The 57,671-nt window shown below is 54.0% G+C and carries 54 protein-coding genes (2 of these 54 only partly in view); 15 read left to right on the forward strand and 39 right to left on the reverse strand.

Translation table 11 applies throughout. From position 1 onward, the window contains the following. The 3 genes in view from ABE504_RS07730 to ABE504_RS07740 are tightly spaced (at most 56 nt apart) and all read left to right on the forward strand, a layout consistent with a single transcriptional unit that may run on beyond the window. Positions 1-477 carry the 3' portion of a DsbA family oxidoreductase gene (locus ABE504_RS07730; RefSeq protein ID WP_430086673.1) on the forward strand. It extends 159 nt beyond the left edge of the window, so only the last 477 of its 636 coding nucleotides appear in the window; its start codon lies beyond the left edge, outside the window; it ends in the stop codon at positions 475-477. Positions 478-492: 15 nt separating this feature from the next. Then, on the forward strand, positions 493-2,586 hold the full coding sequence (locus ABE504_RS07735; RefSeq protein ID WP_430086676.1) for an LTA synthase family protein: 2,094 nt from the start codon (positions 493-495) through the stop codon (positions 2,584-2,586). Positions 2,587-2,642: 56 nt separating this feature from the next. Next, the gene (locus tag ABE504_RS07740; RefSeq protein ID WP_430086678.1) at positions 2,643-3,026 is read left to right on the forward strand and encodes a YmaF family protein; all 384 of its coding nucleotides are present in this window, start codon (positions 2,643-2,645) and stop codon (positions 3,024-3,026) included. 19 nt (positions 3,027-3,045) lie between these two features. Here ABE504_RS07740 and ABE504_RS07745 read toward each other — a convergent pair whose 3' ends face one another. Further along, positions 3,046-4,023, reverse strand: a complete 978-nt coding sequence (locus ABE504_RS07745; RefSeq protein WP_430086681.1) for an aldose 1-epimerase — start codon at positions 4,021-4,023, stop codon at positions 3,046-3,048. Continuing rightward, positions 4,020-4,934, reverse strand: coding sequence for a CPBP family intramembrane glutamic endopeptidase (locus ABE504_RS07750; protein ID WP_430086683.1), 915 nt, complete (start codon positions 4,932-4,934; stop codon positions 4,020-4,022). Before ABE504_RS07750 ends, ABE504_RS07745 begins: the two co-directional genes overlap by 4 nt. Positions 4,935-5,077: 143 nt before the next feature. On the opposite strand from ABE504_RS07750, the gene ABE504_RS07755 reads away from it, so the two are divergent. Next, positions 5,078-6,427 carry an ATP-binding protein gene (locus tag ABE504_RS07755; RefSeq protein ID WP_430086686.1) on the forward strand — a complete coding sequence of 450 codons (1,350 nt, stop codon included), beginning with the start codon at positions 5,078-5,080 and terminating at the stop codon, positions 6,425-6,427. Positions 6,428-6,456: 29 nt separating this feature from the next. Then, a complete protein-coding gene (locus ABE504_RS07760) occupies positions 6,457-7,146 on the forward strand; it encodes a response regulator transcription factor (protein WP_430086689.1) in 690 nt (229 codons plus the stop codon). 12 nt (positions 7,147-7,158) lie between these two features. Here the strand turns inward: ABE504_RS07760 and ABE504_RS07765 are convergent, their stop codons facing one another. After that, positions 7,159-8,019, reverse strand: a complete 861-nt coding sequence (locus ABE504_RS07765; protein ID WP_430087427.1) for a YitT family protein — start codon at positions 8,017-8,019, stop codon at positions 7,159-7,161. 215 nt (positions 8,020-8,234) lie between these two features. On the opposite strand from ABE504_RS07765, the gene ABE504_RS07770 reads away from it, so the two are divergent. Further along, positions 8,235-10,346 carry an LTA synthase family protein gene (locus tag ABE504_RS07770; protein ID WP_430086692.1) on the forward strand — a complete coding sequence of 704 codons (2,112 nt, stop codon included), beginning with the start codon at positions 8,235-8,237 and terminating at the stop codon, positions 10,344-10,346. A gap of 73 nt (positions 10,347-10,419) precedes the next feature. Here ABE504_RS07770 and ABE504_RS07775 read toward each other — a convergent pair whose 3' ends face one another. Then, entirely contained in the window at positions 10,420-11,439 is a 1,020-nt protein-coding gene (locus tag ABE504_RS07775; protein ID WP_430086695.1) for a Gfo/Idh/MocA family protein, read from the reverse strand. Positions 11,440-11,465: 26 nt separating this feature from the next. Next, the gene (locus ABE504_RS07780) at positions 11,466-12,236 is read right to left on the reverse strand and encodes a sugar phosphate isomerase/epimerase family protein (protein ID WP_430086698.1); all 771 of its coding nucleotides are present in this window, start codon (positions 12,234-12,236) and stop codon (positions 11,466-11,468) included. A gap of 126 nt (positions 12,237-12,362) precedes the next feature. On the opposite strand from ABE504_RS07780, the gene ABE504_RS07785 reads away from it, so the two are divergent. Together ABE504_RS07785 and ABE504_RS07790 are read left to right on the forward strand one after the other, a co-directional pair. After that, positions 12,363-13,163, forward strand: a complete 801-nt coding sequence (locus ABE504_RS07785; RefSeq protein WP_430086701.1) for an AraC family transcriptional regulator — start codon at positions 12,363-12,365, stop codon at positions 13,161-13,163. A 283-nt stretch (positions 13,164-13,446) separates the two neighbouring features. After that, positions 13,447-13,674 carry a 3-dehydroquinate dehydratase gene (locus tag ABE504_RS07790; RefSeq protein WP_126141246.1) on the forward strand — a complete coding sequence of 76 codons (228 nt, stop codon included), beginning with the start codon at positions 13,447-13,449 and terminating at the stop codon, positions 13,672-13,674. A 133-nt stretch (positions 13,675-13,807) separates the two neighbouring features. On the opposite strand, the gene ABE504_RS07795 is transcribed toward ABE504_RS07790, so the two are convergent. The 6 genes from ABE504_RS07795 to ABE504_RS07820 form a co-directional block, all read right to left on the reverse strand. Further along, positions 13,808-14,320 carry a DinB family protein gene (locus tag ABE504_RS07795; RefSeq protein ID WP_430086704.1) on the reverse strand — a complete coding sequence of 171 codons (513 nt, stop codon included), beginning with the start codon at positions 14,318-14,320 and terminating at the stop codon, positions 13,808-13,810. A 100-nt stretch (positions 14,321-14,420) separates the two neighbouring features. Then, positions 14,421-14,708, reverse strand: a complete 288-nt coding sequence (locus tag ABE504_RS07800; protein ID WP_430086707.1) for a ferredoxin family protein — start codon at positions 14,706-14,708, stop codon at positions 14,421-14,423. Next, positions 14,705-16,015 (reverse strand): FAD-dependent oxidoreductase, encoded by a 1,311-nt coding sequence (locus ABE504_RS07805; RefSeq protein ID WP_430086709.1) that lies wholly within the window; start codon positions 16,013-16,015, stop codon positions 14,705-14,707. Before ABE504_RS07805 ends, ABE504_RS07800 begins: the two co-directional genes overlap by 4 nt. Beyond that, on the reverse strand, positions 16,012-17,124 hold the full coding sequence (locus tag ABE504_RS07810) for an electron transfer flavoprotein subunit alpha/FixB family protein (protein WP_430086712.1): 1,113 nt from the start codon (positions 17,122-17,124) through the stop codon (positions 16,012-16,014). The genes ABE504_RS07805 and ABE504_RS07810 overlap by 4 nt, the downstream gene beginning before the upstream one ends. A gap of 50 nt (positions 17,125-17,174) precedes the next feature. After that, positions 17,175-18,008 carry an electron transfer flavoprotein subunit beta/FixA family protein gene (locus ABE504_RS07815; protein WP_430086715.1) on the reverse strand — a complete coding sequence of 278 codons (834 nt, stop codon included), beginning with the start codon at positions 18,006-18,008 and terminating at the stop codon, positions 17,175-17,177. 192 nt (positions 18,009-18,200) lie between these two features. Then, positions 18,201-19,337, reverse strand: a complete 1,137-nt coding sequence (locus ABE504_RS07820; RefSeq protein WP_430086717.1) for a Gfo/Idh/MocA family protein — start codon at positions 19,335-19,337, stop codon at positions 18,201-18,203. Positions 19,338-19,489: 152 nt separating this feature from the next. Here ABE504_RS07820 and ABE504_RS07825 point away from each other — a divergent pair, with 152 nt between their 5' ends. Then, entirely contained in the window at positions 19,490-20,395 is a 906-nt protein-coding gene (locus tag ABE504_RS07825) for a helix-turn-helix domain-containing protein (protein ID WP_430086720.1), read from the forward strand. Between the two features lie 69 nt (positions 20,396-20,464). Here ABE504_RS07825 and ABE504_RS07830 read toward each other — a convergent pair whose 3' ends face one another. Continuing rightward, complete coding sequence (locus ABE504_RS07830; RefSeq protein WP_430086723.1) at positions 20,465-20,902, reverse strand: GNAT family N-acetyltransferase; 438 nt, start codon at positions 20,900-20,902, stop codon at positions 20,465-20,467. A 196-nt stretch (positions 20,903-21,098) separates the two neighbouring features. Here ABE504_RS07830 and ABE504_RS07835 point away from each other — a divergent pair, with 196 nt between their 5' ends. From ABE504_RS07835 to ABE504_RS07850, 4 genes are all read left to right on the forward strand, one after another. Then, complete coding sequence (locus ABE504_RS07835; RefSeq protein WP_430086727.1) at positions 21,099-21,866, forward strand: sulfite exporter TauE/SafE family protein; 768 nt, start codon at positions 21,099-21,101, stop codon at positions 21,864-21,866. 206 nt (positions 21,867-22,072) lie between these two features. Further along, positions 22,073-22,474, forward strand: a complete 402-nt coding sequence (gene panD / locus ABE504_RS07840; protein WP_430086730.1) for an aspartate 1-decarboxylase — start codon at positions 22,073-22,075, stop codon at positions 22,472-22,474. Continuing rightward, positions 22,467-23,222 (forward strand): YheC/YheD family protein, encoded by a 756-nt coding sequence (locus ABE504_RS07845; RefSeq protein WP_430086733.1) that lies wholly within the window; start codon positions 22,467-22,469, stop codon positions 23,220-23,222. The genes panD and ABE504_RS07845 overlap by 8 nt, the downstream gene beginning before the upstream one ends. Before the next feature lie 18 nt (positions 23,223-23,240). Next, positions 23,241-24,482: a threonine synthase gene (locus ABE504_RS07850; protein WP_430086736.1), complete on the forward strand. Its 1,242-nt coding sequence runs from the start codon at positions 23,241-23,243 to the stop codon at positions 24,480-24,482. An 801-nt stretch (positions 24,483-25,283) separates the two neighbouring features. Here ABE504_RS07850 and ABE504_RS07855 read toward each other — a convergent pair. The 5 genes from ABE504_RS07855 to ABE504_RS07875 all read right to left on the reverse strand — a co-directional run bounded on the left by ABE504_RS07855 (position 25,284) and on the right by ABE504_RS07875 (position 32,812). Next, on the reverse strand, positions 25,284-25,931 hold the full coding sequence (locus ABE504_RS07855) for a hypothetical protein (RefSeq protein ID WP_430086738.1): 648 nt from the start codon (positions 25,929-25,931) through the stop codon (positions 25,284-25,286). A 110-nt stretch (positions 25,932-26,041) separates the two neighbouring features. Next, on the reverse strand, positions 26,042-26,908 hold the full coding sequence (locus ABE504_RS07860; protein WP_430086740.1) for a DMT family transporter: 867 nt from the start codon (positions 26,906-26,908) through the stop codon (positions 26,042-26,044). A gap of 39 nt (positions 26,909-26,947) precedes the next feature. Continuing rightward, positions 26,948-29,167 carry a GDYXXLXY domain-containing protein gene (locus ABE504_RS07865; RefSeq protein WP_430086743.1) on the reverse strand — a complete coding sequence of 740 codons (2,220 nt, stop codon included), beginning with the start codon at positions 29,165-29,167 and terminating at the stop codon, positions 26,948-26,950. Positions 29,168-29,250: 83 nt separating this feature from the next. After that, positions 29,251-31,074: an ABC transporter ATP-binding protein gene (locus ABE504_RS07870; protein ID WP_430086746.1), complete on the reverse strand. Its 1,824-nt coding sequence runs from the start codon at positions 31,072-31,074 to the stop codon at positions 29,251-29,253. Continuing rightward, on the reverse strand, positions 31,058-32,812 hold the full coding sequence (locus ABE504_RS07875) for an ABC transporter ATP-binding protein (protein WP_430086749.1): 1,755 nt from the start codon (positions 32,810-32,812) through the stop codon (positions 31,058-31,060). The genes ABE504_RS07870 and ABE504_RS07875 overlap by 17 nt, the downstream gene beginning before the upstream one ends. 175 nt (positions 32,813-32,987) lie before the next feature. On the opposite strand from ABE504_RS07875, the gene ABE504_RS07880 reads away from it, so the two are divergent. Beyond that, positions 32,988-33,203: a YrzA family protein gene (locus ABE504_RS07880; protein WP_430086752.1), complete on the forward strand. Its 216-nt coding sequence runs from the start codon at positions 32,988-32,990 to the stop codon at positions 33,201-33,203. Positions 33,204-33,351: 148 nt separating this feature from the next. On the opposite strand, the gene ABE504_RS07885 is transcribed toward ABE504_RS07880, so the two are convergent. The 21 genes from ABE504_RS07885 to ABE504_RS07985 form a co-directional block, all read right to left on the reverse strand. After that, positions 33,352-34,311 (reverse strand): acetylxylan esterase, encoded by a 960-nt coding sequence (locus ABE504_RS07885; RefSeq protein ID WP_430086755.1) that lies wholly within the window; start codon positions 34,309-34,311, stop codon positions 33,352-33,354. A 22-nt stretch (positions 34,312-34,333) separates the two neighbouring features. Then, a complete protein-coding gene (locus ABE504_RS07890) occupies positions 34,334-35,998 on the reverse strand; it encodes a hypothetical protein (protein WP_430086758.1) in 1,665 nt (554 codons plus the stop codon). 249 nt (positions 35,999-36,247) lie between these two features. Next, a complete protein-coding gene (locus ABE504_RS07895) occupies positions 36,248-37,396 on the reverse strand; it encodes a DUF2264 domain-containing protein (protein ID WP_430086761.1) in 1,149 nt (382 codons plus the stop codon). After that, a complete protein-coding gene (locus ABE504_RS07900) occupies positions 37,389-38,504 on the reverse strand; it encodes a glycoside hydrolase family 88 protein (protein ID WP_430086764.1) in 1,116 nt (371 codons plus the stop codon). Before ABE504_RS07900 ends, ABE504_RS07895 begins: the two co-directional genes overlap by 8 nt. 17 nt (positions 38,505-38,521) lie before the next feature. After that, positions 38,522-39,541, reverse strand: coding sequence for a LacI family DNA-binding transcriptional regulator (locus ABE504_RS07905; RefSeq protein WP_430086767.1), 1,020 nt, complete (start codon positions 39,539-39,541; stop codon positions 38,522-38,524). A gap of 756 nt (positions 39,542-40,297) precedes the next feature. Beyond that, positions 40,298-41,080 (reverse strand): SDR family NAD(P)-dependent oxidoreductase, encoded by a 783-nt coding sequence (locus tag ABE504_RS07910; protein WP_430086770.1) that lies wholly within the window; start codon positions 41,078-41,080, stop codon positions 40,298-40,300. 314 nt (positions 41,081-41,394) lie between these two features. Then, on the reverse strand, positions 41,395-42,480 hold the full coding sequence (locus tag ABE504_RS07915) for a Gfo/Idh/MocA family protein (RefSeq protein WP_430086773.1): 1,086 nt from the start codon (positions 42,478-42,480) through the stop codon (positions 41,395-41,397). Between the two features lie 180 nt (positions 42,481-42,660). After that, entirely contained in the window at positions 42,661-43,329 is a 669-nt protein-coding gene (locus ABE504_RS07920) for a hypothetical protein (RefSeq protein WP_430086776.1), read from the reverse strand. Between the two features lie 88 nt (positions 43,330-43,417). Beyond that, entirely contained in the window at positions 43,418-44,386 is a 969-nt protein-coding gene (gene glpX, locus ABE504_RS07925; RefSeq protein ID WP_430086779.1) for a class II fructose-bisphosphatase, read from the reverse strand. 20 nt (positions 44,387-44,406) lie between these two features. After that, positions 44,407-45,204, reverse strand: a complete 798-nt coding sequence (locus ABE504_RS07930) for a pyruvate, water dikinase regulatory protein (protein WP_430086782.1) — start codon at positions 45,202-45,204, stop codon at positions 44,407-44,409. Between the two features lie 15 nt (positions 45,205-45,219). Continuing rightward, entirely contained in the window at positions 45,220-45,870 is a 651-nt protein-coding gene (locus ABE504_RS07935) for a helix-turn-helix transcriptional regulator (RefSeq protein ID WP_430086785.1), read from the reverse strand. A gap of 143 nt (positions 45,871-46,013) precedes the next feature. Then, on the reverse strand, positions 46,014-46,559 hold the full coding sequence (locus ABE504_RS07940; RefSeq protein WP_430086787.1) for a chromate transporter: 546 nt from the start codon (positions 46,557-46,559) through the stop codon (positions 46,014-46,016). An 11-nt stretch (positions 46,560-46,570) separates the two neighbouring features. Beyond that, positions 46,571-47,227 carry a chromate transporter gene (locus tag ABE504_RS07945; protein ID WP_430086790.1) on the reverse strand — a complete coding sequence of 219 codons (657 nt, stop codon included), beginning with the start codon at positions 47,225-47,227 and terminating at the stop codon, positions 46,571-46,573. A gap of 180 nt (positions 47,228-47,407) precedes the next feature. After that, positions 47,408-47,773 carry a VOC family protein gene (locus ABE504_RS07950; protein ID WP_430086793.1) on the reverse strand — a complete coding sequence of 122 codons (366 nt, stop codon included), beginning with the start codon at positions 47,771-47,773 and terminating at the stop codon, positions 47,408-47,410. 20 nt (positions 47,774-47,793) lie between these two features. Then, positions 47,794-48,258, reverse strand: coding sequence for a MarR family winged helix-turn-helix transcriptional regulator (locus ABE504_RS07955; RefSeq protein WP_430086796.1), 465 nt, complete (start codon positions 48,256-48,258; stop codon positions 47,794-47,796). A gap of 137 nt (positions 48,259-48,395) precedes the next feature. After that, entirely contained in the window at positions 48,396-49,322 is a 927-nt protein-coding gene (locus tag ABE504_RS07960) for a DMT family transporter (protein WP_430086799.1), read from the reverse strand. An 86-nt stretch (positions 49,323-49,408) separates the two neighbouring features. After that, positions 49,409-49,918 (reverse strand): hypothetical protein, encoded by a 510-nt coding sequence (locus ABE504_RS07965; protein ID WP_430086801.1) that lies wholly within the window; start codon positions 49,916-49,918, stop codon positions 49,409-49,411. Between the two features lie 122 nt (positions 49,919-50,040). Next, a complete protein-coding gene (katA, locus tag ABE504_RS07970; RefSeq protein ID WP_430086804.1) occupies positions 50,041-51,492 on the reverse strand; it encodes a catalase KatA in 1,452 nt (483 codons plus the stop codon). 96 nt (positions 51,493-51,588) lie between these two features. After that, positions 51,589-51,807 carry a DNA-binding protein gene (locus tag ABE504_RS07975; protein ID WP_430086806.1) on the reverse strand — a complete coding sequence of 73 codons (219 nt, stop codon included), beginning with the start codon at positions 51,805-51,807 and terminating at the stop codon, positions 51,589-51,591. A 31-nt stretch (positions 51,808-51,838) separates the two neighbouring features. After that, positions 51,839-52,693: an NAD(P)-dependent oxidoreductase gene (locus tag ABE504_RS07980; protein ID WP_430087429.1), complete on the reverse strand. Its 855-nt coding sequence runs from the start codon at positions 52,691-52,693 to the stop codon at positions 51,839-51,841. Positions 52,694-52,846: 153 nt separating this feature from the next. After that, on the reverse strand, positions 52,847-53,725 hold the full coding sequence (locus ABE504_RS07985; RefSeq protein ID WP_430086808.1) for a LysR family transcriptional regulator: 879 nt from the start codon (positions 53,723-53,725) through the stop codon (positions 52,847-52,849). Between the two features lie 170 nt (positions 53,726-53,895). Here ABE504_RS07985 and ABE504_RS07990 point away from each other — a divergent pair, with 170 nt between their 5' ends. Beyond that, positions 53,896-54,930, forward strand: coding sequence for a YeiH family protein (locus ABE504_RS07990; protein ID WP_430086811.1), 1,035 nt, complete (start codon positions 53,896-53,898; stop codon positions 54,928-54,930). Positions 54,931-55,277: 347 nt separating this feature from the next. On the opposite strand, the gene ABE504_RS07995 is transcribed toward ABE504_RS07990, so the two are convergent. After that, positions 55,278-57,671, reverse strand: the 3' portion of a protein-coding gene (locus ABE504_RS07995; RefSeq protein ID WP_430086814.1) for a glycoside hydrolase family 2 TIM barrel-domain containing protein. The gene runs 756 nt beyond the window's last position; the window shows 2,394 of its 3,150 coding nt (coding positions 757-3,150); its start codon lies off the right edge, out of view; it ends in the stop codon at positions 55,278-55,280.

The raw sequence follows: 57,671 nt of genomic DNA on the forward strand, positions 1-57,671 counted from the left end.
CAGGAGATGATGCGCAATAAGTTCCGTGCAGGGCAGGAGCAGATGGATGGGATGTTTCAACAGGTTACGCAGGCCGGGAGAGCGGCGGGGCTTCATTTTGATTTTGCCAAGGTAGGGTTTATGCCGAATACGTTGAAGGCGCATCAGCTTATTGCAATCGTCCCGCAAGACATCAAGCGAGAGCTGGTTGACGCTTTGTTTAAGGCCTATTTTGAAGATGGCCTGGATGTTGGGAATATCGACGTCCTGCTCGACACAGCCGCTTCTCTGGGGATGGATCGCGAAGCGACCGCCGCTCTATTAGATGCGAAGGCAGGACTTGAAGAGGTCGAAACCGATTTTGATTTTGCCCGTCAGGTTGGAGTTACCGGTGTTCCCTTCTTCGTCATTAACCAAAAATATGCACTGACCGGTGCGCAGCCCACGACCACGTTTCTGCAAGCTCTGAAGCAAATCAGCGCAGAACAAGAAGCCTAGACGGGAGCTATCTTCATGAGCCGTTTTCTACATGCGCTGCGTTATTTGCCCACACGGGTTATGGTGATTGTGCTGCCTTTTGCCTTGATGTGTCTGGTTGAGTATCTGGAACGCGGGTCGTACGCGGATTTCCGGCAATGGACAGGGGATCATCCTTTCGCGATGCTGCTCGCCTATTTTGTGACGGGGGCTTTATATTTAGTGCTGATTGCCTTGACGGGCGGGGTGCGTGTGTCGTTTTGGCTGCTTTGCCTTCTGCTAATTCCGCTCGGTGCGATCAGCGGCAGCAAGTTAAAGGCGATCGGCGCCCCGTACTATCCGTGGGACTTGTATTTTCATAATGAAATTATGGAATATGGCCGCTTCATGAAAGGCTATCTTTCCACTTCGATCATTCTGGTTGTTTCGATTTTTGTGATACTTGTTGCCGTTCTGTTTCATTTGATTCTGAGAAAACGACGGCTGCGCTTCCACTTCACGGAGAGAATTGTGTACGGAGTTATTGCGCTTGTTCTGGCTGCGAGCCTTGGTACGGACAAGCCGATTTCGTTCACTAATCTTTACGGCATGTATACGGTTCCTTGGGACCAAACGATTACGTACGAGGATAATGGCTTTGTATACTCTACGGTGCAAATGCTCGGGTTTCTGGACGTCGCCAAACCGGAAGGCTATAGCAAAAAAGCGATCACGTCACTTGTCGATGAGATTCCTGACAAGCCCGCGGCTGGTACTGTTAAGCCCAATATTATTGTGATGCTGGGCGAATCTTTTTTTGATCTAACGGAGATGAAAAACGTGACGTACAGCCGGGACCCGATCGCCCATTTGCATGCACTCTCTACAACGTTCACAAGCGGCAAAATGCTTTCGCCCCAGTTCGGCGGAAGCACGGCGAATGTGGAGTTCGAGGTGTTGTCAGGCAACTCGATGCGATTTTTTGGGAAATCGCCGGATAAAATTATTCCGTACATCGAATATATGAACCACGGCGTGGATTCCTTGGCCAGTATTATGACACGTCAGGGGTATACGGCGACGGCAATTAATCCGTTTTTCAGTTACTTTTTTGACAGCAGAAAGGTCTATAAGCACTTTGGCTTTTCGCGATTCATTGCCAGTGAGTATTTCCCGAACGATTTTGAAGGGCCTAATTATGCAGATCACGCTGTCGTGAATAAAATCACGGAGGAGACAGAGAAAAGTCCTGGACCGGACTTCGTATTTGCGAATACGATGGAAAATCATCATCCGTACCCATCAAACAAATTTACTAAAAATACGATTGCGGTGACAGGCGACATTTCCGCAGAATCCAAGGGAATTCTGGAAACGTATGCACAGGGCATCTCGGCCACGGATGAGGCGCTCCAAGCTTTGGTCGATTACTACAGTAAAAAAGGCGAGCCAACGATTATTTTATTTTTCGGTGATCACTTCCCTTTCTTTGAAGATGATTACAAGGTATACCGCGATGCGAAATATGTACTGCCGAACGATCCCGATCTGTATGTGAAGACGCATTCGACGCCGTTTTTGATTTGGAACAATTTTTTACCGGCGGATCAGGAGAAGCAGAATTTAACGTACAGTCCCTCGTTCCTAGGGCCGCTTCTGCTTCACATGGCGGGTGTCCAGGGCAGTTATTATACGAATTATTTGTATGATCTCTCGCAAAAGATTCCAGTCATTCCGCCGCAGGAGATGTGGGCCAATTACGGTATTCAGGAAAAGGATCTACTGGATTACGAGCGGATGCAGTACGATAATTTGTTTGGCCAGCGGTATGGGTACGCCGCGAAGGGCTACAAAGACACGATTGTCCAGCCGAACTATATCCTCGGCTACGGAGATCCTGTCATTACGAAAATTGAGCCAAGCGAGTCGACGATTAAGGTGACGGGGCTTCGTTTCTTTTCTTCCTGTGAAGTCTACATAGACGGTGTCAACTACAAATCGAATTTCGACGGCACGGATACGCTCTATGTCGATCTGGCTAAAAATCCGAAGCTTGCGCCCGGCGAGGAGCATCAAGTTGAGATTCGGGTGTATGACGATAAAAAAATGAAAATCGGGCAGTCACCGATCTACCCCTTGCCTGCATCATGAGCAAAGCCCCTTGCGAATAGGATGGAAGTATAATCCTATCCGCAGGGGGCTTTTGTGTGGCTTTTTATATTCCGCCGGCTCATGTGCATTTTTTTAGAACGACAACCTCCGAAACGCTGAAGCACCACCATGTGCTGCGTCTGTATACATTCAGCGTCAACGGAACGTCCTATGACCAGCATGTGCATCAGTTTCAAGGCATCTCCGGGATTAAGTACGGCCATTATCATGCTTACTACGGCGTGACTGGCCCTCCAATCGCGCTCCCGAACGGCGGACACATCCATCTCCTGACCGGGACGGTCGAACCCAACTTGTATAATACCCGCCGACACGGTGCATTAGCGAAATCAGCCAAAATGGAAGGCTATATTGCAGAAATTCACCAGCATACGTTTCAGGGGTACTCAACCATCGGGTTTGGCTACGAAACGGAATAACTTCTCAAATTTTGTCCGCTTACAGCTTCTCTATGTGAAAATCCCAATTGAAACGGAACGTATCGCCGGCTTGCAGCGCTAATGCGCCAGATTGTTCGGTCGGATATGCTTCATTAAACACGTTCATGATGCTGGTGTACGGCTCAAGGGAAACGGCATTCGTCCATGGCGCCGTGAACAATACATGGATGGGGAATTTGTCCCCCATGTGAAACACAAGCTTTGTGCCGCGAGCCTCGTAATGCAGCTCGCAGGTTTGATCGCCAGGCTCCATGCTCAGCAGCTGGGAGCCGCCAGGGTAACCCGGCAAGGACGTGACGACCGTGCCTTCCTTCAGCGCGGCGACGAGCGGCGACGGCGACGGACCCGCAGCGGCGAAGCCGCCTTCGGTGAGCGGCCACTCTGCCGCCGCGGGAATCATGACGCGCACGCGGCTCGCTTCGCCGTCCGCGAAGGCAAAATAAGGGTGAAAGCCGAGAGACAGCGGCATCGCTTCGCCGCTGAGGTTGGCAATTTCACCAGTAAGCGACAGCGTGCCGTCCTTCAGGCGGTACGTGAAGCGGAAGCTGGCGGCGTGCGGATAGTACGCCAGCACTTCGGGGTGCTCCGCGATGTTGAACTCCGCGGAGACATACGCCCCGCCAGCCGCGTCCGCTCCGCTGGCGACGACTTTCCACGGCCGCTCGCGCAGCTCACCGTGGGCATGATCAGGCTCCCGGTTGAGCGGGAGCCGGTATTCGCGGCCTTCAAAGGTGAAGGCCGCCTGTTTGACGCGCCCCGGCGGGAACAGAATGGGCACGCCGTAGCGCGAGGATTTGACGCGAAGTTCGGACAGGCTGTCCGGCTTCGCGATATAGCTTTCGTTCCGAACATCGAAGCGGAACAGGTGCAGCCCGACGGCCGGGATAATTTCGGCCGTCGCTTGCGCCGCATGGTCGACGAGCACCAGCGTCGGTTCCCCTTCCCATTCACTATTTATCAGTTCATAGGGATTCATAGATCATTCCTCCTTGCAGGTGTAAGCCTGGATATATGCTTTCTCTGATAATAGTTATAAAGCATCCCCACGCTGAGAACAAGCGTGATCGTCGTCAGGACGCTTCCTTCTGCGCCGAAAGCGCCTCCGGAGACATAGCTGGAACCGATCGGCTCCGCGGTCAGTATGGACGTCAGCGGCATTCCGGATACGTCGAAGCCGAGGACACAGCCTTGGACGAAATTCCAGGACACGTGCAAGCCAATCGGCAGCCACAGACTGCCGGAGTATTCACGGCACAACCCAAAGAGCAAACCGGCCAGCAATAAATTGAGCAGCGGCATTATGGAGCTCCACATGCCCGGATTTTTCGCGTGGAGCAGCGCAAAAACAATCATCGAGATGGCGATCCCCCATCCCGCGCCATACTGCCGCTTCGCGAGACCTTGCAGGTAGCCTCGTGCAAACAGCTCTTCATTGACGGCTACGCCAATGAAGAGGCACAGCCCTCCGATCAGCGCCGGCAACTGATCGCCGTTTCCCGGCAGGCGCGTGAACGCCACGCCGCCGGCCAGCCAAATGCCGAGCGCGCTGAGCCCGATCAGCGCGCTGCCAAGAAGCAAGCCGCCTATGGTTTTACGTAAGGCGCGGTGCGGTTCGAAGCCCAGGCGCCAGCCCCTGCGCTTCTCAAACAGCATCCATGACAGGAGCGTGCCGCCGATAAACCCGGCGATTTGCGCCCATAAGGATGCTTGAGCAAAAAAAACGTCCGCCACGACGTCGGACATCCCGGCACCGGGCATTCTGCGCAGCGTGATCACCGCTGCCGCGACCAACAGCAGCACCGTAATAACCACGATAAATACGAGTGTCAAAACGATTTTGCCCGCCATCACCAGGATCGGCAGCAGCTTTCGTTTCAAGTCGGACACATGCGCCCTCCTTCCCTCTTCCCTCCATGTATTCGCGAGGTGCAGGCCATCTCCTGCCACATCTTGGATAATGCCACTTGTGCAAATGAAAGCGCCATGCAACAATAAGATTATCTCTTACCGCATGGAAAATGGAGGCTGGCATGCTCTTTGTCTTGATCGCGCTATGGCTGATTGCCGGCGCTCTATGGCTAATCGATCCGAAATCCTCTACGATGCGCTGGATGAGCGCGGTCGCCCTCACCGGCGGCTTCGGCGCGCTTGCCGCGGTTATTTCCAATCACACCCTGCCGTACGTTCAGCAGCAATGGCCAAATTCGGCGGCCGGCACCTACCTGTATCGTCTCATGAGCACGAGCTCACTCTTGTCTTATTACGGGCTGCCGTATGCTTTTGCAAGGCTCGCTCTCGCTTATAATACGTCCTGGCCTGCGCCGCGGCTGCGAATGTGGCTTCCGCTCGCGCTGCTGGTTCCGCCGATTGCTTGCTGGGCTCTGCTGCCCGGCTACACCGAGGAAATGCCGATCCAGTTCAACGTGGTGGCGATCTGGGCGTTTCCTTACATCTTGTGCGGCGCCGTGCTCGTCGCGTTGAAAAAAGAGCAACTGCCCGCTATGAAGCGTACACATATCTTTACGTGCCTGTCGATTCTGCCGCCGATCCTGAGCCTTGGCGTGATGAACTACGTGATGCCCAGCTTCGGCTTCTATCGGCTTTGGATTTATCACAGCTGGATCTTGGCGTTCGTGATTCCGTTTTTTATTTTTACTTTTTTCCGGTACGGGTTTCTGGGCATGCAGCTTCTGATCGAACGGCGTAAAATGGATTCTACACTGCGCGCCATCACGTCCGGCACCGCCATCCTCAACCATGCCATCAAAAACGATATTGGCAAAATGCGCCTCTTCCTCGACAAGATCAGGCAGCATGCCGAGGAAACCGGTCAAAAAGAGCTCCTGCAGGATTTGCAAGTCGTGGTAAGCGCAACGACGCATATTCGCGATATGATTTCCCGCGTGCATGAACAGACCCAAGAGCTGCCCTTGCGTAAAGGCCAAGTGGATCTCAAGCACCTGCTTGAGGATGTGATTGGCCAGCTTCAGGGCGAGCTTGCACAGGTGGAGCTGGACCTTCAGCTTCCTGACGAGCTGGTCGTTACGCTGGATGAAGTTCAGATTGGGGAAACGCTGACGAATCTTTTCCTGAATGCGGTTGAAGCGATGCCGCACGGCGGGCGGCTGTCCATTCGCGTTTTTAAACAGAAGCGCAAAATCGTGTTGGAAATTCGAGATACCGGGACGGGGATGGATAAAGCGACGCTAAAACAAGCCGTAGACCCATTCTTTACAACAAAAGGAGGCAAGCGCCTGAACTTCGGACTCGGGCTTGCCTATTGCTACAGTGTGATGAAAAAACACGGGGGCAGTCTCGAAATGAGCAGTAAACCCGGCGAGGGAACGAGTGTCTTTTTATCTTTTCCTATGTCATCGTGAATGAAATTACAATTGGAGGGTATTACGAAGTGGACTTCATACGTATTTGCATCGTGGAAGACGATCCTGACTGGCTGCGCGGACTAACAGACTATCTGAACCGCCAACCGGATATGAAGGTTGTCACCACCCGCGGGACTGCCGCCGAGGCGCGCGCGTTATTCGAGCAGCCGAACGTCCTGGCTGAAGTCGTATTAATGGATATTATGTTGCAAGAGGAACCGGCAGGCATCGGCCTTGCCGAGCAAGCTTTGCTCGCATGGGGAGCCAAAGTCATCATGCTGACGTCCATGGCTGAAAAAGATTTTATTTTCCGCTCGTTTCAAGCGGGCGCAATCGATTATCAGATCAAGGCGCAGTTCGAGGAGCTGCCTGCTATCATTCGCGCAGCGCACGCCAAGCAGTCGGCGATCGCTCCAGCCGTTGCGGAGCAAATCCGCGAGGAATTTCGCCGGCTGAAGAAGCTGGAACACAACTTCAAAGTCAAGGAAGTACGCGATCTCATCACACCGACAGAGCTACAAGTGCTCGAATTGATCGATCGAGGGCATACGCAGACTGAAATTGCGGAACGCTTCTTTATTTCATTGCGCACGGTTAAGATCCATGTCGGTCATATTTTGAAGAAACTAAGCAGTAAGAGCTCCAAAGAGGCGGCGCAGAAAGTGCGCGATTTGGGACTTTTCGAAGGGAATGACCCTGGGAAACGAGAGGAATGACGTTCTCGCCTATTAGTGAATATCCCGCTTCTTGAAGCGTCCTCCCTTGACGTCGTGGATATTGCCGACAGCCAGGAACGCTTTGGGATCGAGCTCTTCGACGATGGACTTCAGCTTCGCTTCTTCAAGACGTGTGATAACGCAAAAGATAACTTTCTTGTTATCTCCCGTAAAGCCGCCCTCTCCGTCCATATAGGTGACGCCGCGGCCCAACCGATCGATGATCGCCTCGCCAATTTGGCGAAAATTGTCGCTGATGACCCAGACGGATTTCGACTCGTCAAAGCCTTCAATCGTTACATCAATCATTTTATAGGCGATAAAATAAGCTATTAACGAATACATCGCACGATCCCAGCTGTAGACGAATCCTGCGCTGCCTAGAATAAATACGTTGAAAAACATAACGATTTCGCCGACGGAAAACGGTATTTTTTTGGACACCAGAATCGCAACAATCTCCGTTCCGTCGAGCGATCCCCCGAAACGAATGACAAGCCCGACGCCAACCCCTAAAATAATGCCCCCGAATACCGCTGCAAGAAGCGGATCATTGGTCAACTCCTTGACCGGGTGCAGGATTTCTGTGCCCGCGGACATAACAAGAATCGCAAACAGGGTCGAAAGCGCAAAGGTTTTACCGATCAGCTTGTAACCAATAAAAAGAAACGGAAGATTGAACAAAGTTAGAAACAATCCGATCGGAAGTTGCGTCAAATAGGAGACGATAATTGAAATCCCTGTTATGCCGCCGTCAATAATTCTGTTCGGCACCAGAAAAATCTCCAGTCCCACCGACATCAGGACAGCGCCGATAAACAGAAACAAACTTCGACGCAAAAACATAAATTTCGTCATTTTGCGGTGTTGCATTTGGAAGGCTGCTTCCTTCCGCAATTGAATCTGTTCTTTGGCCATCGAAGGCCTCCTTTCAATGATTGTATCTATGAATTAAATTCGAGATCGCAGTCTTATTTTCCTGCATTGTCACAGTTATTCCACCCGACAACCATCGAAACTTGTCGAACGGCGTGATATAATATCCCTATTCTATCAACCATTTCTCAAAAACTCGTTCAGGAGACACTATGAAACCCTTATCATCCCGCATTCTTTTGCATTTGCGTCAGAAGCTGCCGCTTCTGATCCTGGCCCTTGTTCCAGTGCTTATCATGGAAATTTTAAGCCGCGGGCATTACCTCGACATGATGTCCTGGACGGTCAAGCATTTCTTCGAGCTGATTTTCAATGAATGGATTGTGCTCAGTGTGCTGCTTTTCTTTACCGCCATCATTGGCAGGACTCGCATTGCCTATTGGGTCACGGCCGCTATCTTCATCATTATGGCGTTGATCAGCGGCGTGAAGCTGAAAATCCTCGGCGTACCGCTCACGCCATGGGATCTTGTGATTGCCGGCGAAGCGTCCGACATGGTGAAATATGTAACGAACATTTTAACCTTCCAGGTGCTGTCCGTCTTTGTCCTTTTTGGAGCGGTGAGTTATTTCTTACTCTATCGTACGCCCCTCATCTTGAAAAAAGTCGCCTTAAAAGAAAGAATCGTCTTTGGCGTTGTCGGTCTATTGATGATGCTGGCGGTTTATCAGGATGCGCCGCTGCCTGTACAGAAATGGTTGGGTATTCAAGCAACGGTATGGAATCAGGCACAGAATACCACTACGAACGGCTACGCGCTGGCGACAGTGCTGAACACGAAAGTCATGTTTTCGGATAAACGCGAAGGCTATGATGATAAAGCGATTGAAGCGATTGTCAGCCACACGCCTGAGCCTCCGGTTAAAGCCGGAGATTCGCCGAATTCGATCAAGCCTAATGTGATTGTCATTCTAAGCGAATCCTTCTGGGATCCGACACAGATTCAAGGCGCTACATTTAGCGCTGACCCGATTCCGTTCTTCCATAAGCTTCAGCGGACGGGCTCGAGCGGTACGATGCTTTCCCCGCAATATGGCGGCGGTACAGCCAACGTAGAATTCGAAGTGCTGACAGGCAATTCGATGCGGTTCCTGCCGCAAGGTTCTGTCGCCTACAACCAGTATATTTCGAACGAAGTCGACTCGTTAGCTAGCATTTATGCGCGGCAGGGCTATACGTCGACAGCGATATCGCCTTTTTACAACTGGTATTTCAACAGTGACAAAGTATATCAAGATTTCGGATTCTCGAAATATATTCCGATTGAATATTTTAAACCGAATTATTCCGGGCCTTATATCGCGGACAGCGAAGTTGCCGCTAACATTATCAAATCGACTGAGCAAAGCGATGGCGCCGACTTTGTCTTCGCCAATACGATGGAAAACCATTTCCATTACTATCCGGGCAAATTCCCGAAAAACACGTTTGATGTGACAGGTGACTTCTCCCCTTCCTCCAAAGGCATGCTGGAGACGCTTGCTCAAGGCATTAACGGAGCCGATCGGATGCTGCAGCAGTTGGTGGAATACTACGAGAAAAAAGGCGAGCCGACGATCATTGCATTCTGGGGCGATCATCTGCCTGCACTAGGTGACGATTACGCCACGTACATTGATACGAAATATATCAGCGGCAAGGACGATCCTGACTTCCTTAAAAAGATGTACAGCGTGCCGCTAGTGGTGTGGAACAATTTTGACACTCGCAAAGATCATCTCGATATTAGTCCGAACTATCTTGGGCCTTATCTGATTGAATTATCCAAGCAGCAAGGCAACTACTATACGAGCTTCCTGAGTCAATTGCAGAAAAAGATTCCGGTCATTCCACCAAAAGACTACTACACAAAAATGAATATCAACGAGAACGATTTGAAGGATTACGAAACGCTGCAATATGATGTTCTGTTTGGCGAACGCCATGCGTACAAAGATTACACCAAGCCGATCATTGATCCGAACTACCGACTCGGCTACGGTCCGCTTACGATCGACAAAGTCGATGCGGATTCCACAGACATTTCAGGCCGCTCCAGCATCACACTGACGGTGGAAGGCAGCAATATCCCGCCGCTCGGCTATGTCAGCCTGAATGGCAAAGCGCTCACGACCACTTGGGTAGATGAGCATAAAGTGACCGCCGTTGTGGATGGACAGCTGCTCAAAGCGGGACTGTGGGATATTCAAATTCTTGACAAAGACTCCAAAGAGACGATTGTCGGCAAGTCCAACTCGCTGTCAATTGAGATTGGCGGCAGGTAAAATAGGCAACATGCAAAAAAAAGGGCTGCTCTCCAAGGTATGAAACCTTGAGAGCAACCCTTTTTACGTTGGCCTACAGGGAAATGACTTTGCCTGTCGCTTGCGATTCGAAAGCCGCAAGAATGACTTTCAAAGAGCGCGCGCCTTCTTCGCCAGAAATGCGTGGAGGTGTGTTGTTGAGCAAGCAGTCTACGAATTCATTGACAACGCCGCTTGTCGTTTGTTTTTCATTTGTTGCCATGGCACCAACTTTATAACGCTCGACCGTACCGTTGCGCAGTTCCACGATCACTTGATCGTTAGGATCAGTGTCGATCTTGATAACACCGTTCTCACACCAAATCACCGTCGAGTTGTCCCCGCCTTTGTAATACGTCCAACTTGCTGTCAGCGTGCCAATGGCTCCGCTCTTCATGCGCAGCAAGCATGTGGAATTGTCATCAACATCCGTACCGTCTTTGTGAATGGTGCCAACAAAAGCAGCAACTTGCTCGACTTCATCGTCAAGCAAATGACGGATGAGGTCGGATTTGTGTACGCCAAGATCGCCCATCGCGCCCATGATCGCTTCTTCCTTACGGAAGAACCAGCTCTCGCGGCCGTCCACGCTCCAGCCTTCAGGACCAGGATGTCCGAACGCTGTACGGAACGTGATGACTTTGCCCAGGCGCTTGGAATCCAAAATTTCTTTGGCTTTCAGATGCGGAGGCATCAAGCGTTGGTTATGACCAACCATCAAGTAAACGCCGTTTTTCTTAACTGCTTCAATCATCGCTTCTGTTTCTTCGATCGTGCCCGCCATCGGCTTCTCAACCAATACGTGTGCTCCAGCGTTCGCCGCGGCGATGCTCATTTCTGCGTGCAAATAGTTCGGTGTGCAGACGCTGACCGCATCCGGCTTGATTTCAGCCAGCATGTCGGTATACGAAGCGAATGCTTTGCCGCCGTGCTGCGCGGCGTAGTGCTCGGCGCGCTCGATTACCGGATCGACGAACGCAACAAGCTCCACGTTCGGATTGCTTGCATATTCGGGAATATGTCTATGTTTTGCGATAGATCCACAGCCGATAACGGCTACACGAATTTTGCTCATCGGAATAATAGCTCCTTTAAAATATATTAGTTATGAACGTTTAAGTAGTTCTCTTTCACCCAGTTGAAGCTGTTCTCGATGCTGGTGAGCGGAGCTTTCTGGCAATGGTCTTGTTCAACGACAAGCCACTCGACGCCGGCTTTTTCAGCTTCTTTGATCACATCGTTCAGAGGCACTTCGCCAAGACCGAGCTCCAGCGTAACAAGCTTGCCTTCTGCATCTTTCGTAAAATCCTTAAAGTGCACGAGCGGCAGACGACCTGCATACTTCGCGATATAGGCCAGCGGGTCCTGACCCGCAAATTTCACCCAGCATACGTCCATTTCAACATTGATGTCGCTGCTTGTCGCATAGATAGCGTCAAAAGCAAACTGATCGTTCACGTTGACCTGGAATTCGAAAGCGTGATTATGATAAAGGAAGCTCAGCCCTTGCTCTTTTACTTTACCGGCAATGGTTGCCAGCTCATCGATCAGCGTCTGCCACTGCTCGGCAGTCTCGAGCGTTGAGGAATCCAACCATGGGCAGATGGCGTATGTAGCGCCAATTGTTTTCAAGTAATCAATTTCACCTTGCAGATCATCGCGGAATCTTTGCAGGGAAATGTGACTGCCGAATGCTTTCAGGCCAAGCTCGTCAAGCAAACCTTTCAGCTTATCTGCAGGCATATTGTAGTAACCGGCGAATTCTACACCTTCATATCCAATCTTCGCAACGTGGCGAAGCGTGCCTTCCATATCGCGAGCCATATCGTCACGCAGCGTATACAATTGAAGTCCAATACCTAAACGTCCCATATTTCTGCCTCTTTTCTATTAGTTATTTCCAACCAATGGTTTTAGTATATACGAACCTAGCTTGGTATGAACATTCACGATATAATCAAAACATCTCTTATTTTGCTACGAAAGGTGCGGGCAGTTATGCATGCAAGGCTAATCACCTGCGGTTATTCATTTCATCACGAGCCGTTCAACGTCAACACCAAGTCCGGCCTTCATACTTATCTTTTTCGTCTGCAAACCGAAGGGAAATGCGAAGCGCTTGTGCATGGGAGCATGCGTGAAATTGAGGCGGGCCATTTGCTGCTTTTTAAACCGGGAGACCCGTACGAGCTGCGCATCGAGCAGGCAATGGCGGGACCCGACGGAAAAATCGCCAGCGGTGATTATTATTTATTTTGCAGCGGAGCGTGGATCGATCAGTGGTGGAATCGCAGCCCGAAGCTGACTTGCACGAAAATCGACCTCGATCCGCGTCTCATCTCGCTTTGGCGGCAGCTTATTCTGGAGAAGCGGCGTATGGAAGAGGAAGACGAAGAGCTGAGCAGCTATTTGCTGCAGGCGCTCTGCCTCTCGCTTGAACGCGCCGCGAAGGAGACCGTGACGCTGCAGGGCAAGCCTTTTACCGGCACCCGGATGAAAAGGTTTATTGAAGCGCACGCGACTGCTGCCTTTAAAGTCGAAGATGTCGCGGATCACGTGGAATTGAGCGTCTCGCGAGCGGTGCATTTGTTTAAGGAATGCTTCGGCAAGACCATGATTCAATATGCCACGGAAGTTCGGCTTACCAGCGCAGTGGAGCGCATGCACGACCGTTCCATGTCCCTTGAGCAAATCGCGCTCAGCTGCGGGTTCGGTTCGTACCCTTATTTTCACCGTGCGTTCAAGCAAAGATTCGGGATTTCGCCCAAGCTCTATCGGCAAAATTCGCAAAACACGTAACACTCTTATATCAATTCACACAAAGTTCAAGAATCATGCAAAACTTATGAAACATTTTTGCTTCCTAATTCGTATTATCTACGAAGAAGACGCCTTACATAGGGAGCTTTCCGAAATGGATTGATACTTTATTTCGGAAAGTCTCCATAGATTACTAATTTTTGAGGCAAAAGCAGCATGAAAATGGTTAAAGGTTTGTTTCAAAATTGTAAAACTATTTTAAGGTTCTCTTAATACTATTAGCTTATGCTTAATATATCCAATTCTTAGGATGGTGAAGATTATGGTTATGTTTATCAAGATCAACAATAAGGCCGTGCCCGTCTACTCTGATGAGAAAAATAAAAAGAAATACAATCTATTAAAATCCGCGATTGATTCTAAAATTACAAAAGGTAGAGCAACGATTAAAAAATGTCTCGACTCTATCATTTCGATTGAAATTGTCGGCTGCGAGGCGATCCTGCACTCGCTGAACGAGCGGGATTCGCTTGCGTTGTCATTGTATTAAGTTGTGCGACCGGGAATCGCACAGAAAATGAAGTAGGCCTGCCTGAAGTGGCAAGGCCTACTTTTGTTTTATAGTAAACAAAAAGACGGGCAGCTTAAAAGCCGCACCGCCTTTCCACAACTCACGAAATGTGCTACAGGTACCGATCTTTCAAAATATCGATATGGTGCTGCGCGTGCCCTGCGATAATGTAAGCCAGCGCTCGCGCGGTCACAGCCCGCTCACTGGCTGTGCCTTGGCGCAGCCAGTGGCTCTCAGCGATGGACGGCAGCAGCGAGAATGTCGATGCACGGACCGCTTGCCACTCCTGAAGCCAGGCAGAGAGCGGAATCGAGTCAAAAGACGAGTTCTCGATAAAAACGTCCTGATCGAAGCCCGGCAGACTCGTCGTATCGCCGCGGGCAACACGCAGCAGCCGGTAGGCCATAATCCGCTCGGTGTCGGTAATGTGCCACAGCACTTCCTTTACACTCCATTTGCCCGGTGCGTAGCGCAGAAGCGCTTTCTCCTCCGAGATTGATGCGGCTAGCGTTTCAACTTCTTGCGCTTGCTGACGCAAAAAAGCAATCACGTCACCGTCTGGAACTTTGGCAATATACGGTGCAAAATAAGGTGCAAACTCCTCAGCATTCGGTCTAATCGGCATCGAATCGTACCTCCCTGATGTTCTCGTCGTTCTTATCAAATTATAAGCCATTAAAACGAGAAATGGGAAGTCTTGTCTATCAAATATTAACCAAAGGTTATTAACCGTACTTATACGTCATGCCGTGCCCGCCCTTCGGATATACCCAATCGATATTGTAAGACGGACACGCAATCCGGCATGTGCCGCATTCGATGCAGTTCTCATAGGCAACCGTTGTGATCTTCAATTTCTTCTCCCACGCATACACATCCGACGGGCAAAAGAAATTGCAATCCTTGGTCACGCAGCTCAGACACGTCCCCGTATCTTTGATCACCAGATGCGATTTGTCGTCACATTTGTAGCGAATGGTAAAGAGCTTATCTGTAATGTCGCTTGCACTCATCCGTTCATCGCCCTCCATCCTTTATAGCCCAGCTTCATCAGGTTGACTGTGCCGCCAGCCGCATTTTTGATGAGCTTGACGGCCATTTTTTGCTTCTCGGCCTTCGACGTGCCGTCGACCAGAAACATGTTGTACGCCGCTTCATTGAGCGCTTTCGGCAGCTTCGAGAAGAGCAGCTCGGGATCCTGATCGCGCAGGAAGCCGTGCATGCCTTGATATTTCTGCAAATCCTTATGCACAAAAGAGGCCCGAATCGCCGTGTCGTACGCCTTCAGCGACGGCGCGGAGTAATCGCCGCGCGCTTTAGCCGCGACAATGGCTTCACCTGCCAGCCGGCCGGACGTCATCGCCAGATTCGTCCCCTCGCGGTGGACGAAATTGACGAGCTGCGCAGCGTCGCCGCATACGCACCAGCCGTCGCCGGACAGCGGCGGGATCGAATGAAAACCGCCTTCCGGAATGAGATGGCCGGAATATTCCTTTGTCTCGCCGCCCTGGATCAGCTTCCGAATCATCGGATGCTGCTTGACGGCGTCGAGGACGGCGTAAGGCTTCACCTTTTTATCCCGCAAATGGTTCACCATGACCCCGACGCCAAGCGAGATCGTTTCCTTGTTCGTGTAGAGGAAACCCATCCCGGCCATGCCGAGCGATGTCTCGCCCATGAACTCGATCGTCACGCCCTCGTCGCCCTCGAGCCCGAAACGGTCCTCGATTTTCTCGCGCGGAAGGGCGATCACTTCTTTGACGGCAAGCGAAACTTCATCCGGCATCCACTCTCTGTGAATGCCGAGCGCCTTGCCGAGCAAGGAGTTGACCCCGTCGGCAATGACGACGACATCGGCGTACAAGTCGCCGTCCTCCCGGTCTGTGCGCACGCCGACGACTTTATCCCCTTCGCGGATGACGTCCAAGGCTACCGTCTCATAGACGGGGATCGCTCCCGCCGCGACCGCCTTGTCGGCGAACCACTGATCGAACTTCACGCGCAGCCCGGTAAAGCAGTTGTACGGCTCCTTGTACGCCTCGTTCCGGTGGCCGAACGTCACCATGGACTCCTTCCCCATCATCCAGATACGCTGCTCCACAATGTAGCGCTCCATGGGGAAGTTTTTTTCCGTCCAGAACTCAGGCACCAGCTCCTCGATCTGTTTGCGGTACAGGACACCGCCGAAAATATTTTTGGCGCCGGGGAATTCGCCCCGCTCCAGCAGGACGACGGATAACCCCGCCCGCGCCATCGTCAGCGCCGCCGCTGCGCCGGCCGGTCCGGCGCCGACGACGATCGCATCGAATTTTTCGTTCATTTGGCTTCACTCCTCTCGCGGGCATCCGCGTCTGCCACTTGCGCTTGCTCGACCTGCTCCGGCGCCTTCACGCCGAACAACTGCCGGCGCTCCCTGAACACCTGCGTCAGCGCCGGCACGATCTTAAACAGATCGCCCACGATCCCGTAGTGGGCGAATTGAAAAATCGGTGCGTTCGCATCCCGATTGATCGCCACCACGACGTCGGCCCCGCTCATGCCGACGGTATGCTGGACAGCGCCGGAGATGCCGACGGCGATGTACAGCTTCGGGCGCACCGTCGCACCGGTCTGGCCGACCTGGTGCTCGTGCGTGATCCACCCCGCGTCCACCGCCGCGCGGGAGGCCCCTACGACGCCGCCGAGCGCACCCGCCAGCTCGGCAAGCAGCCCGAACGCGTCCGGCCCGCCCAGGCCGCGTCCGCCGGCAACGATAATCTCAGCTTCCTCGAGATTGAGTTTGCCCGTTTCGCGCAGGAAGTCCAGCACCTGCGCGGCAATCTCTTCCTCCCGCATGGGACAGTCCATGCGGATGATCTCGCCCTCGCGCGCCGTGTCCTTCGGCAGCGCCTGAAACACCCCGGCCCGCGCGGTCGCCATCTGCGGCCGGTACTGCTTGCAGAGGATGGTGGCCATCATCTTCTCGGAAAAAGCCGGGCGGCTGGCCAGCAGCAGCCGCGACGGCGGCGGCTCGACGTCGAGCTGCGTCGTGTCCGCCGTCAGCCCCGTCGGCAGGTGCGTCGCAATCGCACCTGCGAGGTCGCGCCCCGTGGCGGTCGCCCCGAACAGCACGATCTCGGGCTTCGCTTCCTCGATCAGCTTCAGGCAGACTCGGCTGTACGGCCGGGTCCGGTAGTCGCGAAGCTCGGGGGCTTCGCACAGGTACACCCGGTCGGCGCCGTAATGCACGGCCTCCTCGGCGAGATGTGCCACATTCTCGCCGAGGACGAGCGCCATGAGCGGCACCTCCAGCTTCGCAGCCAGCTTGCGGCCTTCGCCGAGCAGCTGCCAACTGACCTTTTTGGCCGCGCCTTCCCGCTGCTCGACCACGATCAATACGCCCCGATAGGCGGACCAATCGGGCATTTCATCGTTATGCTCCTTTGCCATTCCCGCATTCCTCCCTTTCCTCGCGCTGCCCTCGCACCGCGCTTGCCCGCTTACGCCTCCAGCACCGTCTGCAGCTCCGCGTGCCCAAGCAGCTCGCCTGCAAGCTCGCTGGCCGCCGCCTCCGGCGTACCCGAGACGATCATCTTCGTTTTGACCGCCTTCACTTCCGGCACCCACGTCTTGGCCACGATCGTCGGCGAACCTTTCAATCCGATTTTGGCCCGCTCCAAATCCGGAAAATCTGCCGTCGTCCACACGACCGGCTTATATCTCGCCGCGCGAATCATACCCGGCAGCGACGCCCGTCTCACTTTATTCAGCTCCTTCAGCGCCGTGATCAGTACAGGCATGCTTGTCTCCACCACTTCGACGCCATCCTCAAGCAGCCGGTGCACGCGCACCTTACGCTTCTCCTCATCCACTTGCACCACTTGATTCACATACGTGAGCTGCTCCAGGTCCAGTCGGCATGCGACGCCAGGCCCAACCTGCCCCGTATCGCCGTCCAGCGTCTGCTTCCCGCAAAATACCATGTCGACGGAACCCCACGTCTCCGCAATCTTACGAATCGTCCGCGCCACGACGTACGACGTCGCCAGCGTATCCGCACCGGCAAAGCCACGATCGGTCACAAGCACCGCCTCGTCCGCGCCCAGCGAGATGCATTCCTTGAGCCCTTTCTCCGCAGGAGGCGGCCCCATCGTCACCACCGTCACGCGTGCGCCCAGCTCGTCCTTAATCCGCAGCGCTTCCTCGAGCCCATGCATATCATAGAAGTTCACAATGCTGGGAACACCTTGGCGAATTAACGTATTGTTCTTCGGATCGATGCGAATTTCGCGTGAATCCGGCACCTGCTTGATACAAACGACAATATGCAGCATCTTTGCACCCTCCTGCTCGAAGCTTGTCATCATTGTGAAATTTGTCACTTAAAAGGAAGTAAGAAATCGTTTTCAAACGTATCTATCTCAATATATGCAGGAAAGAGGCAATCATGCTACTCAGAAAATAGCCTCAAATATAAACAAAGCGCACGCCCCCGTTTTGGGAACATGCGCTTAACCTATTGTCTTTTACAACTGCCAATCCAACGTTTGAAACGTGCCGGTTTTGGCCGATTGCTGCGCCTTGATGCACAGCTGCGCGCTGACCAGGCCGTCCGCCAAATTGGAAATCGATTCGCCGCGACCGTGCATCAGCTCGGCAAAATTGGTCGCTAACAAATCGTCCCCGCCAAAGTGGTTGCCTCCCTTCGCCAGCTCATAGGTCTCCACACGCGAGGTGTGATGCATGTGAACTTTCACAACGCCCGTGTAGAAGTCAAATTCCACCGTGCCTTTATACCCCATAAAGCGAGCCCCGCGCTGAGCAGCTCCCTTACGAATAAAAAAGTTCTGCGAATACGACACGTGCATCCCGCTCTCGTAACGAATCAGCGCGCTGCCGGAATCCTCATTGCCAGTGTCCTCCGCATAACAGCAGTACTGCCATGTCGGCTCGATGTCGTCCTTGAACGTTACCGTGCTCTCCAGACACGTGCGATTATCCGAGCAGTCGACGCATTTTAGCCCAGCCGGCTTATTGCCCTTGAACACCTGCTTCGACGTCATTGCACAGACCGCGACTGGCTTTTGCTGGAGCATCGCTTGAATATAGTCGAAATCATGGGTCGCTTTTTGCAGAAACAGACCGCCGGTCTCTGCCTCATCCCGATACCAGTTTTGAAAATACACCCGGCCGTACGGCACATTGTTAACCGCCTGCACGTGCTCCACGGTTCCGATTTTGCCAGAATCAACGATTTCCTTCACCAACTGCACGAGCGACGTTACCCGCAGCGGGAACGACACCACGACCGGCGAGCGCGCTTGCTCGGAAGCCGCCTTCAACCTCAGCAAGTCCGCCATATCCGTGGCGACCGGCTTTTCCAAATATAACGGCAGCTCCTTCGCCAGCACTTTTATCGCCATTGGCGTATGCAGCGTACAGCGCGTGCCGACCATGACACCGTCCAGACGTTCAGCCGCAAGCAGTTCGTCTACCGTGTCGTAGTACGTAATCCCTTCCCAGCCTTTATCGGCAACACGCGCCTCCACGCCCGCCCGATTGACATCCACAATAGCGCTGATGCGCGCGCTCGGGTCCTGCTGCAGCACCTTATCCACAACCGATCCCATTCTTCTCCCATACCCGACAATTCCGATATTCACTGGGCATCCTCCTCCATCTCTTGCATCTCCCTCATGCCCTCATTATAGGAGCGGCGCACCCAGATTTCTTTGTCATATCCACCGATTTATTTGTATTTCTGCTATAGTAGATGGTGTAAACTTTCAATTCATACGTTGGAGTGATTGAAACCGTGGCAAGTTCAGACCAAACGCAATCCTTCTCCTATCAACGGCTTCCTTTAGCGCCGATCATTTCCATAACCAATCTCGTTACAATGTATTATTTCGAATACGGCAAAGACTACGTCTTCCAGGGAGAAAAGCACGATTTCTGGGAGCTGCTCTACGTAGATCGCGGTGAGGTCGAAGTGCATGCCGACGAGACGACGCATATTCTTCAGCAAGGCACAATTATTTTCCATAAGCCGAACGAATTTCACAGTTTCTACTCGCTCAAAGGAAAGGCGCCGAACCTGATCGTCATCACGTTCGATTGCCATTCCGATGCCATACGTTTTTTTGAAAATACAGTCATCTCCCTGAGCAGCGAGGAGCGCAACCTGCTTTCGACCATTATTGCGGAGGGGCAGCGCGTTTTTCCGTTTCCTTTTCAATACCCGCTAGCGCGGCGCCCTGACGCTCCGACCGGCAGCGAGCAGCTTCTCCGCAACTACCTGGAGATCCTGCTTCTTCGGCTTCTCCAACGAACGGAACATGAGGAACCCGAAACGCCGTTAACGACGATGGCTCAGGAAAGATCGATGGGCGAGCTCGTTTCCAAGGTCGCCGCCTATATGGCCGATCATTTGCATGAGCAGCTATCGGTCACTGCGCTTTCTCAGCTTTTTTGCATAGGACGAACTCAACTGGCTGACTTGTTCAAAAAGCAAACGGGTTCATCGCTCATGGAGTATTTCGCCAAATTAAAAATCAATCAAGCGAAAATCATGATCCGCGAGGAAACATATAACTTTACAGAGATTGCCGGGCTGCTCGGGTTCAGCTCTGTCCACTATTTCTCCAAAGCGTTCAAAAAAGCGACACGCATGAGCCCCACCGAATATGCCCGTACTGTGAAGTCGCGAATGCCAAGCTAGCTGGCAGCTTTCCATGCAAAAAAGGCGCCCCACGCCGTCGCCATGACGATCTGGGGCACCCTTTTCGACTTAATCCTCTTCGTCCTCTTCCTCAATCTCATATGTACATAGAAACCGTTCCACGCCGGGATATTTCTCTCCTAAGCTGCGAACGACAAAGCCTACGCTCCGATAAAACTCCACCGCTTCCTCATCCGTCTCCACTTGAATCCGAGTCGGGCTCATCTCCTCGATCACCTCAAGCAGCAAGCCGCGGCCAAAGCCGACGCCTCTGCTTTCCGGCTCAACAGCCAGATGGTGAATCGTCATTTCTTGTCTCTCATTCAGATGAAAACCTATAATCCCCACATACACGCCTTCGGACTCGTAAGCGAAGAGCCAGCTGGCATCTTCCTGCTCGTAGTAAGCAATTGCCTTATGAACCGCTTCAGAGTCTGGGAATACGCTGAAACTAAGCAGCTCCTGGAATTGACTCTCCGCGAGGCGGGCTTTCACATTCATTAACATAGCTATCACACACTTCTTTCTGTATCTGCTTCCCCCATAATCTAACAATGCAGCGTCGCTGTCAACTTTGGCATGCTAGAAAAAGTCGCCTGTATGGCATATATCCCTCTCCGCAAAATTTCTCTTTACAAGAGGCTTCGAATTGCACTAATATTAATCCAATAAGTTTAGTCGGCATTTGAAAGGACATGACAACATGACTTTAAGTATCATTTTAATGGGCGTTCTGGTTGGCTTCCTCGTAGGGCTGACCGGCGTCGGCGGCGCTTCACTGCTAACTCCGATTCTCATTATGATCGGCATTCATCCTTCGATCGCGGTTGGAACAGACCTGCTATACAACTCCGTCACCAAGCTGTTCGGCACTATTCAACACTGGCGGCAAAAGACGATCGATTTCAAGCTCGTACGCGTACTCGCGATGGGCAGCATTCCAGGCGTCATTCTGGCCGTCATCGTCCTGAAGACGTTCAACTCCTTTTTCGATAACCAGGAAGACATCATCAAGCACGCGCTCGGTTATGTGCTGATTCTCGTGGCGTTTGCGACACTATTTAAAGTATTTTTCGGTCATAAAATCAAGGAAAACCGCTGGCAGCTCCGCTCGCTCCAGGAAAAGCGCGGCCTCACCATCACCATCGGCGCTGTACTCGGATTTGTCGTAGGTTTAACGTCGATCGGCTCCGGATCCCTCTATGCGATCGCGATGCTCTACTTCTTCCGAATGAACCCTGCGCAGCTCGTAGGCACGGACATTGCCCATGCGTTCTTCCTCGCTTCAACCGCCGGTATTCTCCACGCGAGCCTTGGCAACGTGAACTACTCGCTCGTGCTGAACCTTTTGATCGGTTCCATTCCGGGCGTGCTCATCGGTTCTATGCTTTCTACCAAAGCGCCGACGCTCGTGCTCCGCACGATCATTGCAAGCCTTGTCTTAATTAGCGGGATTAAATTAATTGGCTAATACGCTGTATATACATGAAAAAGCTCGTCAGGATTTCTCCTGAGCGGGCTTTTTTGTCGAGGCGTGCGGTTCCCCGGGAAATATTCCGGCATTTCCTAGGGAAGGCCAGCCCAAATTCCGCTGCTGTAGGCCCGCGCCTACGACAGAGGTCGGTCTCCCTCATACGCTAAGATGAACCCCATGTGATAGTAAAGGAGCAACTGCACATGCAGCGACTAATGTGTAAAGGCAAAATCCACCGTGCCACCGTCACGGAAGCCGATTTGAACTACGTCGGCAGCATCACGATCGATGGTTTACTTATGCGCAAGGCGAACATCTACCCTTACGAAATGGTGCAAGTGACGAGTCTGCGAAATGCCACACGTTGGAAAACATATGCCATCCCCGCACCGGAAGGCAGCGGCAAAATTGGTCTGAACGGTCCTCCGGCCCATTTGTTCTCCCCAGGCGACCTTGTCATTATTCTAAGCATGGGACTCATGGAAGAAGAGGAGATTGCGAAGCTCAAGCCCCAGGTTGTGTTCGTTGATGAACGCAATCAGGTTCTGCGCGTCGAAGAGCACGATCTCGTTATTCAACAGCAAGAAGCGAAGCGCCATGGCTAAACTGACAACCAGTAAATGGACGAAACACAAAATCCTCCGCCGCATGGAATCGCTCCGCGCCCATCTGCCTGATACGGCTTGGCTCTCAGACAATACGCTTTGGAACATGCTCGACAAGTACAATCAGGTGATCATTAAGCCGACGGGCAGTTACGGCGGCAACGGCGTCATCCGTATCAGCAAAATCGAGCCGGCCTCATACGAAATTCACAATGGCGCCAAGCGTACTTTGCTTAGCGACAAATCCGCCGTTTCCAGCTATGTAAGAAAAAAAACAGGCCGCAACTACATCGTGCAGCAGCGTATTCACCTAGCGACCGTAAAAGGCCGCCCCTTCGATCTGCGCGTCATGGTGCAGCGGCGCCCCGGCGGCTCTTGGCAGGTGACCGGCAAGCTGGCCAAAGTGGCAGGGCGCGGCTATATTGTGACAAACGTCCGGCGCAGCCACGGCCGTGTCGTTTCGCTGCCTTATGCCCTCCGGCATTCGGAGGTGGGCGGCATGAGCGCAGCGCTCACCGCAAAGGTGAATCAAGTCGCGCTTAAAGCCGCGAGACAGCTTCATCCCTCCTATCGCTGGGTCAAAACGATGGGCGTGGATATGGCCGTAGATAAACAGGGGCACGTGTGGATTATCGAGGTTAATTTTGCCCCAATGCTGGAACTTTTTCTGAAACTTGCTGATAAGTCTGCCTACCGCATAATCAAATCATTTCATACCGGCAGGAGAAAACACAATTCCCTGCGCTGAGGCTGAGGAGGTCCTATCATGAAACAACGGGAGCTGATCTGCTCGCGATGTTCAGTCCGACAGCCCTTTCGCTATCACAACATGAAATGCGCTTGCGGCGGCACCTTATTGGTGGACTACGACATCGAACAGATTGCAAATACGTTATCGAAAACCGCTTTGCCCTATCGCTCCCCTTCCATGTGGCGGTATCATGAGCTGCTTCCCGTCTCGGATGAAGCGAATATTGTCTCGCTCGGCGAAGGCTGGACACCGCTGCTGCGCATGCCCGCGTGGGAGCGCAAGCTCCCGCTGGGGCAGCTCTACTTGAAACGCGAGGAGCAAAACCCAACCGGCAGCTTCAAATCGCGCGGCTTCTCCGCCGCGGTGTCGCTGCTGAAGGAGGCCGGCGTGCGCAAAGCCGCCGTGCCTTCCAACGGCAATGCGGCCGGCGCGTTGGCCGCTTATGCGGGGCGGGCGGGCATCGAAGCCTACGTCTTCATTCCGCAGGACTGCCCGCCGCTGATTGTTCAGGAGTGCCCCTTATATGGGGCACATACGTTCTTGGTCGACGGCTTCATTCATGACGCCGGCGCCATCATCGAAGCCGGCGCCGCTGAGCAAGGCTGGTTCAATGTCGGGACCCTGAAGGAGCCCGGCCGGGTCGAAGGCAAAAAAACGATGGGCCTCGAGCTCGCCGAGCAGCTCGGCTGGACGTTCCCGGACGTCATCATCTATCCGACCGGAGGGGGCTCCGGCATTATCGGCATGTGGAAAGCCTATCGCGAGCTTAAAGCGCTGGGCTGGGTCTCCTGCGACATGCCGCGCTTCGTTTGTGTACAAGAAGTGGGCTGCCAGCCTCTTGTTGACAGTGTGTCCCCTCCGGCCGCGGGTGCGCCGGGCGAAACCGACACGGCTGCTGCTGTCGCGCAGCCAGTCACGCCCAACCCGACCGGCATGCGGGTTCCCGCGCCGCCGGATTTGCCGCTGCTTTTGGCGATCGTCCGAGAGAGCGGCGGCACCGCCGTCGCCGTCTCGAAGGAAGAGATCGCTCAGGCGACGCGGCAGCTGGGCGCCCAGGGCATCTCCGCCTCGCCGGAGGGCTCGGCCACCTGGGCGGCCATGCTCCGGCTGTGCGATTCGGGCTGGCTGCGGGCGAAAGACAGCGTCGTGCTGTTTAACACCTCGCACGCCATGAAATACGCGCAGCCTGGTGACGCCACCCGCAACCTGCCTGTGCTCCGCAGCTACACAGACTTCGTGCAGCAGCAGGGACATTAACGCGCTCATGAGTACATGTTCTCCAACGTGAGAGTCCCTGCATTGCCTCTATCTGGTCAGTTAACAGCGTTAATAATTAGATAACAGCAAACTGGAAAACTCCTACTGTTCGGCGAATTTCACCTGCAGCAATCGAAACGCCGAGATCAGCGGGAGTTTTTCCTGTTCAGCTCTATCGCCCTGGATAGAATAAATTCTGAGACACATACAAGTGTTGTTATTTCTATTTGCCCATTCAGCCCTGCTTTCTTGGGAAGCATATATTGGATGGCAGCTAATTCTGAGATATATACAAGCGTCGTTATTTCTTTTTTCCGTTCAGCCCTGCTTTCTTAGGCAGAGTACATTGGATGAAAGCAAATTCTGAGCTACATACAAGTGCTCATTGTAACTTCTCCCGCTTCTTTCATGTTTAACATGGAGAATCCACTTTCTACCTATACCGCCTCTCGGAGCTCCATGCCGCGACCCCTACCCTCATCTCTGAACTCCAGTCCTTGTTCCAACTCTTGTACATACCACAGAATCCACTCTCTACCGATACACCTCTTTCCGGAGCTCCATGCCGCGACCCCCACCCTCATCTCTGAACTCCAGTCCTTCTTCCAACTCTTGCACATACCACAGAATCCGCTCTCCACCGATACACCACCACTTCGAGCTCCATGCCGCGACTCCCACCTCAACTCTGAACTCAAGTCCTTCTTCCAACTCTTGCACATACCACAGAATTCACTCTTCCACGACACTATCGTCGAAAAAAAAGAAGGCACCCTCTTGGGTACCTTCCTCACCTACGGCTTACGCCTCGGACGCGCCTAGATTGTTTTCCTCGTACAAGCGATACATCGCTTGGATCATCGGCTCAGCCGGGTCGCGGTTCAGCAAATATAATGTCATTAAATATTGCAGCGGCAGCGCGCAAGTATTGTTGCCGTCTACGACGGAGATGAATCCGCACTCAAGTACGGGGCCATGTTCTTCGTGAAGCTCCAGATCGACGTAGATTTTCTGGTCGGGGAACTCTTCACGCACAGCGTTTGCGCAATACGGCACGATGTGCTTGTCCAGCAGTTCTTTCGCTTCGTCTTCGGACTGCGGCGGGTTCGGCAGCACATGGCTTTGCTCGCTGCGCAACAGGTCTACGAAGAACGAGGACATCCACAATCCTGCATTCGGATTCGTCTGGAAGTTACGCATCAGCTCGTTCAAGAAAAAACCGACGGCCGTCGACTTCTCGTCTTTTTTCAATGTAAACGCAAACATCGGGCCGAAGCTCGGATTGTTGCCGATTTGGCCTTCCACTTCGTATTCAGGAAATTGTTCCTTCACGACTTCGTTAGTGTGTTGAAACCACGTGAAGATCAGCTGGGCTTTCTCGCGTTCGATGTCTTCCTCGGATGGCGCTTGATTATCGGGCACTTGAGTTTCCAAATCTTTATCTGTCATGGTCGTTAAAGCCTCCTGCATCTTTCATAATGGCACGTATACCTCTATTGTAACGTATTTGACCGCATACAGAAAGCTTATGTTGAATTTTGCTCCCCTGTCAACCAAATTCAGGAAGCGACGACTTTGAGCAAAAGCATACCGATCATTGCAATAGCCAGCCCGGACTGCTCGAGCCGCGAGAATTTATCTTTCACGATAAACCGTGTGTACAGCAAGACAATCAGCACGTTCAGCGCGGCAACGGCCGAGACGAGACCTGCTTTGCCGTGGTCAAACCCGTGAATAATCATGACCATACCCACGACATTCGTGATGCCCACGAGCATGCCGATCAGAAACGTCCGCTTCTCCGACCAAGCGTCTGGCGAAGCAGCGTTCTCCTGTTGCTTGCGTTTATCGCGCCACCACCAGAGCCCGAAGCAAATCGTACCCGTCGTGAACATACAGACTAAAGTTGGAAACAGCGGTGCATCGGCAAGCGTCGTCCATTTGCCTGAAAGATCATTACCCGCAAAGAGGAACAGCGCGAGCAAGCCCCAACCTGCCCCTTGCAAATTGCCAAGCGTGATATCATTGGAGTAGCGCACGCACAGAATGCCAAGTACAATGACGCCAAAAGCCAGCGCCTGCCAAAGATTCAGCTTTTCTCCCCATAAAAAGTAGGCGAATACCACGACCACAACCGACGGGAGTCCGGTTAGAATCGCAACTAATGAGGCTTTGCCAACGGCAAAGCCTTTGAACATGCTGGCGTTCCCGCCGAACGAAAACAAACCCATCTGAACGCCGATCAGGGCCGGCGTCGTCCATGCCGCGCCCGTGATTACCGCGCAGATGAGACTGACAACCGCCCCCATGAAAAAGGTGCCGCACAACAACACATTCCGATTCAGCGACTGCTGACTCGTATAGTGATACAAGATGCCTCGCAAGCCAAAACACAAGGCCGCGAAGACGGAATATAGTAGCCACATAAGATGTCTATACCTCTTTCTACTTCACTTGCCTAATCTTTATTTCTCAGAGACGCCCACGAGAATCGCGTCGCCGCCTGCGGAAATTCGGGCTTCCGCATATTTCACTTTCCCTTCGTATTCCCGGCCGCTGCCTTCGGGGATGAAGTACGTTTCGATCCCATACTCGACCGTGTCGTAGCCGCTTCGCTCCCCATTCAGCCGCACCTCGCCGGGCGCCAACGTCTCGCCCTTTTGATAGGTGCGTTTGTATTCATATACACCTGTCGCCGGATTCGGCGTCAGCACAACCGCCACCTTTCCCTTAAAGGGGCGGCCTTCCACATAACCGACTCTACCTTCCGGCTCGGAAATCGTATAATGCAGACGAATGTAATCGCCTTGCAGTATCGACCGCGGATCAAGCGGCTGAAGCTCCAGCTTCACCAGGGTGCCATGGGAGAGCAGCCATTCGCTTTTTCCAATCTGTAGCCCTAAGCCTACCACCTGGAGCAAAATCACGACGCCGATCAGCAGCGGTTTCACGGCAAGCACGTACGGCGCTTCCACCGTCTCGTCTTGGACTGCACGTTTCCGCTCCAACCACACCGTAGCCGCGAGGATGAGTCCGCCGACAATGGCCAAACTAATCGATTTATGGAGAAGCTTCCACGCCAAATCGTAATATTTGTATACGAGAAACGCCGTCCAGAATCCGATCGACCAGGCGTACATCCATCCCAGCTGCCGTCCTTTCGTCCAGATCGCCGCGACCAGCACCAGGACGAAAAAGATGGCGTTCACAGCATAATACCAGCCGCCCTCTGTAATAAAGGTCAGAATAAAGAGCAGCAGCAGAAAGGTCGGAAAACTGCTGTACAGCAGCGGCCGGCGCAGCGTATCGCGCCTCATCAGCGCGCCTGCGCAGAAGGCCGCCAGAACGAGCACGGTCAAAATGCTGACGACGGTCACGCTGCTCCGGAAAGCGTCTGCGAGAATGAACGTCGTCATCAGCACGGCTGACTCGAAGAAAAATATGCGCTTCAGAAGCCCGCGCTGCAGCGCAAACGCCACCACGATGAGCAGCAGCAAAAAGTACAGCATTGGCGAATTGTTTTTGATTAACGCAGCCCCTGTCGCAATCAGCATGCCGCTGATCATGACAGTATACCTGGCAAGGCTATTGAACTTGTTCAGGAAGAGCATCGCGATAAAAGCGGCAACCCCGTAACCCATGAGCAGATTTTCCGGTTTTTCGATGCTGAGCACGACCGTCACAAGACCGACAAGCGACACGGTGCCGAGCAAAGAACCGATGATAATGACAGCGACTGTCAGCACGTGCACGACCCATTTCGTAAAATCGGACGTGTGGCGCTTCTCGGCGGTTCCCTCCTGAGGAAGTTCTACCTCTGCGTCGGGCTGTGCGCCGCTTGGCTGCCACTGCCGAATATAAGTCATGAACTTCACATTCGCAAAAATGAACACGATAACAAACAGCAGACTGAGCAGGAAAAACCACTCGTTATTGTAATGCATGACCAACTCGAAGTATTTGACGACTATCGCCGCGGATACCCACAGTCCTGCAAACAGTAGATTCAGCTTGCTTGCGGCACGATGCGCATACCAAACCGCAAGGGCAAGCACCGCCGCGAGCACCAAGTTCATCCAAGTGCCGTAATCCTCGAAAATCCACGAGATTGAAACGATTAAACAAGCGCATATCGCAGCTTGGAACGCAAGCCATTTGAGCAGAGGCGACTGCAGCTTGCCCTTTTCAAGCAGTGCGAACAACACACCGTTGCCCAGAGCAAAGCCCAGCCATACAAGCACGTACATGCCTTCATCTTCACTGACGCCGCCCCAACGTGGCAGGAAATACAGACCATAGCTGATATGCGCCAGTATATAGCTCAGCACATAAAACGGCTGCCAGCGCGTAAAAACGCTGAAGAGCAGCGCAGGGATCAGCCAGATCGCAAACAGCCCATAGCTGTCGGCGTGGGAATTGTATGTTTGACCGACAACGGCAACCCCGACGCCGAACGTGATGCAGCTGGCAAATAAGCTTAATTTGCTAAGAAAGGCTCTGCCGGGCTTCCGCGACAACCACACATGCAAGCCGTAGAAGCCCAACATGAGCACGAGTATTGGCGTAATTTTATTAAAACGACTCAGAAGCTCCCAGTTGGAAGCGTAGAAATAGCCAAGCGCCGTCAGCAGCGCGCTGGCGCCTAACACATAACCCAATTGGATCATGACCTTCCCAGATTTCATGCCAATTTCCCCCTCTCGACTTACTCTTATTGTAAGCGAAAAGGACGAAAAGAAAAGTACTATCTATTCCTAGTACCTGATCATTAGCCTAGGTTAGATAGACGACTCAGCTCTGTTTCCGCGTTTGCCAGAGCCCCATGCGAGTGCAGGTAAAGCTGCTCGTAATATCCGTGCTGCGCAAGCAGCTCCGCATGATTGCCCTCTTCGACGATTCGGCCTTGGCTCATGACAATGATGCGGTCTGCGCTCATGATAGTTGAGATGCGGTGCGCAATCACCAGCGTCGTTCTGCCTTCCGCCACGATGTGCAGCGCTTCCTGGATGAGCTGCTCCGTTTTGGAATCAAGATTTGCAGTCGCTTCATCCAGAATGAGCACTTTGGGCTGGAACACGATGATCCGGGCAAATGATATCAACTGCCGCTCGCCGGCGGACAGCCCGCTCCCCCGCTCCGAAATTCGCGTCGCATAGCCATCCTTCATGCGGTTAATCAACGCGTCGGCGCCAACCAACCGGCACGCCTGAACGACCTGCTCTTCGCTGATCGTCTCATCAAACATGCGCACATTGTCGAGGATGCTGCCGGCATATAGGTACGGCTCCTGCTGAACCAGACCAATCGTCCGGTGCAAATCCGCCTGTGCCATCTCTCGAATGTCGATGCCATCGAGCAGGATGCTGCCCTTCTGCACATCGTAGAAGCGGCAGAGCAAGGAGATGAGCGAGCTTTTGCCTGCGCCGGTCGTACCGACGATACCGATCATTTCACCAGGGCGGATGTGAAGCTCGAGATCTGAGATCACTTCCGAATCCTGCAAATAGCCAAAATGCACATGGTTGAAGTGAATGTCCCCTTGAATGTCCGGCAGCGGCTTCAACTGTTCAGTCGCTTTGTCGGTCACTTCCGGCTGTGCCGAGAACACCGTCCAGATCCGGTTCAAGGACACCGTCGTCGACTGCAACGTGTTCCACTGTTGGGTAATGTTGTTGATCGGCTGGAAAAACTGCCGAATGTACGTAATAAATGCGTACAGCACGCCGAATTCAATCGCTTTGTCGAAAACGGCGATACCGCCGATCCACGTAATAAAGGCGACGGACAAGTTGCCGAGAATGTCGAAGGAACGGTTGAACATGACCGACATCCGAATTTCGCGCAAATTCGCCCGGAGATAACTCATATTTTTGTCGGAGAACCGGTCCATCTGTTCCTTTTCCTGGTGAAAAGCTTGAATCAAGTGCATCCCAGACAAATTCTCCGCGGTAAAAGCAACCATCTGTGACAGCTGTGTGCGAGCGTATTGATACGTTCTGCGAATGTATTTGCGGAACAGCACCGCGATCAGCACGATGATCGGGATGACGATCATGCTGTACAGGGTAAGCGTCGGATCCAGATGATACATCATGACAATAATGAATACGAGCGTCATGCTGTCTCGAACGAGACTCAATAAGACCTGGGTAAAAAATGTGTTAATCGTCTCCGTGTCGCTGGACACGTGCGTGATCAGACTGCCACTTGGCGTGCGATCATAGTAGGACATCGATTGCTTGAAAATGTGCGCGAACAAATCTTTGCGGATTTTCGCGACGATGCTTTGGCCGGCAAATTGCAGCAGGTTGTTTTGCAAATACGAGAAAAATAGGGAGCTGAGCGACAGCCCCGCATAAAACAAGCAAATCATCACAATCGCTCGGTAATCGTTTTTCCCGATCATCAAGTTGTCGTCAATCGCGATTTTGACGAGGTAAGGCTGGAACAGGTCGGCCGCGATGCCCAGTAACGCACAGGCCACGACACCGGCAAACGTCCAGCCGTGTGGCTTCGCATACGAAGCCAGGAAACGGAACGAGCTTCCCGCTTCTTTAAAACTTTGAGCATCGCGTTTATTCCGCTTGGACATCTTCAGCCCCTCCTTCTTGTATCGCATAGAGTTCAGCATACAAGCCGTCTTGGGCGAGCAACTGCTCGTGCGTGCCGCGCTGGACGATGCGACCTTCATGCAGCACGATGATTTCATCCGTATGCTTCAAGGCAGAAATACGATGGGCAATCCAGATGGTCGTCTTGCCCCTCCGCTCCTTGCGAATCGACTCGATAATATGTTTCTCCGTCACGGAGTCGACGGCGCTGACGCTGTCGTCGAGAATCATGAGCGGCGAGTTTTTGATAATGCCGCGCGCAAGACTTGTGCGCTGGCGCTGACCGCCGGACAAGGTGACGCCGCGCTCGCCGAGCTTGGTGTCAAATTTTTCCGGAAACGATTTGATGCTTGGTAAAATTTGCGCTTTCTTCGCCGCCCGTTCCACGGATTCGAGCGGCAATTCTCTTTTGTAGAACGCGATGTTATCCCGGATGGTGGTGGAGAACAGGAAGCCCTCCTGCGGCACGTAGGCGATCTGATTCCGCAAGCTCTCAACCGTTACATCGCGGATATCGCTGTCGCCGATGTACACCGTTCCCTCCGGCGGGTCGTAGATGCGCAGCATCAGCTTCATCAGCGTCGATTTGCCGCTGCCGGTTTTGCCGATGATGCCGATCGATTTTCCGGGCTCAATCGTCAGCGAAATATCGTGCAGGACTTCATCCTCGTCGTCCGGATAGGCGAAGGTCAGATGCTCGATGCGAATCTCCTCTTGGTCCAGGTGCGTTGGCAGCGCATCGTCTTTTTGTTTGATTTCCGGCTCCAGCGTGAGCAGCTCGTTGATTCGCTCCAGCGAAGCTTTGGAACGCTGCAGGGCGTTAATGACGCGTCCGATTTGCTGCAACGGATTCACCATCATCCGAATATATAGCGTCAGCTCTACGAAAGAGCCGATGGAGATGCCGCCGTGAATCGTCAAGTAGCCGCCGAACGCGATCGCCACGATGAGGGACAGCGCCCCTAGAAACGGAATCAGCGCTTCGAACAGCGAAGACAGCCGCACCAGCCGAAGCTGGTTATCCCGAATCCGGTCGACCGTGTCTCCGAAGCGGCGTTTCATGATGTTTTCGACCGCGAATTTTTTGGTGACGCGGATGCCGCCGAACTGCTCCTCGGCCGATTCTGTCATTTTGCCTAGAGATTCCTGAACCCGCAGCGAACGCTCCTTGATCACGGGCTGGAACTTTACTGACAGCACCGGGATGAGCAAAAGCGGTAAAATGCTGACCAAGATCACATACAGCGGAATCTGGCTGAACATCATCGTCACGATCACCGCCCCGATCAGAATGACCGAGTTGACGACCTGGTTAATGCCCATCGAGATGGACTCGCGTACGACGGTGACGTCGTTCATCACATAGCTGAGCAACTTGCCGACCCCGTTGTTGGAATAGAACGTCGCCCCGAGCTTCGTAAAATGATCGAACAGCCGATTCCGCGCTTCGAACTCAAACCGCCGGCCGCTGCGCATGATCAAATACTGGCCGATCGCCGCCAGTATGCCGTAGGTTACCCCAATTAGCAGCAATTGCAAGCTATAGCTCACGATGAGCGACTTGCTGAGCCCACCTTTTTGAAGCTCGTCGGTAAACGCGCCCAGCAGCTTCGGATAATACGAATGTACGATATTCCCGATCGAAATGAGTAAAGCTGCTGTCACATACAACGGCCATCTTTTCATCAGAAAATCGATAAGTAACCGTGTAGGTTTCAAAGGTCATCACTTCCTATGTTGGTTTATGCGCTCTTCTTCAGTCGTACTGCCTCCCGGACTTGAATTCCCCTTTCAGTATACGCCGATTTATAGGCACTTCCTATATCTGAAATTGACGTTATAATAGGATAAATAGCGTATCTTTACTTAGGCATATGCTGGGAGGAGCCTTCACATGGAATTTATTTTGGATCGGATGGAAACGAAAATCGAATGGTTTCAAGCCTACGATCTGCACGCGATCGAACGACAAATTAACGAGCAAATCGAGAACAATAAAGCGCTGCTGCTGGACGTGCATGCAATTTCGCATCACGTCGTCTTTGACCCGAACGCCGGCAAAATGCTGTACAGTGCCGTCGTGCATTTTAAAGCGAAATCGGCCGTGTAGTAAAATAAACGGCTTACGCCGTCCTCTAAGGGACGAGTGCGTTTATCAAAAATATAAGCCGATGGAGCAAGTGAAACTTCTGCAATCTTATATTTCGGAAAAAGCGCGCTAAAAGACCACTCTCATCTCAGAGAGTGGCCTTTGTTTTTTAAAGACCCATCATGAACTGCATGGTGATTTCGCTGAAACCAGGCAGCCCTTCATGACCGAAATCCGGATAAATCTCGAGGCGTTTCGGCGCCGTAATTTTGTTGTAAGCCGCAAACTGCGTGGACGGCGGGCATACGGTGTCGACGAGGCCGACCGCCATGACGACTTCGCCTTGAATGCGGTTCGCCAAATTTTGAATATCGATATAGCCAAGCTTGGTAAAATACTCCTCTTCACGCTTATGCTGCGGATCGTGGCGGCGGAAAAAGTCCTTAAGTTCCAGATACGCGTCCTTTGCCAAATCCATGTCCCAAACGCGTTTGTAATCGCTCAGAAACGGATAAACCGGCGCCAGGCGCTTGATGCGTGGTTCCAATGCCGCACAAGCAATCGTCAGTGCACCGCCTTGCGAACCGCCCATGGCGCCTACGCGCGCCGGATCGACTTCCGGCATGCTCATCGCGATGCCCGCAAGCTGCGCTGTGTCCAGGAAAATGTCACGGAACAACAGGTTGTCCGGATGGTCGTCGAGTCCGCGAACGATATGACCGCGCAGCGTTGTGCCTTTGACCCCGCCCACATCTTCGGACAGACCGCCTTGGCCCCGGCAATCCATGGAGAAGAACGAGTAACCGAGCGCGGCATACGGCAGTTTGTCAGTCCAGTCGCCTGAGTTTCCGCTGTAGCCGTGGAACTGGACAATCGCCGGATGCGGTTCCGTCGCGTGCTTGGGACGTATATATTTGGCGTAAATGCGCGCGCCCTTGACCCCTGTGAAATAAAGATCGAAGCATTCCGCGAACGGAACTTGGAACTCGCTTGGAATCAGCTCGATTTGCGGATCGACGGCTTTCATCTCCGCAATCGCACGTTCCCAGTACGCGTCAAAATCTGCCGGACGCGGGTTCACGCCCTCATACTTCAGAAGTTTCTCCAATGGCATATCAACTGTTGGCATGATGTATCCTCTTTTCTATAAATTAAGCGACCGTATATGCTTCAAAGCAGACGGCAATGCCGTTAATGCTTCGCTGAGGTGCCGATGATGGGCCGCTTTCAAAAACGATAGTGTCACCTGACGTATTGGTGTATGCGATGTTCAATTGGCCTTCGGCCGTCAACGAAAATTGCGGCTGTTTGTCCTGCAGGTAGGCCGCCAGCGCTTCGACTGTGTCAGCGCCTAGGGCAGAAGCTGCGCCAACCTCGATTACTTCGACAACGACAGCGTTGCGGATTCCTTCACTGCGCACCGAGCAGCGATCAGCCAGCACCTCACGGATATACGGCTGCATCAGGTATACCGCTAGGTAGACATTTCCGCAGCGCCCAAATAAGGCGTTCCCGCACTCCGTCCACTCACCGAGCGGCAGGCAGCCTTTGATGTACGCCGGTTTGTCAGCCGGAATGTCATAGGCGGCAAGCACCGTTCCCCGATGGAAACAAACTTCGCTATATTCACTCTGGTGACGGTAGTCCCCAGGCGCTTCTTGATCCGGATGGAAAAAATAGGCATGGTTCACACCCAGCACGCTGTCCAGCGGAAGCGCGACATCCCAGCGGTGCTGCTCGTTGTCAAACTCGCGTACCCGCTCGTAGATGCCGCCGACGGCTGCATGCTCAGTCCGGTAGACGTAGCTGTGCAGGTGGTCGCCCGGCAGGTCGCGGCTGTCATGGCCTTTCGGTAGGAGGCGCCGAATTTCCACGGCTTCCTGGCGCTCTAAAGCGAGCTTGCGCGTAGCTGCATTCGCTTCATAAGCCAGGAAGCCTGCATACTCGGTGCGCGGCATCGCCTCCGGCAGCGTAAAATCACCGAACTGCACGTAATCGTGCAGCACGTTCGTATCCTGCGGCATGTCGTGCGGCCAAATGCGCGAGTGCGGACCGATCCAGGCGCCGCCGAGATAATACGTCGCGCGATACTGCCAGAGCCAGTCGAGAAGCAGGCCCAGCTCCTTGCGCACCGCCTGATCCTGCATCAGCGTCCATGCGCATGTATACGCCTGCACCCAGTGCCAGAACCACGGCAGCGCGCCGTATTCCGGCATGCCTTCCGTCGTTACCCGGCGGTAGGTCGCCCGCAGGCTTTGCACGCCGTCCTCGAACAGTGCGCTGTCTTGATAGCGCTGTCCGAAAATCAGCTTCGCCGCCGTATACTTCGCTTCGTGGTGATTATAGTGATCCATCGGCTTGCGATAGAAATGGCCTCTATAGACATGGAAAAGGGCCTGCTCCATGGTATCTTTCAGCTCTCCGCTCATCTGCTGAGCGTAGCGGTCTGTAAAATACACCATCAAGCTGCCCATCAATTCTACAGGGAGCGTGTTCTTGGACGCCTCTTGCGGCGTCGGGCGTAAATTCAACGGCCAGTGACTGTAGGTGGAGCTTGCCGGCTGCTGGTCTTGGAGAGCGATAACGCGGATAAGAACCCGCTCCGCTTTCTCCTTGGCTTCCTTCCGATCGCCGTCAAAAGCAATCGCCGGATTCACCGCTGCGGCAAACAAATAGGACGCATAGTAGAAATTGTCCCGAATATCATTCTCGAATAAATACCCGTGGCTGAACTCGGGCTTGTGAAACGCTGCAGCCGCAATACGGGCTGTCAGTTCGTCCTGACGCTGCTGCAAACTCGTCGTCACTGCTGTCATCTCCTCGATCATCTCCTTGATAACGTTTTCGAAATTCGGTCCGTTATCGCAGTAAAGTGCTGAAACGTTTCATAACTAAGTTTAAAACGAAATGGATGGAGCGTCAATGCAAACGTTTTGCATCGAACGGCCAGCCTCCGGCCGCAGAAAGTTATCCACAATTACCGTTTAGGGTTCCTCGTGGATAACTTTCTGAAGGGAGGCGTAAAAAAGCGCCGGTTCCCCTTGGAAACCAGGCGCTCTTTTCTGCTATTCCTTGTAGGCGGAATCGATGGCAACCGTTTGGCCGGCCCATACCTTTTGCGCCGTCCATGACGCATCTTCGGCTTGCCAGAACGGATCGCTCTTGGGCAAGCCGAGCGGCAGGAACACAGCCGAGCACAGGTACAGGCTGCCCGTGGAAATGTACGGCTCGCCGACCTCGGGCTGGTGGCCGCACAGGCCGATACGCAGCCAGCCGTTCTCGTCGAACGTGCCAGGCGCTTCAATCAGCCGGCGGATGACCGCGGTGAGCGCGCAGCGCACTTGCGCCGGCGCGACCTCCCGCGGCAGCTCGCCGCGCAGCGACGTTTGCGCGAGCGACTGGAACGCGCCGAAGCGATACGCGAGGGAGCGGCCGATCGGCGGGAACGTGCCCTCCGGCGAAATCATGCGCTCCTGCACCGCCGCGTAGCGCTGCGCTCTGGCGATGAGCTTCGCGCGCATCTCGCCCCATTCTGCATACTCGCCGCCAACCTGGTCGATGATGTCCACCAGCATTGGCTGGATCACGAAGGCGTTGTAGTAATCCGCGTGGTACTCGACCCCGTCTCCGTAGAGACCGTCGCCGAGGTACCACTGCTCATGCTGCTTCAGCGCGTAGTCGACGCGCATGTGGTCCCAGTCTTCGCCCATGAGGCGAAGCGCGGTTTCCGTCATGGCTGCGAACAGCAGCCAGTTGTTGAAGCCGGGCTTGCGCGTCCGCGACGCTTTCAGCCCTTGCACGAGATTGCGCTGCACGCGCGGCTCGAGCCCGCGCCACAGCGCGTTCGGCGCACGCAGAATCGCGTGCGACAGGAAAGCTGTGTCCACGATCGGCTGAAAGCCCGTGGCGAAGTTCAAGAAGTCCGGCGACTCCGGGTCTGTCGCCGCATCCATCGCCTCCTGCGCCAGTTTCACATAGCGCAGGCGCAGCTCCTCTTCCGCGGCATCGTGCGCGGGCTGCTCCAGCCATGGCGCAATGCCGACCAGCGTGCGGCCGAACGCCTCCAGATGCGTGTACGAGGCCTGCTCTTCTTTTTTGCATTCCACCGGCATCGTGGCACGGAGCTTGCGGTTCGCCAGCGCTTCCAGCACGGGACCGGCGATTCGCTGCATCGTGGATAGCCAGTATTCGCGCGTTTCGCTCAGCTTACTCATACCAGTACCCGTGAATACCTTTCTCTAGACGAACAAGTGCTTCCAAGAAGTAGTAGTCGCCCCAAATCATATAATCGTCCGGTGCTGCACCGCCGCGCACGCTGTAAGAGCCGCGTTCGATAAAGCCTTGCGCGTCTTTCGGGCTGGTGTAGGACTTGATCAGGCCTGTCATCGATTTTTGAATGCCTTCTTCCAAGAATGCGCGGTCCGGATCATCGGCGGCCAGGTGTTCCAAAATTTCAAGCGCTCCTGCGGATGCAATCGCGGAAGCCGAGCTGTCGCGTTTGGTTTCTGCGTTGACCGGCGCGTTGAAATCCCAGTACACAACGTTGTCTTCCGGCAAACGCTCGAAGAAGTAGCGAGCCAAACGTTTCGCAGTTTCGAGGTAAAGCGGGTTTTTCGTGTAGCGGTAGGAAAGTGCAAAACCGTAAATACCCCAAGATTGGCCGCGCGTCCATGTGGAACCGTCGCTATACCCTTGGTGTGTGCCGCCGCGCAGCGGTTCGCCGTTCTCTTGGTCGAAGTAGAACGTATGATAGGAAGAATCGTCACCGCGCACCAAATAACGGCGGCTGAGATCCGCATGAATTTCTGCAACTTCTCTGTATTTCGGATCGCCGGTTACGTCGGAAGCCCAATACAGCAGCGGAAGATTCAGCAAGCAGTCGATAATAATGCGTCCGCCGTTATCCGGATGTCCTTCCGGTCCCCAAGCCTGGATATATTGGCCTTTCGGTCTCCAACGCTTCATCAGCACATCCGCGGCTTGAATTGTAAGTTGCTTCGCAGCCTCATCTCGCTCAATAATCCACTGTGCTTTCGAGGACAGGGAATACAAGAAACCGATGTCATGGTGCTCCAACGCCACATTGTTCTCAATTCTTTGTTTAAAGCTTGCCACGGTGCGCTCAGCTGCCGCTTTGAAGGCCGGGTCGCCGGAATATTGGTAGCTCAGCCATAGAATCCCCGACCAGAAGCCGTCAGTCCATTCATTATTTGGATTGAGATGATACGTATCGTTCTCACTGACGTGCGGGAACTGGTCGCCGAAACGTTCAATGTTCAATTTCGTTTTGTGCAGAGCTTCTTCAATCGCTTGTTTCCACATGGGTTAGGTCACTCCATCTACATGAATTTGGTTGTTTCCCGTTCGATAAAAGAGAGCGGAACCTCGAACTCGCGTTCCTCTGTACTCACATCCTGCCGCCCGAAGGCATGCAGCAGCTTATTAATCGCGGTTCCCGCCTGCAGCGGGTATGGAATGCTCCAGCTGGATATAGCGGGATAGCTGATCTCCGCCATAATGTCGTTGTTGATCCCGGTGATTTGAAGCTGTTCCGGGATGCGGATGCCTAGCTTGTTCGCGGCGGACACGACCTTCAATGCGATAACGTCATCGAAAGCGACGAGGCCGATGCGTTCCGAAGCGCTGGCTATGCTGTCTTTCAAGAATGCTTCGAGATCGACTTCCCAGTTGTCGACAACTTGGTAGGGGATCTCCCGGCCAAGCAGCGCAAGTCCGGCATGAAAGCCTTGCAGACGCTGCTCGTTAATGACGCCTGAGCGTTTGCTGCCAACATAAATGAGCCAATCGCATCCTCGTTCCGCGAGTAATTTCACAGAATCCCGGCACGCGCCGGCAAAACCGAGATTTGCGGCGCCGACCGCAATATCCGCCGGCCAGCCCCAGCCGTTGATCATGACAAGCGGTGTCCCGTTGTTGACTAAGGAGCGGGTGGAGTCCTGCCCCATCGCCAGACCGTGACAGATCAGACCGTCGACGCGCCGCTGGAGCAGCACCTCAATATTTTTACGCTCAATCAAGGGGTTGAACCAGCCGGACGTGAACACCGACAAATGATACCCGGCATTGTAGGCTTCAAGCTGTAAGTATTCCGCAAGGTTCCCGTAGTATCCGCCGAAAGAAGGAATAATGAGACCGATTTCAAATGTTTTGCTGCGGCTCAGACCGGCGGCGACCGTGTTGCGGCGGTAGCCGAGCTGCTCGGCAGCCTGTTCGACTTTGCGGATCGTCTCTTGGGACGACCTGATTCCACCTCGATTCAACACATTGGAGACGGTGGCAATCGAGACGCCAGCGGCGGCAGCCACTTCTACAATTGTGACAGGTTTGGATTTGGTCATGGATTCAACTCCGTTAATGTGTTAAACGTTTAACTTCCCTTTTAGCTTAATGTGAAACGTTTAACCTGTCAAGTCTGAATTGGCGACATTTCCCTTCTCTAAGGGTTGCCGCTCAAGGCATCTAGTTAGGCGAAGAGTGCTGGATAGACGCATTCCTGCGAATCTGGATACAACTTAGGGACTTGTCCAAGAAGAGAAGGAAATTCCTGCAGAAAGGCAGGCTTTTTCCAAAATAAGGGCGGTTTTCACCGAATACCTGCGAAAAGGCAGTTTTTTAGGCCAAACTCGCTCCACAAAGGGAATTACGATGAAAATCCCTGCTTTTTCGCAGGCATTTCATCCTACCAGATCAGGAACGAGGAAAATTCCTGCCTTTTCGCAGCTTTGATTAGGAACGACCTGGAATAGAGGTTGAGCCGATGGAAGATTACCATTCGTGCACGAATCGGCACATTTCCGACTGTGCGGGATTCGTCACATTTGCCCTGCATCTTTTTCAGAAAAAAAATAAAACCAATCTGCAACTCGCTACGTAATACTAAGCAAGCTTACATTCTTCATGACCAGGGAGGTTTCTTGCTTATGACAATGACACTTACATTCCGCCCCAACGTTTCGATCCGTGATGCGATCTCTGAGATCGTCTGGTATCTAAGGAAGAAACGCAGAGCGTAAAGCGTGACGTTGAAGCCCCTGCCAAATACGAACGCCCTTGATGTGCTGCTGCAGCAGCGATCAAGGGCGTTTCTCGTTCTTTTACAGTGCGGCCCCGGAGCCGCCGTCGATATTCACCGACGTGCCGGTGACATAGGAGGCCGCGTCCGACACGAGGAATGTGATCACGTTCGCCACCTCCTCGGTGTCTCCGATCCGGCCAAGCGGGATGTTATGCCGCGGCTCGCGGGCAAACTCATCCCACGTCAGCTCGGGCGCGACGCGCTTCCACACCTTCTCGATCTGATCGCTGCGGATCAGCCCGATGCCAACTGTGTTCACGCGGATATTATCCTTCGCGAGATCCTTGCTCATCGCCTTCGTCAGCGCCATGCCCGCTGCGCGACTGACCGTCGTCGGCAAGGAAGACGCCGCAGGCGTCTTGGCCGCCGAGGTCGTGATATTGACAATGGCGCCGCCGCCCGCCTGGCGCATATGCGGAATCGCATAGCGGGAGCAGAACACCGCTCCGAACAATTTTAAATCCAGATCCTGCTGCCACAGCTCCGTCTCCACCTGCTCAAACGGCTTCGCATTCGCCGTCCCGGCATTGTTGACGAGAATATTCAGGCTGCCGAACTCTGCGACCGTTTTCTCCACGGCCCGCTGGCAATCCGCTTCGCTCGTGACATCCGCCCGAATCGCCAGCACCTCGCCTTCCGTCAAATTGGCGATCTGAATGGCGGCCTCCTCCAACTGCTCTTCATTGCGCGCAACAATCGCGACTTTGACCCCTTCGCGCGACAAAGCAATCGCCGTCGCAAGACCGATGCCCCGGCTGCCTCCCGTAACTAGTGCGACTTTCCCCTGTAATCCCAGCTCCATTGTGCTCGCTCCCTCTGTTAGGGCGTGTCTGAAAACCCGCTCAGGGGCATCTTTCACCACCTTTTCGCCCCCTGCGGCGTCACTTTCGCTTGACGTACCCCCGGTACGCCTTCACAAAAGTTCCTTGCATGGAACGAAAATTCGGCAAAATCTGCGGCCCTCGGAGCATTCAGACTCGCCCTAGGTATTTCCGTAGAATAACGTTCTCTCAAAGCATACTCCATTCAGGCAGATATTTTCAAATTTAACCAAAGCGCGATCGCAAAAAAAAAGACCCCGGCTCCCCCACTAGGGAAGTCGAGATCCTTCTTTTTCTATTGATTCAAATATACCGCTTTGCCGGTACGGGCCGATTCATAAATCGCTTCAAGAATTTGCGAGACGGCAAACGCTTGCTCCGGCGTAACCACCGGCTCCGTATCCGTGTCGATCGCATGGATCCAAGCGCGCATTTCAGCGTCAGCCGCGCTTTCCGTCTTGCCGTCGTAGAAGGCAACGCCACCGGCGTTCAGTTCCACTTCCGTCGTGTACAGACGGCTGTGCTTCTCGCCGTTGAGGCGCAGGCCGCCTTTCATATCGGCGCCGCCTTCCGTGCCGCTCAGCGAGCATTTCGCCTCATCGACCTCCAGTGTGTTCAGCGCCCAGCTAGATTCGAGCATGATGGTTGCGCCATTTTCCATGACGATCATACCGAATGCGGAATCTTCCACGGTGAATTTGCTTGGATCCCATGGTCCCCAGGCATTGGCAGCGTTTTCGGTGGAAGACAGCTCATGATATTTCGTGCCGAGTACAACTTTCGGCTTGTAGTTATCCATCATCCAGAGCGTAAGATCAAGCGCGTGCGTGCCGATATCGATCAGCGGTCCGCCGCCTTGCTTCTCTTCGTCCAGGAATACGCCCCATGTCGGTACTGCACGGCGGCGAATCGCATGCGCTTTCGCGAAGTAAATGTGCCCCAGCCCGCCTTCGGCACAAATGTTTTTCAAATGCTGGCTGTCCGGACGGAACCGGTTGTTGTAACCAACCGTCAGCTTTTTGCCAGTACGTTTCGCGGCTTCAACCATCGCTTGGGCTTCGGCAGCTGTCTTCGCCATAGGCTTCTCGCACATCACATGCTTGCCAGCTTCCAGTGCAGCGATGGAAATCTCAGCGTGAGAAATGTTAGGCGTCAGGACGTGGACGATGTCGATGCTCGCGTCCTTCAGTACGTCGCGGTAATCTTCGCAGACAACAGCGCCTTCAGCGCCATATTTCGCTGCAGCCGTTTCCGCCCGTTCAGGCACGATATCGCAAAACGCGACCAGTTCTACATTGTTTAATTTCGCAAGGCTTGGCAGATGTTTGCCGTTTGCAATACCTCCGCAGCCGATAATGCCAATACGATACTTACGTGACATGATGATACCTCCAGCTTAGTTTAGGGTAGTTATCTAATATAAAGACATCTGTCCTAAATGTAGCATAGGTAATCGTGCAATTTTAGTGTGAGTTTCGGACAGCAAAGGTCAGAAATAGCGACACGCATTCGCAACAAAAAAAATAGAGAGCCCTTTCAGGCCCTCCAACTGTGTGCACCGCTATTCATGAGATAACTTCCGTTTGGCTTCCTCTAAATATCCCCGATACAGCTCAGCCCGGTCCGGCTGTTCTTCCACGAGCGCCTCATAGTAACGAGCGACCTTCTGAAAATAGTGCGCATGCGTATCGATGGAAGGTACGAGCCGGTACGGCTCCCAGCGATACGTATCGACCCGGAAAGCCTGCCCCTGCTCCCGCAGCCAAATCGCCAGCTCGAACACGCCGTCCAGCACGCCTCTTGCCGGCATATCCTCGACTTCCAGATGATGGTACGTCGTGCCGTACGGAATGAGCCGTTGGAACCCCGTCTCCGTCCAGGAAACAATGTCCAGTTCCGCTGCCGAACCATCGTCCCGCTGCCAGCCGATGATGAGGTCGCAGCCCTCCTTGCGGGAAACCGGCGCCGCGATAAAATCGCGCAGCCCCTGCTGCCTGCCCGTCGCCGCCGAGCCGATCGGAAACCAGTTGCCGCCATATTCCTTCAATGAAAATAAATAAGTGCCGTCCAAATAGCGATACATCGCCGTAATTTCCGGCTGTCCATCGCGGTCCACGTCGCCGTACAGAATAGCCGCTGGATTCCCGTCCTGAAGCAGCGTGACGATTTCGGCCTCCTCGGGAATGCAGCTGCGGACGAGCGCAATAAAGTCAATCGACGCCTGACTCATGGTATCCCTCTTTTCGCCTCAGTTTCTCACCTGAGTATATGCAAAAAGGGACTTGACCCATGAGCCGAATCTCCGCGCTCTTGTCCGTCTAGGCGCTGCCGCGCTGGTACGATTCCAGCAGGTGATCGCACTGGATGAAGCGCACGGTGCGGGTATGCGCGCGCATGATGACGGAATGCGTCTGCGCCCGCGCTTCCTTGCTGAACTTCACGCCTTGCAGGAAATCCCCCGGCGTGACGCCCGTTGCGGCGAAATAAATATCCGCTTCGCCGACCAGCTCCTTCAGGCCGAGCACCTTGGCCGGATCGGCAATGCCCATCGCACGGCAGCGGGCGAGCTCGCTTTCGCCATCCGGCAGCAGCCGGCCCTGGAAGTCGCCGCCCAGGCATTTGAGCGCTGCCGCCGCCAGTACGCCTTCCGGCGCGCCGCCGGAGCCGACGTGCAGGTCGACGCTCGTGCCTGGGAAGGCCGTCGCCAAAGCGCCAGCAACGTCCCCGTCGCTGAGCAGGTAGATTTTGACCCCAAGCTCGCGGAGGGTGCTGATTTGCGTAAGATGGCGCGCGCGATCGAGAATGGAAACCGTCAGCTCGCTGATGTCCTTATTCAGCCAAGCGGCAGCTTTGCGAATCGTCACATCGAGCGGATCGTCCAGGTGGAGGCCCGCCTGGGCAAGCGCCGGTCCGACGGCCAGCTTCTCCATGTACATATCCGGGGCGTGCAGCAGATTGCCTTTTTCTGAGACAGCTACAACAGACAGCGCATTGTTGCGGCCGCTCGCCACAATATCCGTGCCCTCCAGCGGATCGACCGCTACATCGAACTCCGGACCCGTGCCGCTGCCGACGGGCTCGCCGATGTACAGCATCGGCGCCTCATCCATTTCTCCCTCGCCAATCACCACCGTGCCGCGAAAAGGCACCTCGCCAAACGTAGTCCGCATCGCGGACGTCGCCGCCCCGTCAGCCTGATGCTTGTTGCCCTTCCCGGTCCAGTACGCCGAAGCGATCGCTGCCGCCTCCGTCACCCTCACAATATCCAACGACAAATCTCTCAGCATGGGCTCCACTCCTTTTATTTTTAGTATCGGTCCGCCAGAATAATCCCTGCGGTCTCTTCAATTGCTTTCTCACTGACATCTACCGTCATGCATCCCAACTTCTTGTATAGTTCATGTGCGAACGCCAGTTCCTCCTCGATCCGCGCCATTGTGGCATACTTGGCCCCGAACGGAAGTCCGACCGCTTTGAGCCGCTCCGTGCGAATCGCCATCAGCTTGTCGGGATGCATCGTCAGTCCCACGAGCTTTTTCGGATCCAGCTCATACAAAATATCCGGCGGCTTCACCTCAGGAACGAGCGGGTAGTTCGACACCTTGTAGCCTTTATGCGCCAAATACATGCTCAGCGGCGTCTTGGACGTGCGCGAAGGCCCGATCAGTACGATATGCGACTGCTTCATCAAGCTCGGATCTTTGCCGTCATCGCTGTTCACCGTGAACTCTACGGCTTCCACGCGTTGGTAATACTTTTCATCCAGCTGATATAAAAGCCCCACCTTACGGCTCGGCGAATCTTTGAACGTATCGATAAATGCCTGCATCATCGGCCCCATAATATCAATCGCGTTGACATTCAGCCGAAACGCTTCCTGCCGCATCATCTCGCGCAGCTCCGGCAGCACCAGCGTATACGCGATAAAACCGCCCGCACGATCCGCTTCCTCCACGATGTGCCGAACTTCATCCTCGGTGCGGATGGAACCGAATCTTTTCACAACAACCGTACTTGCGCTGAATTGCCGAATCGTAGCTTGAACGACCGTATTAGCCGTTTCTCCTACGGAATCCGAACAAACAAAAATCGTTTTCTCCCCCATGCCTCTTCCCCCTGATTACGTTCCCAGTGCTACGTCCAGCAGCAATTTGGTCATTGTTGTTTTGGTAATTCGCCCTGCGACTTCGTTATGCTCCTGCCCGGGAACGCTCGTCACAACCGGCAGCGTATCCACTTCGTGGTGGATGAGCTTGCGCGCCGCCTCAAGCACACTGTCTTCCGGACCGACGGTGAACAAGTTCGGATGCCTGGTCATGACCATGGATACCGGCATTGCGCTAGTGGCCGTCTGCCCCAAAGATACTTTCAGCAAATCCTTGCGGGAAACGATCCCTACCAACGCTCCCTCCTGGTTCACGATGAGCAGGCTCCCCACATTTTCAAGGAATAGCGTAACGATGGCATCGCTGACCGTCCCCGTCTCCCGCATGACGACCGGAATGCTCATGACGTCCTTCACTTTCAGCGTCTCGATCGCTTTATACGGCGACTGCACCTCCTGCTCCGCTGTCCCCAGGAAGTAACCGACCTTCGGCTTGGCATCAATATGGCGCAGCATCACCAACACCGCAAGATCGGAGCGAATCGTCGGCCGACTCACCCCCAGCAGTTCGGCAATCCGTTCTCCCGTAATCGGCGCGAATTTGGCCACAAGCTCGATAATCTCTGTTTGACGTACTGTTAACTCGATTGAGACTCCCTCCTTCATGCAAAAGAACGTCCTAATCCCTATATAGTATGTTCTATTAATTATATATTGTACATTATATATGCTGTTTCAGAAATAATAAAGGTCTTATAACCTAAAAAATAAAAAAACCTCTCACCCGACCGCTCATCGGATAAAAGGTTTTAGAAGAAAAAGGCGATGCCCAGCATTCCGGCCAACACGAGCACGGCAAGCGGATGCAGCTTGAACTTGATCACGGCGACGAACGAGCCTGCGGCGATGAGCAGGGCTCCGATCTGATGCCAGGTGATGGCGAAGTGAATCGGTTCGATCGCAGACAATCCGAAATGGATCGCCGCAAACACGATGAGACCAGTCACGACCGGCTTCAGCCCGTAGAACGTGGCTTGAAACCATGGACTGCGATGCCATCTGGCAATGAACACGGCCAACACCAGCACGATGACCACCGATGGCAAAATCATACCGAAAGCCGCCACCAACGCGCCGGGAACGCCTGCCGTGTAATAGCCGACGAGCGTCGCGCTGTTCGTGGCGATCGGTCCCGGACTTGTGCCGGCGAGCACAAGCACATGCTGAAATGCGTCGGCCGACAGCCAGCCGTGCTTCTCGACCTCCTGCGCGATCATCGGCAGCATCGCATAGCCGCCGCCGAAGGAGAGCAGTCCGATTTTCAGAAAGGTAAGGGCTATCTGCAAATAAATCATGCGCCCTCCCCCTATATGCCGTCTGCGAAGAAATAATCCGCGTGCGGGTTCTCGAGCTCAGGCTCAGGCTGCTTCGCAGCAGCCTGCGGCTGTTCCTCGCGCCTCATACGGAGTTTCCGGCGCAGATGTTTGTGGAGCAGCATCGTCAGTCCTCCGACAGCCATGCCCAGCACGATCAGTACGGCCGGTGAAATCGGAAAAATAAGCAAAGCGGCGACGGTCACCACCATGATTAGAAACGTCACACTATCGATGATGGAAGCTTTCGCCATTTGATAAGCCGCCGCTGCAATGAAGCCGATGATGGCCGCATTCATGCCTTGCAGCGAAGCCTGCATTTTCGGAAAATCGCTCAGCCACACGTAAGCCAAGCTCAGCGCCAGCACGATTAGAAACGTCGGCAAGGTGATGCCGATGACCGCCAGCAGCGCCCCCCGCACTCCCGCAAGCCGATGGCCCGTCAGAGCGGAAATGTTGACGCCGACACCGCCCGGCGCCGCCCCGGCAACCGTGAGCAGCTCCGCCATCTCCTCGTCCGACAGCCATTTGCGTATGTGCACCACCTCCCGCTGAATCGCAGGCAAAATGGCATAGCCGCCCCCGAACGTCAGCGGGGAGATGCGGGCGAACGTCCAACCGATGAGGAGCAATTGTCGTAGATTTCTCATGATGTTCGGCTCTCCTCTCCTTCTACTTAATTCTATTTTGGAGGAAAGAGACGAAGAAGTCGAATCAATAATACTCATTCGCGTCGACGAATTTACTTATAATTCGGGATGAACGTCACGAAACCATGGTACTCTGCCTGGATAGGCAAGCGGCTATTTTGCTCATTCTGAAACAAACGTTTACCGATAGTGCGCCAGTACCCAGCATACCTTATTGCGATCGGTAACGATGGCGAGCAGTCCGTTGAACGGTGCCTCATAAACTTCCGTATTGATGGTTCCTTCGTCAGCAAGCATCCCGTATATTTGCCGGTAGGCTTCATCTGTCTCGATGCGCAGAAATACTCTGACATAGTCGCCTTGCTGATCAGGCTTAGCCGCCTGCACGTCCGCAAACTTCAAAACCATGCTTCCCACGTGGAGATCCGCATTGAAGACAGCCTCACCTTGCTTACGCAGAATGTGGACTTCACCTCCAAAAATGCGCTGATAATACAAAATCTCATCTTTACAATTCTCCAGGACAATAAAAGGAATAGCTTCCATCAGGGGGTCCCTCCTCCAAATTAATGTGAGTTGTCATCCGATTCTGTGAGATTGCTCAGTACCGTATCCAGCAGCCGGATCAGCAGGTCATATTCGCTGTCGGAGATGCCTTTGCGCGTCTTCTCCTTCACGCGATTGAGCGCTTCCTGAACTTTCGGGACAACGTCGGCGCCAGCTTCCGTCAGATACAGCAGATGATAGCGATTGTCGAGCGGATCTGGCTCTCTTCTCACATAGCCCTCTGATTCCAGCTTTGCAATGGCCTTAGCCGTGGTCGTTTTGTCGATGTACAGTTTCTCGCACAGCGCCTTTTGCGTTGTGGACTGCCCGGAAGCAATCGCCATCAAAAAGATGTACTGACCGCTACCGATCCGATACGGAGCCAGTTCAGCCGAAATGATGACCTGCATATGTCGATAGATCGCAGAGATGTACTGACCGTGCGAAGCTTCGCTACGAGGTTCCCTGCTCCAATTGTGATTCACAAGAACTTCCTCCTCTCTCCCTTTCAATTAGGGTGCTATTGCAACTAATTTCATCATAAGCCAAATAGGATGCTATTGCAACTATTTTTTCGGAAAAATCGCCTACCCGAGCCGACAAAAGAAAAAGACCCCGCCTCTCAGCGGAGCCCCAACTTCCCTGCAGCATTCGTCTGCCGCCGTCGCATCGCCACATTCGTCACATACACTCCGGCGACAATCAGCACAGCGCCCACAAAGTGATACACATGCAAAGACTCGCCTGTAAACGAAATCGCAAACAAGGCGCTGAACAGCGGAATAAAATTGAGAAAACCCGCGCAGCGCTGCGGTCCGATCAATTCAATCGCCCGATTCCAGCTCATGAATGCGACAAGCGAGGCGAATACACCGACGTACACGAGCCCGGCTGCGAGCGGCCAGCTCCAACCGATGACGGCATCCCGCACACGCAGCTCAATCGCCGCAAGCGGAATCAGCACAACCATCGCGATGGCGATCTGCACGAGCAGGAACGCGCTGGCTGGGAAGCGTCCCGACATCTTTTTCATACCGACGGAGTACAACGCCCAACATAGAATCGCCGCAAGCATGTACAAATCCCCGCGATTGATGCTGAGATGAATGAGATCCATCAGCCTCCCCTGACTGATCATCCAGCCGACTCCGAGCATCGAGATAAGAATACCCGGCAACGCGCCCCAGGCAAATTGATCCTTCATCACGAACCACGTAATCAGCACGATAAAGATCGGCGTCGCGGAGTTCATGAGCGAAGCATTGATCGATCCGGTATACTGAACCGCGACGTAGGTTAAGGAGTTGAAGCCGGCTACGCCCGTCAAGGCGAGAAACAGCACCATTTTCCAGGAAGCCAGCAGTTCTCGCCGATGCCGCCAGGCCTCTTTCCCGACGAATGGCGCCAAAATGACAAAAGCGATGCCCCAGCGGAACGCGGCCAGCGTAATCGGCGGCATGTGTGCGACAAGTCCTTTGCCGGCGACGAAGTTCCCGCCCCAGATGCAGGTTGCGAGCAGCAGCAGGACATAAGGTAAACGAACTTTCATGCGGATCTCCTTTTCAGTGCGTACGCGAGGCGAACGCGAACATTATGGCACCATCATACCGCCGATCGCCGTGGTTGGGAAGCCTTTTACCGTTCCGAAAGAAAATGCTCGTAAGCGACTTGGCAATAGCAGCCAAGCGGAATCAGCTCGGCAAGGCAGGCGTGCATCTTCTGCTTTTCCGTGTCGTCCAAAGGATACAGCCCTTGATACGTAAAATAAATGATGCTCTCCGCCTCGTCGTAACGCTTGAACGTCAGCTGACCGTAAGGATAGAGGCTGTTGATCGCCTCCAAAATTTGAATCTGGTTCAAGCTCTTTTTCAAAGCCGCTTGCTTCACGATGTCCGGCAGTTCGGACAGCAACGGTACCTGATCCGCGCGTATCTCACCATACGCTTTGACCAGATACGTCGTGTAGGGGTACAAGTAAGCGTTTGCATATTTTTCCAGCCTGAGATGGTCTTGTTTGGATAGTTCGAGCTCGTCAGTCCATGCATAAATCGTCGCCTTATGCTTACTAGAAGTATGAATTCGGATGTACCTTAAATGGGGGAAGCGCGCTTTCACCAGTTGCTCGGACCGTAACCTTGTTCCCATCAGGATCACCTCTTTCCGAATGCTCTCTGCTAATAGCATATGCTTGCGAGGATCTAGTTGCCGATGTGGTGAAAAAAAACAGCTGCCCTTTTACGACGAAAAGGCAGCTGTTCGGTGATCGATTATTGTGGGACTGGCAGGCCGAGTCCTTCCGCAATGCGGGTGCCGTAGTCCGGGTCCGCTTTGTAAAAGTGGCCGATTTGCCGGATTTTAATATCTTCGCGCTCGACCGGCTTCATCGCCGCGACAATCGTCTGCACAAGACGTTCCCGCTCCTCTTCGCTGAGCAGCCGATACAGGTCCCCCGCCTGCGTATAGTGATCGTTATGATCATACGCCACGCTGTCCGCTTGGCCGGTTACGTCAAGCGGCGCCGGCTTATCCGCCGGAGATTCCGCCGGCCCGCCGAAGCTGTTCGGCTCATAGTAGACGGAGTCGCCGCCGTTGCTGTCCGGGCGCATCTGCCCGTCGCGCTGGTACGTGTTCACTTCGCTGTGCGGCCGATTGATCGGCAGCGCGTGATGGTTGGCACCGACGCGATAGCGGTGGGCGTCGCTATAGGCGAAGAGTCGGCCCTGCAGCATTTTGTCCGGCGACGGCTCGATGCCCGGCACGAGTGTGCCCGGCGAGAACGTCGCCTGCTCAACCTCCGCAAAATAGTTGTCCGGATTGCGATCCAGCACCATACGCCCGACTTCGATCAGCGGATAATCTTTTTGCGACCATACTTTGGTCACGTCGAACGGATCGAAGCGGTATGTATTCGCGTCTTCCAGCGGCATGATTTGCACACAGACTTTCCAGGCCGGGAAATCGCCGCTTTGGATCGCGTTAAACAAATCCTCCGTATGGTAATCGGGATTCTCGGCGGCAAGCTGCGCGGCGAGCGAAGGGGACAAATTTTGCACCCCTTGTTCGGTTTTAAAATGATACTTGACCCACACCGCTTTCCTTTCGGCGTTCACCCATTTGAACGTATGGCTGCCAAAACCGTGCATATGCCTGTACGTCGCCGGGATGCCGCGATCCGACATGAGGATCGTCACCTGATGCAGCGATTCGGGCGAGAGCGACCAGAAATCCCAGATCGCGTTCGGGTTTTTGAGATGCGTCTGAGGGTGCCGTTTCTGCGTATGAATAAAATCGGGGAACTTGATCGCGTCCCGGATAAAAAACACGGGCGTGTTGTTGCCAACCAGATCGTAATTCCCTTCATCCGTATAAAACTTGACCGCAAATCCGCGCGGATCGCGCACGGTATCCGCCGAACCACTCTCTCCGGCAACAGTGGAGAACCGAATAAAGAGCGGCGTCCGCTTGCCGACCTCGGCGAACAGGCTTGCTTTTGTATACGCTGTCAAGTCCTGCGTCACTTCAAAATAACCGTGCGCCCCCGCCCCTTTGGCGTGGACAACCCGCTCCGGCACGCGTTCGCGGTTGAAATGCGCCAGCTTTTCCAATAAATGAACGTCTTGAATTAGCGTCGGCCCCCGAGCTCCTGCCGTCTGCGAGTTCTGGTTGTCGCCTACCGGCGCGCCCCAGCCTGTCGTCAACTTCTTCCGATCTGAACTCATCCCCGTATCACCCTGCCTCTTCCTTATCTGAATAGAATCCCTCTTCTACTCTATTCGAAGGGAGAGGCAGATATGATGTTTGACCGGCCTACAGACCTAATCTGCACCTGCTTTAAAAGACATCCCCTGCGCCTGAAGCGCCGCCCGCAACGCTTCCAGCGCCTTTGGCCCCATGCCATGAAGCTGCCGCAGCTCGGCTTCCGACTTCTCGCTAAGCTGCGCGAGCCTCGTGATCCCTGCTCCCGCCAATGCCCGGCGGGCTGGACTGGCCAAATCTTTCATCTGTTCAAAATCATTGGATGGTGCCTGCTTCATTGCCGCCACGCTCCTTTTCATGCGCAGGATCTCACACCCCGGCGCGAATCAATTTATACAAGGCTTGCGTCCCGCTGTCGCCTTCCCCTTGCGCCGCAAGCCGGTCGTAAAGCGACTTCGCCAGTGTCAGACCCGGCAGCTCCACGCCCATTTCCGCGGCGGATTCCAAGGCAATGCGCATATCCTTGATGAAATGCTTGATATAGAAGCCCGGAGCAAAATCCCCGCCGATCATGCGCGGGCCAAGATTGCTCAAAGACCAGCTGCCTGCGGCGCCGGTTTCAATGCTTTTGAGCACGGTCTGTGGGTCCAGTCCTGCCCGCTCCGCGTACACGAGCGCTTCAACGACGCCCATCATATTGCTCGCAATCGCGATCTGGTTGCACATTTTCGTATGCTGACCGGCACCTGCCGCACCTTGATGCACGATGTTCTTGCCGATGAACTGGAACAACGGCAGCATGCGCTCGAACACCTCGCGGTCGCCGCCAACCATGATCGACAGCCGCGCTTCTCTGGCGCCAATGTCGCCGCCGGACACCGGCGCGTCGAGCGCGAATAAGCCGCGCTGCTGCGCTTCCTCATAGATACGTTTCGCCAGCATAGGGCTGGACGTCGTCATATCGACGAGCGTTGCTCCCGCTTGGGCTCTCGCCAGGATGCCCTGCTCGCCGAAGTACACTTCTTCGACATCGCTCGGGAAGCCGACCATCGTAATGACGATCTGGCTGTGCGCCGCGACCTCGCCGGGCGTGTCCTGCCACACGGCGCCCTGCGCGATCAGCGGGTCCGCTTTGCTCTTCGTCCGATTATATACGTGAACGGCATAGCCGTTTTTCAAAAAATGCCCCGCCATGCTCTGCCCCATCACACCGACCCCGATCATGCCGATGACGGGTTTGCTTTCTTTTACTTGCTCTGTCACTGCGCAATCCACCTTTCCGCTTGCCTGATCATTAAACATGCTCGTTCTAAACTTATCATCCACGGCGAGTCCGGTCAAACTCGGGCTTGCAGCTTCAAATTCCCAGCCGGCGGATCACTTGGTTAGTACATGGTGGACAAGCATTTTGCGAGCCATCGTCGTCGTGTGTTCTTTTTTCTGCAGCAGGACAAAATCCCGGTCAAACCGGTACCCATCAATTCCAAGCTCGCACAGCTCGCCGGACAGCAGTTCCTTATGAACGGTCAAGCGGGATAAAATGGCGACCCCCAACCCCGCCGCTACCGCCTCCTTCACACCCTGCGTGCTGTTAAATACATAATGTTTGCCCAATTCCATACCGGCATCCGCAAAAAATCGGTCGCTGACCGCCCGCGTTCCGGAGCCTCGTTCTCTGACAATCCAGATATGGCGCTGAAGCTGTTCCGGCGTCACCGTTCGAAATGCCCGAAGCGCATGTTCCGGAGATACGATCAGCAGCAATTCGTCTTTCCGGAAAGACACCGCCTGCAGATCCGCTTGCGTGACCTCGCCTTCCACCAGCCCCAAATCCAAATCGTTCGCGCTAATAGCTCGAGCGATTTCTTCCGTATTGCCGATCGTGACCTGAACGTCTACTTTGGGATATTCGCGGATATACCCAGCGAGCAATCGCGGAAGCAGGTACTCCCCGATCGTAAAGCTGGCGCCAATTTTGAGTACACCTGTCACCTCATCTTGAAGCAGGCGGATCTCTTGCTTCGCTCCCTCGTAAAGTGAGAGGATTTGCTTTGCATGCCCATACAGAATTTCTCCGGCTTCGGTCAGCTTGACGTGTTTGGGCGATCGATGCATGAGTTTGGCACCAAGCTCATTTTCCAGATTGCGAATGTGCAGGCTCACGCCAGGCTGTGAAAGGTTCAGCAGCTCTGCGGCTCTGGAGAAATTACTTTGTTCCGCGACAGTTGCAAATACACGCAAAGTTTCAACAATCATGGGGCTCCTCCCGAATGCTGGTATTGTTGATTGTATTTTATTTACTTTTTGTATTGTGCGTCAATCATAAGTTTTTTAAATGATTATCATCGTTTATTCGTATTTCACTTCCCATTCGCACGGCTTTATAGTGGGGTTACAACGAACAGCACGTAGGAGAGTGAAGCGTAATGACACAAGTTCGTGCAATACCGCTTATTACGAATAAGGGGTTCGCCCGGGGAATCGGCTTGACCCTGGCAATCGCGATCGCGGCCAAAATCTTATCCACTCTGCCGCTGCTAAGCATCATGGGGCAGCTTGTCCTCGCGATTGTGCTTGGCATGTTTTGGCGAAGTACGCTCGGTGTGAAACCGCATGTTAGATCGGGGATCGCTTTCTCAAGCACGACCTTGCTGCGCTCCGGCATTATTCTGCTCGGCGTGCGCTTGAATCTTGCCGATATCGTGCGGGCTGGACCTAAAGTGCTGCTGCTCGCGGTGATCACGATTATATTCGCTTTGTTCGTCGTCTATAGGCTTGCCCGTCTTTTCAATGTCGAGACAAAGCTCGGATTGCTGACCGCCTGCGGTACCGCCATTTGCGGTGCCGCCGCCGTTGTAGCGATTTCACCACAATTAAAGGCGGGTGATGATGATACTGCCATAAGCGCTGCAACGGTTGCGATTCTGGGCACGATTTTCACGCTGCTGTATACGTTCCTTTATCCGGTGTTAGGCCTTAGCCAAGCTGGATATGGCGTATTTGCTGGCGCTACCCTGCATGAAATCGCCCATGTTATCGCGGCCGCCGCACCAATTGGCAAAGAAGCCGTCGATCTGGCGGTTATTGTGAAACTGACCCGTGTCGCACTGCTTGTCCCTGTCGCCATTGTGATCGGGATTTGGACCCATCGTTCCAAAGCCAAGGATCAGGGGGAATCGGAGCCTAACGCCCCTAGCGCGATCCCAATCCCTTGGTTTATCGTCGGCTTCTTCCTAATGAGCGCAGTTAATTCGCTGCACCTCATTCCCGCTGCCTTTGCGGAGCATCTGCTCGTCGTGGCGTACTTGCTCATTGCCATGGCCATGGCGGGGCTAGGCTTAAAAGTCGATCTTCACACCTTCCGCCGCCTGGGCATGAAGCCTTTCGCCGCCGGATTGATCGGCTCCATCCTTCTAGCCGTGCTCGATTTCTGTCTTGTTCATGCCTTTAAGCTGACCTGATTATTTTCGTGCAGCATCACGACGGAGAGTGCGGGTCAGCCCACTTATTTCATACAAAATAAAAGTAGCAAACCGCTTCTATTATAAGTTTTTCAGCGATTTACTAAAAATAAGAGTGGCAAACCACCTTTAACAGGGCGGAACGCTGCCATTTTGCTTGCTGATCGACAATATAAGTGTGGTTTACTACTTCTATTTTATAAGCAGCCCCTGATAATCAAAAAATAGCGGTAGTTGACCACCTCTATTTCTATGTTCGATTGCCTTGGCTAGAAGTCGATGCGGCGCCACACAGAAAACTCAAAAAGCCGGACGTCAGCAAGACGCCCGGCTTTCTTGTCAAATCCTTAAATTCCTTGGAACGTAAACGCGTAGCTGTAACTGCGGTTCGCGAACAGCGTGAATTCGGCGTGCGTCCGCGCGCCCCAGCTGTCGTCGCCGCCGACGCCCATCTGCTTGTCGTTGACGCGCAGCACGATTTTATCGCTTGGCGGCAGCAGGTACGGATGCGAATGCGCCTCAAGCTCGGACGGCGCATACGGCAGCGCGTTCAGCTCGACCTTCGGCAATCCGGCGATCCGGATGCCGCGGCCCTCGCCGTTCGTGAGCGTTGCCCAACGCACGTCCGTTTTGTTGCCGCACTCCTGCGGACGCAGGTACGGCACGAATTGCTCTGCGACCGTGCCGCGGTGCAGCGCAATTTTGGCGCCAACCGCACGGTCCCAGTGGTTCTCGTGCGGCCCGCGGCCGTACCAAGCGAGCTGGCCGAACGCGGCGTCCAGCTCGAACATCAGGCCGACTTCCGGGATTTCCGGAAGTCCTTCGCCCGGCGTGAGGTCGAGTCGCACCTCGACCTCGCCGGAAGGCCGCACCGTGTACACCACGGCGGCCAGGGACACAGGCGCCGTCGCGATTTCATAGCGGACGTGCACTTCCGCGCTGCCGTTCACACTGGCGTCCGCCGTGAGCGAAAGCAGCTTGCGGTCGCGGCCTGCGTGCTGCCAAGTCGCGCAGCGGGTATGATGGCCGTTGCCGCGGTCATTGTCCGTGTAGGCGCGCCAGAAGTTCGGCACCGGCCCTTTGGTGAAGCGATCCAGGCCGTCCACCGCGTAAGACGTCAGATCGCCGGTTGCCGCATCGAACGCCAGTGAGAAATGACCGCCTTGCAGCAGTACCGCCGCTTCCGTATCCTGAATAGTCACAGGAGCAGGCGTAGTAGCGGAGACCGCCGTCTCTTGACGAGCGGCGCGGGAAGCCGTCGAAGCCGCTTCATACCGGTTCGCCGCAGTCAAAACAAATTGCTCCCAGGCAATTTCATGCCCTGGCTCGCCCCAAGCCGTCGCATCCGCCAAGTGCAAGCTCAATGTCAGGATGAACTCATCCTGCGGGGAGATGCCTTTCAGCGCTGGAAGGCCCAGCTCCACAACCGCGCTTTCACCAGGTGCGATCGACACAGCCGGGAACGCCCCGTTAGCCGCGAACGGTTCGCCATTGCGCGTAACTTCCCACGTCCAGGCGTACTCGTCCAAGTTGGTGAACAGGAAGTTGTTCGTCACCTTGACTTGCCCTTTTGCGAGGTCGACGCGTTCGATTTTCACGTTTTGGTAGCATTTTTTTACTTCATACAGCTTAGGCGACACCGAGCGATCGGCAAAAATCAACCCGTTCCCACAGAAATTTCCATCATTCGGCGTATCGCCGAAGTCGCCGCCGTAAGCCATGTATGTTACGCCGTCCGGCGTTGTCGTACGGATCGACTGATCGATCCAGTCCCAGATGAAGCCGCCTTGCAGCACCGGATACTGCTCGAACAGTTCCCAGTATTTGAACAGGTTTCCGCACGAGTTCCCCATCGCATGGCTGTATTCACACAGAATAAACGGCTTCTTCGGCTTGTTGCGGGCGTAAGCCTCGACTTGTTCGATCTTGGTATACATCTGGCTTTCTATATCCGAAGCCGCATCCGACTTACGCCAATGGAAGATGCCTTCGTAATGAACGACGCGGGACGGATCGGTTTCCCGAAGGAAATCGTGCATCTTGATGAAGTTCTCGCCGCCGAGCGACTCGTTGCCGAGTGACCAAATGACGATGGACGGGTGGTTCTTATCCCGCTGCAGCATGGAGTTCGCCCGATCGAGCACCGCGCCGGTCCATTCCGGCTTGCTGCCCGGAACCGTGATGCCTTCCTCCTCTTGCCCGTAGGACCAAGAACCGTGCGTTTCCAGATTCGTCTCGTCGATGACGTACAAGCCGTATTCGTCGCACAATTCGTACCAGTACGGATTGTTCGGATAATGCGACGTACGCACCGCGTTGATGTTGTATTTTTTCATCAGCAAAATATCCTGCACCATGCTCGCCTTATCGACCGAACGACCGCGATCCATATCAAATTCGTGGCGATTCACGCCTTTGAACATAATCGGCTGTCCGTTAATGCGCATCAACCCATCCGCGATTTCAAACTTGCGGAAGCCAACCTTGCAGCTTTCCGCCTCAATCAAGCGCCCTTCTGCATCACGCAGGAAGAGAACCAGCGTATACAGGTTCGGTTTTTCCGCGCTCCATTTGGCCGGACTTTCTACTTTCGAGGTAAGCTCCAGCTGCTGCTGTTCACTGCCTGTAACGTCTACATTTCCCTGCAGCGTCGTGACTTTACGGCCGGCGCCGTCGTACAGCACCGCTTCCACCTGACGCTCGCCTGCCGACAAGCCGTCATAGTTGGTTACTGTCGCATT

It is taken from the genome of Paenibacillus oryzisoli, assembly GCF_050467285.1.
Classification (GTDB): Bacteria; Bacillota; Bacilli; order Paenibacillales; family NBRC-103111; genus Paenibacillus_E; species Paenibacillus_E oryzisoli_A.

What these genes read in the sequence shown, in the direction of transcription:
- ABE504_RS07735 (WP_430086676.1), top strand. Translation starts at nt 493, where the DNA reads ATGAGCCGTTTTCTACATGCGCTGCGTTATTTGCCCACACGGGTTATG.
- ABE504_RS07745 (WP_430086681.1), bottom strand. Translation starts at nt 4,023, where the DNA reads ATGAATCCCTATGAACTGATAAATAGTGAATGGGAAGGGGAACCGACG.
- ABE504_RS07755 (WP_430086686.1), top strand. Translation starts at nt 5,078, where the DNA reads ATGCTCTTTGTCTTGATCGCGCTATGGCTGATTGCCGGCGCTCTATGG.
- ABE504_RS07765 (WP_430087427.1), bottom strand. Translation starts at nt 8,019, where the DNA reads ATGCAACACCGCAAAATGACGAAATTTATGTTTTTGCGTCGAAGTTTG.
- ABE504_RS07770 (WP_430086692.1), top strand. Translation starts at nt 8,235, where the DNA reads ATGAAACCCTTATCATCCCGCATTCTTTTGCATTTGCGTCAGAAGCTG.
- ABE504_RS07775 (WP_430086695.1), bottom strand. Translation starts at nt 11,439, where the DNA reads ATGAGCAAAATTCGTGTAGCCGTTATCGGCTGTGGATCTATCGCAAAA.
- ABE504_RS07780 (WP_430086698.1), bottom strand. Translation starts at nt 12,236, where the DNA reads ATGGGACGTTTAGGTATTGGACTTCAATTGTATACGCTGCGTGACGAT.
- ABE504_RS07785 (WP_430086701.1), top strand. Translation starts at nt 12,363, where the DNA reads ATGCATGCAAGGCTAATCACCTGCGGTTATTCATTTCATCACGAGCCG.
- ABE504_RS07790 (WP_126141246.1), top strand. Translation starts at nt 13,447, where the DNA reads ATGGTTATGTTTATCAAGATCAACAATAAGGCCGTGCCCGTCTACTCT.
- ABE504_RS07795 (WP_430086704.1), bottom strand. Translation starts at nt 14,320, where the DNA reads ATGCCGATTAGACCGAATGCTGAGGAGTTTGCACCTTATTTTGCACCG.
- ABE504_RS07800 (WP_430086707.1), bottom strand. Translation starts at nt 14,708, where the DNA reads ATGAGTGCAAGCGACATTACAGATAAGCTCTTTACCATTCGCTACAAA.
- ABE504_RS07805 (WP_430086709.1), bottom strand. Translation starts at nt 16,015, where the DNA reads ATGAACGAAAAATTCGATGCGATCGTCGTCGGCGCCGGACCGGCCGGC.
- ABE504_RS07810 (WP_430086712.1), bottom strand. Translation starts at nt 17,124, where the DNA reads ATGGCAAAGGAGCATAACGATGAAATGCCCGATTGGTCCGCCTATCGG.
- ABE504_RS07815 (WP_430086715.1), bottom strand. Translation starts at nt 18,008, where the DNA reads ATGCTGCATATTGTCGTTTGTATCAAGCAGGTGCCGGATTCACGCGAA.
- ABE504_RS07830 (WP_430086723.1), bottom strand. Translation starts at nt 20,902, where the DNA reads ATGTTAATGAATGTGAAAGCCCGCCTCGCGGAGAGTCAATTCCAGGAG.
- ABE504_RS07835 (WP_430086727.1), top strand. Translation starts at nt 21,099, where the DNA reads ATGACTTTAAGTATCATTTTAATGGGCGTTCTGGTTGGCTTCCTCGTA.
- panD (WP_430086730.1), top strand. Translation starts at nt 22,073, where the DNA reads ATGCAGCGACTAATGTGTAAAGGCAAAATCCACCGTGCCACCGTCACG.
- ABE504_RS07845 (WP_430086733.1), top strand. Translation starts at nt 22,467, where the DNA reads ATGGCTAAACTGACAACCAGTAAATGGACGAAACACAAAATCCTCCGC.
- ABE504_RS07850 (WP_430086736.1), top strand. Translation starts at nt 23,241, where the DNA reads ATGAAACAACGGGAGCTGATCTGCTCGCGATGTTCAGTCCGACAGCCC.
- ABE504_RS07855 (WP_430086738.1), bottom strand. Translation starts at nt 25,931, where the DNA reads ATGACAGATAAAGATTTGGAAACTCAAGTGCCCGATAATCAAGCGCCA.
- ABE504_RS07860 (WP_430086740.1), bottom strand. Translation starts at nt 26,908, where the DNA reads ATGTGGCTACTATATTCCGTCTTCGCGGCCTTGTGTTTTGGCTTGCGA.
- ABE504_RS07865 (WP_430086743.1), bottom strand. Translation starts at nt 29,167, where the DNA reads ATGAAATCTGGGAAGGTCATGATCCAATTGGGTTATGTGTTAGGCGCC.
- ABE504_RS07870 (WP_430086746.1), bottom strand. Translation starts at nt 31,074, where the DNA reads ATGTCCAAGCGGAATAAACGCGATGCTCAAAGTTTTAAAGAAGCGGGA.
- ABE504_RS07880 (WP_430086752.1), top strand. Translation starts at nt 32,988, where the DNA reads ATGGAATTTATTTTGGATCGGATGGAAACGAAAATCGAATGGTTTCAA.
- ABE504_RS07885 (WP_430086755.1), bottom strand. Translation starts at nt 34,311, where the DNA reads ATGCCAACAGTTGATATGCCATTGGAGAAACTTCTGAAGTATGAGGGC.
- ABE504_RS07890 (WP_430086758.1), bottom strand. Translation starts at nt 35,998, where the DNA reads ATGACAGCAGTGACGACGAGTTTGCAGCAGCGTCAGGACGAACTGACA.
- ABE504_RS07895 (WP_430086761.1), bottom strand. Translation starts at nt 37,396, where the DNA reads ATGAGTAAGCTGAGCGAAACGCGCGAATACTGGCTATCCACGATGCAG.
- ABE504_RS07900 (WP_430086764.1), bottom strand. Translation starts at nt 38,504, where the DNA reads ATGTGGAAACAAGCGATTGAAGAAGCTCTGCACAAAACGAAATTGAAC.
- ABE504_RS07905 (WP_430086767.1), bottom strand. Translation starts at nt 39,541, where the DNA reads ATGACCAAATCCAAACCTGTCACAATTGTAGAAGTGGCTGCCGCCGCT.
- ABE504_RS07910 (WP_430086770.1), bottom strand. Translation starts at nt 41,080, where the DNA reads ATGGAGCTGGGATTACAGGGGAAAGTCGCACTAGTTACGGGAGGCAGC.
- ABE504_RS07915 (WP_430086773.1), bottom strand. Translation starts at nt 42,480, where the DNA reads ATGTCACGTAAGTATCGTATTGGCATTATCGGCTGCGGAGGTATTGCA.
- ABE504_RS07920 (WP_430086776.1), bottom strand. Translation starts at nt 43,329, where the DNA reads ATGAGTCAGGCGTCGATTGACTTTATTGCGCTCGTCCGCAGCTGCATT.
- glpX (WP_430086779.1), bottom strand. Translation starts at nt 44,386, where the DNA reads ATGCTGAGAGATTTGTCGTTGGATATTGTGAGGGTGACGGAGGCGGCA.
- ABE504_RS07930 (WP_430086782.1), bottom strand. Translation starts at nt 45,204, where the DNA reads ATGGGGGAGAAAACGATTTTTGTTTGTTCGGATTCCGTAGGAGAAACG.
- ABE504_RS07935 (WP_430086785.1), bottom strand. Translation starts at nt 45,870, where the DNA reads ATGAAGGAGGGAGTCTCAATCGAGTTAACAGTACGTCAAACAGAGATT.
- ABE504_RS07940 (WP_430086787.1), bottom strand. Translation starts at nt 46,559, where the DNA reads ATGATTTATTTGCAGATAGCCCTTACCTTTCTGAAAATCGGACTGCTC.
- ABE504_RS07945 (WP_430086790.1), bottom strand. Translation starts at nt 47,227, where the DNA reads ATGAGAAATCTACGACAATTGCTCCTCATCGGTTGGACGTTCGCCCGC.
- ABE504_RS07950 (WP_430086793.1), bottom strand. Translation starts at nt 47,773, where the DNA reads ATGGAAGCTATTCCTTTTATTGTCCTGGAGAATTGTAAAGATGAGATT.
- ABE504_RS07960 (WP_430086799.1), bottom strand. Translation starts at nt 49,322, where the DNA reads ATGAAAGTTCGTTTACCTTATGTCCTGCTGCTGCTCGCAACCTGCATC.
- ABE504_RS07965 (WP_430086801.1), bottom strand. Translation starts at nt 49,918, where the DNA reads ATGGGAACAAGGTTACGGTCCGAGCAACTGGTGAAAGCGCGCTTCCCC.
- katA (WP_430086804.1), bottom strand. Translation starts at nt 51,492, where the DNA reads ATGAGTTCAGATCGGAAGAAGTTGACGACAGGCTGGGGCGCGCCGGTA.
- ABE504_RS07975 (WP_430086806.1), bottom strand. Translation starts at nt 51,807, where the DNA reads ATGAAGCAGGCACCATCCAATGATTTTGAACAGATGAAAGATTTGGCC.
- ABE504_RS07980 (WP_430087429.1), bottom strand. Translation starts at nt 52,693, where the DNA reads ATGATCGGGGTCGGTGTGATGGGGCAGAGCATGGCGGGGCATTTTTTG.
- ABE504_RS07985 (WP_430086808.1), bottom strand. Translation starts at nt 53,725, where the DNA reads ATGATTGTTGAAACTTTGCGTGTATTTGCAACTGTCGCGGAACAAAGT.
- ABE504_RS07990 (WP_430086811.1), top strand. Translation starts at nt 53,896, where the DNA reads ATGACACAAGTTCGTGCAATACCGCTTATTACGAATAAGGGGTTCGCC.